Annotated in this window: 62 protein-coding genes, 3 tRNA genes and 1 pseudogene (1 of these 66 cut by a window edge); 45 read left to right on the top strand and 21 right to left on the bottom strand. The window is 41.2% G+C overall.

The window, feature by feature from the left end; translation table 11 throughout:
• Positions 1 to 1,262, bottom strand: partial view of an ATP-dependent DNA helicase RecG gene (gene recG / locus F903_RS00625; RefSeq protein ID WP_005193721.1) — the 5' portion only. The gene continues 784 nt to the left of window position 1, outside the view; 1,262 of the gene's 2,046 nt are visible here — the first part of the coding sequence; it begins with the start codon at positions 1,260 to 1,262; its stop codon lies beyond the left edge, outside the window.
• Between the two features lie 18 nt (positions 1,263 to 1,280).
• On the opposite strand from recG, the gene F903_RS00620 reads away from it, so the two are divergent.
• Together F903_RS00620 and F903_RS00615 are read left to right on the top strand one after the other, a co-directional pair.
• Positions 1,281 to 2,096 carry an NAD-dependent epimerase/dehydratase family protein gene (locus tag F903_RS00620; protein ID WP_005193720.1) on the top strand — a complete coding sequence of 272 codons (816 nt, stop codon included), beginning with the start codon at positions 1,281 to 1,283 and terminating at the stop codon, positions 2,094 to 2,096.
• A 128-nt stretch (positions 2,097 to 2,224) separates the two neighbouring features.
• Positions 2,225 to 3,205 carry a putative solute-binding protein gene (locus tag F903_RS00615; RefSeq protein ID WP_005193719.1) on the top strand — a complete coding sequence of 327 codons (981 nt, stop codon included), beginning with the start codon at positions 2,225 to 2,227 and terminating at the stop codon, positions 3,203 to 3,205.
• Between the two features lie 44 nt (positions 3,206 to 3,249).
• On the opposite strand, the gene plsB is transcribed toward F903_RS00615, so the two are convergent.
• Positions 3,250 to 5,805, bottom strand: coding sequence for a glycerol-3-phosphate 1-O-acyltransferase PlsB (gene plsB, locus F903_RS00610; RefSeq protein WP_005193718.1), 2,556 nt, complete (start codon positions 5,803 to 5,805; stop codon positions 3,250 to 3,252).
• Between the two features lie 314 nt (positions 5,806 to 6,119).
• Between plsB and F903_RS00605 the strand changes: the two genes are divergently transcribed.
• The 3 genes from F903_RS00605 (at position 6,120) to F903_RS00595 (ending at position 10,884) form a co-directional block, all read left to right on the top strand.
• Complete coding sequence (locus F903_RS00605; protein ID WP_004673026.1) at positions 6,120 to 6,992, top strand: acyl-CoA thioesterase; 873 nt, start codon at positions 6,120 to 6,122, stop codon at positions 6,990 to 6,992.
• 128 nt (positions 6,993 to 7,120) lie between these two features.
• On the top strand, positions 7,121 to 8,344 hold the full coding sequence (locus tag F903_RS00600; RefSeq protein ID WP_005193717.1) for a dicarboxylate/amino acid:cation symporter: 1,224 nt from the start codon (positions 7,121 to 7,123) through the stop codon (positions 8,342 to 8,344).
• A 407-nt stretch (positions 8,345 to 8,751) separates the two neighbouring features.
• A complete protein-coding gene (locus tag F903_RS00595; RefSeq protein ID WP_005193716.1) occupies positions 8,752 to 10,884 on the top strand; it encodes a TonB-dependent receptor family protein in 2,133 nt (710 codons plus the stop codon).
• A 72-nt stretch (positions 10,885 to 10,956) separates the two neighbouring features.
• Here F903_RS00595 and F903_RS00590 read toward each other — a convergent pair whose 3' ends face one another.
• From F903_RS00590 to F903_RS00565, 6 genes are all read right to left on the bottom strand, one after another.
• Complete coding sequence (locus F903_RS00590; protein ID WP_005193715.1) at positions 10,957 to 11,901, bottom strand: metal-dependent hydrolase; 945 nt, start codon at positions 11,899 to 11,901, stop codon at positions 10,957 to 10,959.
• A gap of 275 nt (positions 11,902 to 12,176) precedes the next feature.
• A complete protein-coding gene (gene yihA, locus F903_RS00585; RefSeq protein WP_005193714.1) occupies positions 12,177 to 12,953 on the bottom strand; it encodes a ribosome biogenesis GTP-binding protein YihA/YsxC in 777 nt (258 codons plus the stop codon).
• Positions 12,954 to 13,021: 68 nt separating this feature from the next.
• Positions 13,022 to 13,480, bottom strand: coding sequence for an RrF2 family transcriptional regulator (locus F903_RS00580; RefSeq protein WP_005193712.1), 459 nt, complete (start codon positions 13,478 to 13,480; stop codon positions 13,022 to 13,024).
• Positions 13,481 to 13,559: 79 nt separating this feature from the next.
• A complete protein-coding gene (gene hmpA / locus F903_RS00575) occupies positions 13,560 to 14,771 on the bottom strand; it encodes an NO-inducible flavohemoprotein (RefSeq protein ID WP_005193710.1) in 1,212 nt (403 codons plus the stop codon).
• 140 nt (positions 14,772 to 14,911) lie between these two features.
• On the bottom strand, positions 14,912 to 16,459 hold the full coding sequence (locus tag F903_RS00570; protein WP_005193706.1) for a helicase HerA-like domain-containing protein: 1,548 nt from the start codon (positions 16,457 to 16,459) through the stop codon (positions 14,912 to 14,914).
• Positions 16,460 to 16,478: 19 nt separating this feature from the next.
• Complete coding sequence (locus tag F903_RS00565) at positions 16,479 to 17,672, bottom strand: PLP-dependent transferase (RefSeq protein ID WP_005193704.1); 1,194 nt, start codon at positions 17,670 to 17,672, stop codon at positions 16,479 to 16,481.
• Positions 17,673 to 17,840: 168 nt separating this feature from the next.
• Here F903_RS00565 and F903_RS00560 point away from each other — a divergent pair, with 168 nt between their 5' ends.
• The 29 genes and pseudogenes from F903_RS00560 to rplQ all read left to right on the top strand — a co-directional run bounded on the left by F903_RS00560 (position 17,841) and on the right by rplQ (position 32,344).
• A complete protein-coding gene (locus F903_RS00560; protein WP_005193703.1) occupies positions 17,841 to 18,569 on the top strand; it encodes a type 1 glutamine amidotransferase in 729 nt (242 codons plus the stop codon).
• A 227-nt stretch (positions 18,570 to 18,796) separates the two neighbouring features.
• On the top strand, positions 18,797 to 19,108 hold the full coding sequence (rpsJ, locus tag F903_RS00555; protein ID WP_000070912.1) for a 30S ribosomal protein S10: 312 nt from the start codon (positions 18,797 to 18,799) through the stop codon (positions 19,106 to 19,108).
• 57 nt (positions 19,109 to 19,165) lie between these two features.
• On the top strand, positions 19,166 to 19,804 hold the full coding sequence (gene rplC / locus F903_RS00550; protein WP_004673009.1) for a 50S ribosomal protein L3: 639 nt from the start codon (positions 19,166 to 19,168) through the stop codon (positions 19,802 to 19,804).
• A gap of 11 nt (positions 19,805 to 19,815) precedes the next feature.
• Positions 19,816 to 20,418: a 50S ribosomal protein L4 gene (rplD, locus tag F903_RS00545; RefSeq protein ID WP_004673007.1), complete on the top strand. Its 603-nt coding sequence runs from the start codon at positions 19,816 to 19,818 to the stop codon at positions 20,416 to 20,418.
• Positions 20,415 to 20,735, top strand: coding sequence for a 50S ribosomal protein L23 (gene rplW, locus F903_RS00540; RefSeq protein WP_004673004.1), 321 nt, complete (start codon positions 20,415 to 20,417; stop codon positions 20,733 to 20,735). The genes rplD and rplW overlap by 4 nt, the downstream gene beginning before the upstream one ends.
• Before the next feature lie 11 nt (positions 20,736 to 20,746).
• Positions 20,747 to 21,571, top strand: coding sequence for a 50S ribosomal protein L2 (rplB, locus tag F903_RS00535; protein ID WP_004673002.1), 825 nt, complete (start codon positions 20,747 to 20,749; stop codon positions 21,569 to 21,571).
• Positions 21,572 to 21,583: 12 nt separating this feature from the next.
• Positions 21,584 to 21,859 carry a 30S ribosomal protein S19 gene (rpsS, locus tag F903_RS00530; RefSeq protein ID WP_004673001.1) on the top strand — a complete coding sequence of 92 codons (276 nt, stop codon included), beginning with the start codon at positions 21,584 to 21,586 and terminating at the stop codon, positions 21,857 to 21,859.
• Positions 21,860 to 21,870: 11 nt separating this feature from the next.
• Positions 21,871 to 22,200: a 50S ribosomal protein L22 gene (rplV, locus tag F903_RS00525; RefSeq protein WP_004672999.1), complete on the top strand. Its 330-nt coding sequence runs from the start codon at positions 21,871 to 21,873 to the stop codon at positions 22,198 to 22,200.
• Between the two features lies 1 nt (position 22,201).
• Positions 22,202 to 23,018: pseudogene (gene rpsC / locus F903_RS00520) on the top strand (30S ribosomal protein S3).
• On the top strand, positions 22,958 to 23,371 hold the full coding sequence (rplP, locus tag F903_RS00515; RefSeq protein ID WP_004672996.1) for a 50S ribosomal protein L16: 414 nt from the start codon (positions 22,958 to 22,960) through the stop codon (positions 23,369 to 23,371). The pseudogene rpsC and the gene rplP overlap by 61 nt, the downstream one beginning before the upstream one ends.
• Positions 23,371 to 23,568, top strand: coding sequence for a 50S ribosomal protein L29 (rpmC, locus tag F903_RS00510; protein WP_000849927.1), 198 nt, complete (start codon positions 23,371 to 23,373; stop codon positions 23,566 to 23,568). Before rplP ends, rpmC begins: the two co-directional genes overlap by 1 nt.
• Positions 23,565 to 23,822 (top strand): 30S ribosomal protein S17, encoded by a 258-nt coding sequence (gene rpsQ / locus F903_RS00505; RefSeq protein ID WP_004672995.1) that lies wholly within the window; start codon positions 23,565 to 23,567, stop codon positions 23,820 to 23,822. The genes rpmC and rpsQ overlap by 4 nt, the downstream gene beginning before the upstream one ends.
• Before the next feature lie 92 nt (positions 23,823 to 23,914).
• Complete coding sequence (gene rplN, locus F903_RS00500) at positions 23,915 to 24,283, top strand: 50S ribosomal protein L14 (protein ID WP_004657680.1); 369 nt, start codon at positions 23,915 to 23,917, stop codon at positions 24,281 to 24,283.
• Between the two features lie 9 nt (positions 24,284 to 24,292).
• Positions 24,293 to 24,610: a 50S ribosomal protein L24 gene (rplX, locus tag F903_RS00495; RefSeq protein WP_004672994.1), complete on the top strand. Its 318-nt coding sequence runs from the start codon at positions 24,293 to 24,295 to the stop codon at positions 24,608 to 24,610.
• 15 nt (positions 24,611 to 24,625) lie between these two features.
• Positions 24,626 to 25,162 (top strand): 50S ribosomal protein L5, encoded by a 537-nt coding sequence (gene rplE, locus F903_RS00490; protein WP_004672992.1) that lies wholly within the window; start codon positions 24,626 to 24,628, stop codon positions 25,160 to 25,162.
• Positions 25,163 to 25,171: 9 nt separating this feature from the next.
• Complete coding sequence (rpsN, locus tag F903_RS00485) at positions 25,172 to 25,477, top strand: 30S ribosomal protein S14 (protein WP_004672990.1); 306 nt, start codon at positions 25,172 to 25,174, stop codon at positions 25,475 to 25,477.
• An 11-nt stretch (positions 25,478 to 25,488) separates the two neighbouring features.
• Entirely contained in the window at positions 25,489 to 25,884 is a 396-nt protein-coding gene (rpsH, locus tag F903_RS00480) for a 30S ribosomal protein S8 (protein ID WP_004672989.1), read from the top strand.
• A gap of 13 nt (positions 25,885 to 25,897) precedes the next feature.
• The gene (gene rplF / locus F903_RS00475) at positions 25,898 to 26,431 is read left to right on the top strand and encodes a 50S ribosomal protein L6 (RefSeq protein ID WP_004672987.1); all 534 of its coding nucleotides are present in this window, start codon (positions 25,898 to 25,900) and stop codon (positions 26,429 to 26,431) included.
• Between the two features lie 14 nt (positions 26,432 to 26,445).
• Entirely contained in the window at positions 26,446 to 26,796 is a 351-nt protein-coding gene (rplR, locus tag F903_RS00470) for a 50S ribosomal protein L18 (RefSeq protein ID WP_004660364.1), read from the top strand.
• Between the two features lie 2 nt (positions 26,797 to 26,798).
• Positions 26,799 to 27,296 (top strand): 30S ribosomal protein S5, encoded by a 498-nt coding sequence (rpsE, locus tag F903_RS00465; RefSeq protein WP_001141025.1) that lies wholly within the window; start codon positions 26,799 to 26,801, stop codon positions 27,294 to 27,296.
• 6 nt (positions 27,297 to 27,302) lie between these two features.
• Entirely contained in the window at positions 27,303 to 27,479 is a 177-nt protein-coding gene (gene rpmD, locus F903_RS00460; protein WP_003653652.1) for a 50S ribosomal protein L30, read from the top strand.
• A gap of 3 nt (positions 27,480 to 27,482) precedes the next feature.
• Positions 27,483 to 27,923, top strand: coding sequence for a 50S ribosomal protein L15 (gene rplO, locus F903_RS00455; protein WP_004672986.1), 441 nt, complete (start codon positions 27,483 to 27,485; stop codon positions 27,921 to 27,923).
• Between the two features lie 45 nt (positions 27,924 to 27,968).
• Positions 27,969 to 29,288 (top strand): preprotein translocase subunit SecY, encoded by a 1,320-nt coding sequence (secY, locus tag F903_RS00450; RefSeq protein WP_171065189.1) that lies wholly within the window; start codon positions 27,969 to 27,971, stop codon positions 29,286 to 29,288.
• A gap of 20 nt (positions 29,289 to 29,308) precedes the next feature.
• Positions 29,309 to 29,425: a 50S ribosomal protein L36 gene (gene rpmJ / locus F903_RS00445; protein WP_000867907.1), complete on the top strand. Its 117-nt coding sequence runs from the start codon at positions 29,309 to 29,311 to the stop codon at positions 29,423 to 29,425.
• Positions 29,426 to 29,532: 107 nt separating this feature from the next.
• On the top strand, positions 29,533 to 29,889 hold the full coding sequence (gene rpsM, locus F903_RS00440; RefSeq protein ID WP_004672984.1) for a 30S ribosomal protein S13: 357 nt from the start codon (positions 29,533 to 29,535) through the stop codon (positions 29,887 to 29,889).
• 19 nt (positions 29,890 to 29,908) lie between these two features.
• Positions 29,909 to 30,295, top strand: coding sequence for a 30S ribosomal protein S11 (rpsK, locus tag F903_RS00435; protein WP_001040166.1), 387 nt, complete (start codon positions 29,909 to 29,911; stop codon positions 30,293 to 30,295).
• A gap of 12 nt (positions 30,296 to 30,307) precedes the next feature.
• Positions 30,308 to 30,934, top strand: coding sequence for a 30S ribosomal protein S4 (gene rpsD, locus F903_RS00430; RefSeq protein WP_004672983.1), 627 nt, complete (start codon positions 30,308 to 30,310; stop codon positions 30,932 to 30,934).
• A gap of 18 nt (positions 30,935 to 30,952) precedes the next feature.
• On the top strand, positions 30,953 to 31,960 hold the full coding sequence (locus tag F903_RS00425; RefSeq protein ID WP_004672981.1) for a DNA-directed RNA polymerase subunit alpha: 1,008 nt from the start codon (positions 30,953 to 30,955) through the stop codon (positions 31,958 to 31,960).
• A gap of 18 nt (positions 31,961 to 31,978) precedes the next feature.
• The gene (gene rplQ / locus F903_RS00420; protein WP_004672979.1) at positions 31,979 to 32,344 is read left to right on the top strand and encodes a 50S ribosomal protein L17; all 366 of its coding nucleotides are present in this window, start codon (positions 31,979 to 31,981) and stop codon (positions 32,342 to 32,344) included.
• Between the two features lie 175 nt (positions 32,345 to 32,519).
• On the opposite strand, the gene F903_RS00415 is transcribed toward rplQ, so the two are convergent.
• Positions 32,520 to 32,954, bottom strand: a complete 435-nt coding sequence (locus F903_RS00415; RefSeq protein ID WP_228128673.1) for a hypothetical protein — start codon at positions 32,952 to 32,954, stop codon at positions 32,520 to 32,522.
• A 426-nt stretch (positions 32,955 to 33,380) separates the two neighbouring features.
• Between F903_RS00415 and F903_RS00410 the strand changes: the two genes are divergently transcribed.
• Both F903_RS00410 and F903_RS00405 read left to right on the top strand, forming a co-directional pair.
• Entirely contained in the window at positions 33,381 to 34,871 is a 1,491-nt protein-coding gene (locus F903_RS00410; protein ID WP_005193681.1) for a flavin-containing monooxygenase, read from the top strand.
• Positions 34,872 to 35,007: 136 nt separating this feature from the next.
• Positions 35,008 to 35,508 carry a DUF2059 domain-containing protein gene (locus tag F903_RS00405; protein ID WP_005193679.1) on the top strand — a complete coding sequence of 167 codons (501 nt, stop codon included), beginning with the start codon at positions 35,008 to 35,010 and terminating at the stop codon, positions 35,506 to 35,508.
• Positions 35,509 to 35,560: 52 nt separating this feature from the next.
• On the opposite strand, the gene F903_RS00400 is transcribed toward F903_RS00405, so the two are convergent.
• Complete coding sequence (locus F903_RS00400; protein ID WP_004672975.1) at positions 35,561 to 36,733, bottom strand: acyl-CoA dehydrogenase family protein; 1,173 nt, start codon at positions 36,731 to 36,733, stop codon at positions 35,561 to 35,563.
• 189 nt (positions 36,734 to 36,922) lie between these two features.
• On the opposite strand from F903_RS00400, the gene F903_RS00395 reads away from it, so the two are divergent.
• The 6 genes from F903_RS00395 to F903_RS00370 all read left to right on the top strand — a co-directional run bounded on the left by F903_RS00395 (position 36,923) and on the right by F903_RS00370 (position 42,477).
• Complete coding sequence (locus tag F903_RS00395; RefSeq protein WP_005193677.1) at positions 36,923 to 37,180, top strand: FAD assembly factor SdhE; 258 nt, start codon at positions 36,923 to 36,925, stop codon at positions 37,178 to 37,180.
• Positions 37,167 to 37,562: a hypothetical protein gene (locus tag F903_RS00390; RefSeq protein WP_034594612.1), complete on the top strand. Its 396-nt coding sequence runs from the start codon at positions 37,167 to 37,169 to the stop codon at positions 37,560 to 37,562. The genes F903_RS00395 and F903_RS00390 overlap by 14 nt, the downstream gene beginning before the upstream one ends.
• 210 nt (positions 37,563 to 37,772) lie before the next feature.
• Positions 37,773 to 37,979, top strand: coding sequence for a hypothetical protein (locus tag F903_RS00385; protein ID WP_171063509.1), 207 nt, complete (start codon positions 37,773 to 37,775; stop codon positions 37,977 to 37,979).
• A gap of 358 nt (positions 37,980 to 38,337) precedes the next feature.
• Entirely contained in the window at positions 38,338 to 39,381 is a 1,044-nt protein-coding gene (locus tag F903_RS00380; protein WP_005193674.1) for a hypothetical protein, read from the top strand.
• 124 nt (positions 39,382 to 39,505) lie between these two features.
• Positions 39,506 to 40,078, top strand: coding sequence for a rhombosortase (rrtA, locus tag F903_RS00375; RefSeq protein ID WP_005193673.1), 573 nt, complete (start codon positions 39,506 to 39,508; stop codon positions 40,076 to 40,078).
• Between the two features lie 188 nt (positions 40,079 to 40,266).
• Complete coding sequence (locus tag F903_RS00370; RefSeq protein ID WP_005193671.1) at positions 40,267 to 42,477, top strand: TRAP transporter large permease subunit; 2,211 nt, start codon at positions 40,267 to 40,269, stop codon at positions 42,475 to 42,477.
• 138 nt (positions 42,478 to 42,615) lie between these two features.
• Here F903_RS00370 and F903_RS00365 read toward each other — a convergent pair whose 3' ends face one another.
• The 6 genes from F903_RS00365 to rnr all read right to left on the bottom strand — a co-directional run bounded on the left by F903_RS00365 (position 42,616) and on the right by rnr (position 49,471).
• Complete coding sequence (locus F903_RS00365; RefSeq protein ID WP_005193669.1) at positions 42,616 to 43,485, bottom strand: DMT family transporter; 870 nt, start codon at positions 43,483 to 43,485, stop codon at positions 42,616 to 42,618.
• A gap of 60 nt (positions 43,486 to 43,545) precedes the next feature.
• Positions 43,546 to 43,998, bottom strand: coding sequence for a hypothetical protein (locus F903_RS00360; RefSeq protein ID WP_005193668.1), 453 nt, complete (start codon positions 43,996 to 43,998; stop codon positions 43,546 to 43,548).
• A gap of 13 nt (positions 43,999 to 44,011) precedes the next feature.
• Complete coding sequence (locus tag F903_RS00355) at positions 44,012 to 44,218, bottom strand: YheV family putative metal-binding protein (RefSeq protein ID WP_004672960.1); 207 nt, start codon at positions 44,216 to 44,218, stop codon at positions 44,012 to 44,014.
• Positions 44,219 to 44,256: 38 nt separating this feature from the next.
• Entirely contained in the window at positions 44,257 to 46,296 is a 2,040-nt protein-coding gene (locus F903_RS00350) for a M3 family metallopeptidase (protein WP_005193667.1), read from the bottom strand.
• A 75-nt stretch (positions 46,297 to 46,371) separates the two neighbouring features.
• Positions 46,372 to 46,959, bottom strand: coding sequence for a hypothetical protein (locus F903_RS00345; RefSeq protein WP_005193665.1), 588 nt, complete (start codon positions 46,957 to 46,959; stop codon positions 46,372 to 46,374).
• 85 nt (positions 46,960 to 47,044) lie between these two features.
• Positions 47,045 to 49,471 carry a ribonuclease R gene (gene rnr, locus F903_RS00340; protein ID WP_005193664.1) on the bottom strand — a complete coding sequence of 809 codons (2,427 nt, stop codon included), beginning with the start codon at positions 49,469 to 49,471 and terminating at the stop codon, positions 47,045 to 47,047.
• A gap of 258 nt (positions 49,472 to 49,729) precedes the next feature.
• Here rnr and F903_RS00335 point away from each other — a divergent pair.
• The 3 genes from F903_RS00335 to F903_RS00325 all read left to right on the top strand — a co-directional run bounded on the left by F903_RS00335 (position 49,730) and on the right by F903_RS00325 (position 50,033).
• Positions 49,730 to 49,819: transfer RNA gene (locus tag F903_RS00335), tRNA-Ser, on the top strand.
• Between the two features lie 13 nt (positions 49,820 to 49,832).
• Positions 49,833 to 49,909: transfer RNA gene (locus F903_RS00330), tRNA-Arg, on the top strand.
• A 47-nt stretch (positions 49,910 to 49,956) separates the two neighbouring features.
• Positions 49,957 to 50,033: transfer RNA gene (locus F903_RS00325), tRNA-Arg, on the top strand.
• 120 nt (positions 50,034 to 50,153) lie between these two features.
• On the opposite strand, the gene F903_RS00320 is transcribed toward F903_RS00325, so the two are convergent.
• The 5 genes from F903_RS00320 to F903_RS00300 all read right to left on the bottom strand — a co-directional run bounded on the left by F903_RS00320 (position 50,154) and on the right by F903_RS00300 (position 56,022).
• Positions 50,154 to 51,191, bottom strand: coding sequence for an AbrB family transcriptional regulator (locus F903_RS00320; RefSeq protein WP_005193663.1), 1,038 nt, complete (start codon positions 51,189 to 51,191; stop codon positions 50,154 to 50,156).
• A 111-nt stretch (positions 51,192 to 51,302) separates the two neighbouring features.
• Entirely contained in the window at positions 51,303 to 52,799 is a 1,497-nt protein-coding gene (locus F903_RS00315) for a tripartite tricarboxylate transporter permease (RefSeq protein WP_005193662.1), read from the bottom strand.
• Positions 52,800 to 52,813: 14 nt separating this feature from the next.
• Positions 52,814 to 53,257, bottom strand: coding sequence for a tripartite tricarboxylate transporter TctB family protein (locus tag F903_RS00310; RefSeq protein ID WP_004672951.1), 444 nt, complete (start codon positions 53,255 to 53,257; stop codon positions 52,814 to 52,816).
• A 101-nt stretch (positions 53,258 to 53,358) separates the two neighbouring features.
• Positions 53,359 to 54,354 (bottom strand): tripartite tricarboxylate transporter substrate binding protein, encoded by a 996-nt coding sequence (locus tag F903_RS00305; RefSeq protein ID WP_005193661.1) that lies wholly within the window; start codon positions 54,352 to 54,354, stop codon positions 53,359 to 53,361.
• A 558-nt stretch (positions 54,355 to 54,912) separates the two neighbouring features.
• A complete protein-coding gene (locus tag F903_RS00300) occupies positions 54,913 to 56,022 on the bottom strand; it encodes a porin (RefSeq protein WP_005193659.1) in 1,110 nt (369 codons plus the stop codon).
• Positions 56,023 to 56,695 lie beyond the last annotated feature (673 nt).

The raw sequence follows: 56,695 nt of genomic DNA, 5'->3' as shown, positions 1-56,695 counted from the left end.
GGAATAGGGGTTGCCGTCATGACCAACTGATGTGGTGTAAATTGATCTACGCCTTTATTTCTAAGCGCAAGGCGCTGATCCACACCGAAGCGATGTTGTTCATCAATGATCACTAAGCCAAGTTTGGAGAACTCAACATTGTCTTGGAACAGCGCATGTGTGCCGACGATGAGTTGTGAATGTCCTGCTTTGATCTGTTGTTCGGCTTGTATCCGTGCTTTGCCTTTCTGCTTACCCGATAGCCATGCAACTTGAATCCCCAAAGGCTCGAACCAGCGTTTAAAGTTCAAATAATGCTGTTCAGCTAAGATTTCAGTGGGTGCCATCAATGCCACTTGCCAATCTGCTTCTAGCGCATGACAGGCCGCCACTGCAGCGACCAAGGTTTTACCTGCCCCCACATCGCCTTGAACTAAGCGCAACATTGGTTGATCTTGTTTTAGATCTTGTAAAATTTCTTTGGAAACGCGTTTTTGTGCATTGGTCATTTGAAAGGGCAGTGCTTCTAAGAGTTTCTTCGCCAGAACTTTACTGCTGTTAAAGCGTGGTGCAGCGATTTGTCGAATAAAAGCACGACGAGTAAGTAAACTAATCTGGTGAGCCACTAATTCTTCAAAGATTAAGCGTTGCTGTGCGGGATGTGAGCCTTGATTGAGTTGCAGCATATTGGCATCAATCGGCGGTTCATGAATGTAATGTAGCGCTTGTTTGAGTTCATAGCCATTGCTGTATTTACTTGGTAGCAGTTCAGGCAGATCATCACTATGATGTTTCAAAGCCTGACGGACATATTCACGTAACTTTGGTTGTGTCAGACCTTCAGTACTTGGGTAGATCGCGGTGAGCTGAGTTTGAGGCAATGCGGTGTGCTGGTGGATGACTTGAATTTCGGGATGATACAGTTCTAAACCACGCGCACCAACGCGTACTTCACCGAAGATGCGTAATCGAGCACCCATTTGGATGCGATCAGTTAAGCCTTTATAGATATGATAAAAACGTAATGTGACTTTGCCGAAATCATCTTGCAATAATGCAGCGAGGGATTTCTTTTTTCCTGGTGGGAAATCGACGGATCTGACCTCACCTTCAAGCAAATAGCTGCGTCCAACAACCAACTGATTCATCGGAATAATCGTGCTACGATCTTCATAGTCACGGGGAAGATGAAACAATAAATCATCCGTGCTAAAAATATGAAGCTTTTCTAATAGGGTCGCTGCGCTAGCGCCAACGCCTTGTAACTGCTGGACTGAACTCATATTTGATCAAGGACATGTATGCATATTTTATTTATTGGTTATGGTAAAACATCTCAGCGTGTCGCTAAACACTTATTTGAGTGTGGTCACCACATTAGCACAATTAGTCGTAGTGAAAAAACAGATTGTTATGCGACTCATTATATTCAAGACGTGCAGCGACTTGATTTAACAGCATTTCGTCCAATTGATGTGGTTTATGTGATTCTCGCACCATCACAAAGTGGCATAGAGGCCTATCAACAAACCTATGTGGAGAGTGTTGAGCCGATTGTTCGGGCTCTAAAATCGCATCCCGTGCAACGCATCATTATTGTGTCTTCAACTCGGGTCTATGGTGAAAGTGCTGGTGAGCGAATTGATGACGAATCACTGATACAACCTGCCGATGAGCAAGGGCATTTACTGCGTAAGATGGAACTTTTATGGCAAGCGCATTATCCAGAGCGTAGTATTATCGTTCGACCAACGGGTATCTATGGGACATCGATTGTTCGATTAAAAAGATTGGCTGAGCAAACACGCATTTATCCGACCATTCACTATAGTAATCGGATTCATATCGATGACTTAGCCAAGTTTTTGGCCATGTTAGCTGATCTTTCAGAAGTAGAATCCAGTTATATTGTCAGTAACAATACGCCTTTACCGATGCATGAAATCCTACTTTGGTTTCAGCAACAACTTAATTTACCTCTTTTACAGCTTGTATCTAAACAACATACGGGCAAGCGAATTTATGCGACGAGACTGGCGAGAACAGCTTTTAAATTTGACCATTTGATTTGCTTTAATGACTATGCTGAGGCGCTATTGGCACATAGTAATAAATGAAATTTTGATTAAAATGTGACGTAGTTGTTCTTTTTGGGTGGGATTCTTGATTTTTAATATCTGTGAGTACAGGGCTCATTGAAGCCGATATGTGTACATGGATTGCGCTAAGACATTAAGGGGTATATATGAAAAAAATAATTTGCTCGATGTTACTTGGCTTAATGACGACAATGAGTTGGGCGAGTGAAAAGGTATGGTGTGTGTTTGATCCTTTGAGTACACAGGGGGATATTAGTCGCCGTTTACATGATATTCGATTACATGCGCAAAATAGCCAAGTCCAATTGAAATTTAAAACTTTCAAAAATGAAAACGAGGCGATCCATGCATTTGATCAAAAAGAATGTTCGGGTTTGGTCGCATCGAATTTTAATACCTATCGTTATAATCAATTTATGGGTAGCACCAGTGGTATTGGTCTCATTCCAAATAATCGTACAGCACGTGTGTTTTTACAGCTGTTTACCAATCCGAACGTCGAAAAACGTATGATTGGTTCCGAGTATGAAGTGGTTGGCATGATTCCAGTGGGTACAGTCTATATGATCATGAATACCCAAAAGATCCAAAAAGTCTCACAACTAAAAAATAAGACTATTGGGATTTTGGTGGATAATCCACCGCAACTGGCTTTAGCACAAAGTGTGGGTGCAAAACCTGTTTATGTGGATTTTGCCAATGCCATAGACCTATTCAAGCAAAAGAAAATTGATATCTTGGGTGCGCCAGCTTATGGCGTGTTGCCATATAACCTCAAGAAGGAATTTGGTGAAGCGACTCAAGTAGTCAATTTCCCATTAGCTTATTTTGCTGTCAATATTGTGATCCGCCCTCAGGGATATCCAGCGGGTTTTGGTCAGAATATTCGAACTTGGTTTGTCAAAAATAGCCATGTGTTGGCTGCACAAGCAATTCAATGGGAAAATCAATTGCCTGCATATTATTGGGCGGACATTTCAGCTCATGAAAAACAAGGTTATGACGCTTTGGTGATGCGAATTCGTAATCGCTATGTGGCATCTGGTTACTATGATGCTTATTTTGTTGAACTAATCAAACGTTTAAGGTGTTTGGATGAACCCAAATATATCGAATGTCGAAGATAGATAAACAATAACGGCAACCGAAGTTGCCGTTATTGTTTTTGCTGTTAAGCCTTTTTGCGTTTGAGGCGACGTTTGGCTTGTTGTGATGCCATTGCCTCTAAAGCAGTTGCAAGTTCTTCATCACTGAATGTAGTGATGTGTTGCAGCATTTGTAAGGTGGTTTCATCTAACACAAGTCGTGCACCTGCCGCCATCTCACTGAAGTTATCATCATATTCAATGAAACCTTGTTCATTATTGCGAATATAGTTTTGCTGAGTCAGTACCTTGATAAAACTCTGAAAGAGGGATTTATCAAAGAATTCTGGTGAGTTGAACTCATAAAGTACAGATAAACGCTGACCTAATAAATGACTCAATTCTTCAACTTGCTTGGTCGAAATATTGCCAGAACCGCGTTGCGTAATCAGCGCAAGTGTCATGTAGTAGCGTTCTAAACTTTGTTTCACTGGCATCGCCAAAGTTAAAAGCTTTTGATGCTCTTCACTATTTGGTGTTGGGCTAAACAAATTGTCATCATGATCTTGGAAAATCAGACCCAGCTGAACCAGCGCATCGATATAACTATCAATATGTTGCTGTAGTTCAGAAGGTTGCCATTTCATAAACAGCTCGGCTTTTAAGAACGGATACAAGGTACGAATTACATTACTGAGATCTGCTTTATTAATCTTACCGTTATGCTCAACCAATGACGCAACCAAAGACGGCAATACAAAGGCATGCAAAATATTATTACGGAAATAGGTGAGCAATACCGCTTGATTATCTTCAATTGCAATAATATCGCCCAAGACATGCTGAACACGTTTGATCAGTTTAAGTTTTAAACCATAAGCAATGATTTCTTTACCTGATAATGATGTTACTTGGGTACGTTCATCATACGGCTGTTGAGTGACGAGGTCTCGGTAGATATCGAGCTGTTTTATACAGATTTCCTCGTCCAGCGTATGTTTTGGTGTCGCCAATAACACCAAAGAAAGCAATGAAACAGGGTTAACAACCACAGCACGGTTAATGTTTTCTAAAATCAGATTGGCAGAGCTTGCAACCACATTGGAGATTTCGGCTGAAATAGGCGCATCATTTTTTTCGACGTGAGCATTGTCTGCTTGATGCTGTTTTAAAATATCATCCAAGAAAACAGGTTCACCGAAGTTGACGTGAACTTTACCGAAGATTCTTTCAATTTTACGTAAGGTTTTTAAGATACCAAAAATAGATTCAGCCTCTTTCGGCTTACCTTGCATTTCACCAACGTAGGTCGCACCTTCCATCAAGCGCTCATAGCCAATATAAGTAGGTAAAAATACGATCGGTTTGGCAGGTCCACGAAGGTGACCTTGAATGGTCATTGCCAACATGCCTGTTTTAGGTGGAAGTAAACGTCCTGTACGTGAACGTCCGCCTTCGATAAAGTATTCGATCGGTGTGTTACGAGATAAAATGCTATATAAATATTCTTTAAATACAGATGTGTAAAGTGCATTGCCACGAAAAGAGCGGCGAATAAAGAATGCGCCACCACCACGTAATAACTGCCCCACAAACGGCATATTTAAATTATCACCCGCAGCGATATATGGAATCATCAAGCCGCGTTTATAAATCACATAGGACAATAATAAATAGTCGATATGGCTACGATGACATGGGGTATAGATAATTTCATAATCTTTTGCCAGTTCACGCACGGTACTAAAGTTATGTACTTCAACGCCGTCATAGAGTTGCGTCCATAAACGTGTCAGCGCCATATCGGCAAAACGCACAGCTGATGCTGAATAGTCCGAAACGATTTCATTGACATAACCAATGGCGCGACGTTCAGCTTCTAGCATACTGATTTTATGATGGATACTTTCACGGCGAATCGCATCTTGCACATCTGGTGCTTTGACTACGGACTGCATGACATTGCGGCGATCGGATAAATCAGGGCCGAGTACCACTTCACGCTGTTGATCTAAATAAGTATCGAGTGAGCTTGCAATATACGTTGCAGGAGAAATATTTGGATGCTGTGTTTTGGCATAGTCGACCAATTCACGTAAACATTGGGGTTCATGGAACTCTAAGTAGGATTGGCGGCCATGTAAGCCGATATTGACCAATTGCTTGACTGTACTCGGTGTTGCCCAAGTATCTGAAAATAATAATTTGAACCAAGAATCTTCTTTATCTGGTGATCGTCCCCAAAGTACGGTCACAGGAATCAATTGAACTTCAATGTCAGGATTTTGTTCAAGGGCTTCGATCAGTTGTAATAAGCGTGGAGGATAAGTTTGAGTGTTGAAAAAAATATTATCGTTCTGATGTAAAAAAAGGACTGAATTTTTTTCTTGATAGTTGCCAAAACTTAAAGGATCTAGCGCAGGTTTTAGCTTAAGGCGACGCGTCTCACCATCGACCACCAGCGCATTACTATGCGAATAGTTTTGTAATACATAGCATACGACTTTATTTGGATCGGCTGGGCTTTGTTCTGTTGTGGTGGATTCTACAGGAACTTCACCAAGAACGTGCGGGGTTACCACAAGGTCAAGTAACTTACTCGAAAGTTGACGATACATTTGACCAAATCCTGTCTTGGACATTACGAACTCCTAAATATAACCCTAACATCAAGTCATGATGAACACGACATTCTGCTGTATTCTGACATAAAACGGTATGCTATTTTCTGACAAAATATAGCGTATTTGGTAGATTTTATCGTTAAAAATCGTATTTTTAGCAGGTATAAATAGAATAATGCGATGGGTAAATCATTTTATCTTGGCTACAATCTATATTAATCGACTCATCTCGATTAAGATGATTATTCTTGCTCCGCCTTAGGTTTCAAGCAAAATACTGCTTTGCTATGGCCCTCGTTATTTCTCCCCCATTGTTGTAAAAAGGTGATTACATGAATGCTTTAACGCAAGAACTCGTTGAGCTTTTGACGCTAGAAAGACTGGAAGCCAATATCTTTCGGGGCAATAGTCGCAACTTGGTTGGCAAACGTGTATTTGGTGGACAAGTGCTTGGGCAAGCATTAAGAGCAGCGTCATATACCACAGATCGTCCTGCGCATTCGTTACATGCATATTTCCTTTATGGTGGGGATGTTGATGCTCCGATTATTTATGAAGTAGATTCGCTTCGAGATGGGAAAAGCTTTGCCAGTCGTCAAGTGCGGGCGATTCAACATGGGCGTACTATTTTTTCGGCAATGGTTTCTTTTGCCAATCCTGAAGAAGGCTTAAATTATCAACATAAAGAGCCCGAATATCCTGCACCTGAAAGTTTGAAATCAGAAAATGAACTGAAAGAAGCGATGATTAATTTTGTCCCTGAAAATGTTCGTGCCAGTTTTATGCGTGAACGTCATGTGGAAATTCGCCCAGTTCAGCCAGTCAACCCTTTTCAGCCGCAACCTGAAGCACCGTTTTATGCACATTACATTCGAACCCATGGTGATATTGCTAAAAATTTGGATGAAATCTCATTGCATCAAGCGATCGTGGCATTTTATTCAGATTTCACTTTGATGACCACAGCATTGCGTCCACACGGTTTGTCGTGGATTTCTCCAAATCTACAGTGTGCCAGTATTGATCATACGATTTATTTCCATCGCCCATTGCGTGCAGATGAATGGATGCTCTATGAAATGGAAGCGACCATTAGTGCGAGTTCTCGCGGGCTCAATTTTGGTCGGATGTGGCAAGATGGTCAGTTGGTATGTAGTACGGTTCAAGAAGGTTTGATTCGGCTCAGAGAAATCGAAACCCAATAACAAATAAATTTATACTAAGGCCATCATTCTGATGGCTTTTTTATGATATAGATGTGACAAAAAATTGCTCGATTCTTCAACATGAGCATGCCATAGTAGCAATAAGTTAAAAAACTTTATCAAGCATAATGAATTTAAATACACAGATTTTACTGGCCGCTGTGCTCGGTGTGGCATTTGGTTTTTTGTTAAATGCTTACCCACAAACGATATTCGTTGACTATAGTTTATATGGGCTCGGTATTTTAAGTAGCATCTTCATTGGTTTGTTGAAAATGCTATTGATTCCATTGATCTTTAGTTCAATTGTGGTCGGTGTTTCAAATCTACAAGCAGGTGGTCAATTTGGCCGCGTCTGGAAAATCACAGCACTGAGTTCGATCACCACCACCACCTTGGCACTGATTCTCGGCATCAGCTGTGCACATCTTTTTGACGTGGGCAAAGGAATTGATATTCAAATCTTCCAAGCCGAGATGCAAAGCCATCAAACCCCAGACACGCTTACACCCTCTAGTTTTTTGACCAATTTTGTACAAAACACCCTGATCAACCCATTTAAAGCCTTTAGTGAAGGCAATGTTTTGGCGGTCGTGGTATTTGCATTATTTTTGGGTGTTGCGTTGGTTAAAGGTGGGGAGCGTTTTACGCTGGTGCGGAATAGCTTTCAACAATTTTTCGAAATGATGATGATGCTGGTGGGTTGGGTGATGAAACTTGCACCGATCGGCATTTTCGCATTACTCGCCAAACTGATCGCCAGTGAAGATCTTTCCGTATTGAGTCGTTTAGTTGAATTCGCGGCTGTGGTCACAGGAACCACCATTTTTCATGGTCTTATTGTACTCCCTTTATTGTTGTGGATATTCGGTCGAATGGATCCGATTACCTTTTTTAAAGGAGCTAGAGCAGCATTGGTGACCGCTTTTGCAACCAGTTCCAGTTCTGCGACCATGCCGCTTAGTTTGAAATGCGCACAAGAAAATCTTGGTGTTAGACCACAAACCGCAGGTTTTGTTATTCCGTTAGGTACGCAACTAAACATGGACGGTACGGCACTGTACGAAGCAGCGGCAGCATTGTTTATTGCCAATCTGATGGGTTTAGATTTATCCATCACCCAACAGATTATTGTCTGTTTGGTGGCGATTGTTGCTTCTTTAGGTGCGCCTGGGATTCCAAGTGCTGGCATGGTCACTATGATTATGGTGTTGCAATCTGTTGGTCTACCCGCAGAGGCGATCGCAATTTTACTGCCTATTGATCGTTTATTGGATACAGTACGTACCGTGGTAAATGTGCAGGGCGATATGATGATTAGTGTCGTGGTTGATCGGCATACACCTGAGTGAAAAATATAAATGACAGTATGTGAGCGATAGATTGTATATCGCTCAGGCAGAGCGACTGGTGTCAGTTCAGTTGGAGGAATATTGCTTAGGTCAGCCAATGATGAAAATGTTGGATAAAGTTTTGGTTATTTAATTGGTTGAAAAGTGAATTAAAAAAAATGATTTCAACTCCATGATATGCTGAAATATAAAAGAAAAAAAGATGATATATATTCTAATAAATTAATATTGTTAAAAATATATATATGAAATTAAAGCCATTTTATGACAAATGTCTTAAGAAAATATAGATAATCATTCTTGTTTGCACTATCATTTGTTTGTTTTTTGTCTGAGATCGTTTCTGGTCGCTAAAGAAAAATAGCGATGGAAAGGATATTCCGTTCTTTACCGCTTCGGGGGAAGCTATGAAAAACCGTTTTTTTCTAAAAAATCCAATCGTAATGAGTGGTTTGTTATTCGGTAGTTTTGCGCCTATGTTGCATGCTGAGACAGCACAAGAGAGCAAAACCATGGTTCTGCCTACCATTCAGGTGATCGGTTCACAGGATGATGCTGTTTCTAAGATACCGGGTGCGGCAGTCATTGTAGATCAAGAACAGATCCAAAAATTCATCCCAACCTCAACTGAAGATATTTTAAAGCGTGTTTCAGGTGTTTATGTCAAACCTGAAGAAGAGTCTGCTGTTGTTGCCAATATCGGTATGCGTGGTATTAGTTCGGCTGATTATAAAACCTTAATTTTAGAAGATGGTGTACCTGTTGCACCGGGTCTATTTGTGGGTAATGGCCGTTATTACAATCCGCGTGTACAACGCATGGATAGTATTGAAGTTCTGAAAGGTTCTTCGGCATTGCGTTATGGCCCATCAAATATTGGTGGAGTCATTAACTATCGTACCAAGCAACCTAAAGATGGTGCATTGGTCGATCTGTCGATTGGCTCTTGGGATACCTATAAAACCACAGTTGAATTGGGTGGCAGCTCTCCAAATAAAGATAGTAACTTTGGTGCAATTTTAAGTTGGGCGAAAAGTGACGGTTTCATGGACAAGAGCTATGAAATGAAAGATGCAGTCATCAAAGCGGGTACCGCGATTGGCGATAACCAATGGTTAGGTGTTAAATTTACCCATTATGAAAATGATGCCAACATTTCATATCGTGGGCAGTTCTTGGGTGAATATCATGCCAAGAAAAAGAATAACCCTGCACCAGATGATTGGTTCTTGACTGAACGTAACTCATTCGACATCAATCACCGTTGGAACATCAACGCGGATACAGAACTTCAAACCTTAGTGTATTGGAGTGAAATGAACCGTGATTACTGGCGTTATGAGGTCGATCAAGATAACCCAATTACTGTGGATGGACGATGGAATTATCGTAATGGCCCAGGAACACGTGGAAATGGAAAAGGCGGTCAAGATAATTGGGATTTGCGCGGCAATAACCGTGCTTTTGAGCGTATTGGTGCTGAAACCCGTTTAGTGGCAAAACATGATTTATTCAATATGCCAAGCGAGGCTGAAGTTGGTCTACGCTTGATGAATGAAAAGATGGATGATATTACTATCGATGCAACACGTACAACACCACGTACAGGTAACGTTAGTAAGAATACAAAAGATACTGCCAAAAGTGTCGCGTTATATGCGCAAAACCGTTTAGATATTACCGATCAATTATCATTGACACCGGGTCTTCGTATCGAACGCTATGAGCAACAACGGGAAGATAAACGAAAGAATGAAACGGTTAAGACCTCTAATACAGAAGTGATGCCTGGTCTAGGTGTGACCTTCCAATTGATTCCAGCTGTACAGCTTTATGGTAGTGTTTATAAAGCCTTTTCTCCAGCGTTGAATGGTGATTCTCTCAGTGGTATGAAGGATCAAAAATTGGATGCAGAAACTGCGGTCAGTTGGGAGTTGGGTTTAAGAGGTCAGAAGGATATCTTTAAATATGAGTTGACTGCCTTCCGAATGGACTTTGATAACCAAATTATTCCAGCAAACAGTAACTCTGACTTTCAAAGCACCAATGGTGGAAAGACCTATAATCAAGGTCTTGAAAGTGCGATCAGTGTAGAATTGGAAAATGGCTTTGATGTATTTGCCAATGTTACTTGGGTGGCAGATGCACAGTTCAAAGGTGATCGATACAATAAAAATGGTACGCTTAAATCAAGAAATGGCGATCGTGTACCATATACGCCAGAATGGGTTGCAAATTTAGGTTTCGGTTATAGCTATGCGGGTTTACGTACCCAGCTTAGCGCGAACTATATGGGTTCGCAGTTTACTGATGAGCTCAATACCAAACCAATTGTAGAAAATACATCAGGTTTCTTTACTGGGAAAATTGATGCTTATACAACCGTTGATTTAACCTCTCGCTATACACTCAATGATCAAGTTGAATTCTACGGCGCAGTGAAAAACTTGGAAGACAAGCGTTATATGGCAAGCTTGCGTCAAGGGATTTATGTAGGCCCTGAGCGTTCATTTGAAGCAGGCATTCGCTATCGCTTCTAATTACATTTATTCATAAATAAAAGCCCTCATCCTAAGATGGGGGCTTTTTGTATTGATTTAGCATAATTCCGTTTAAGCAGCTGGTTGTAAAGCACGTTTCGCAGCAGGAGAGTTGTTTAAATAGTTGACCGCATCTTGGGTATTTCCTTCTTTGACAGGATCATACCATGGCATGAGGTAATCAATTTGTTGTGAAATTAACCAAATTGGGTTTGGTAATATTTGATCATCTTTGCGTCCCTGTCTATACCATTCTAACCAAATCCAAGGTTTGAACGGACTCGGTTTCTTATCGGCAAAACGAGGGTCTTGCCCCATGATGTGTGCTGCGCCATCCACCCATAAGCCAAGTACGCCAATAATCACCGCAACGCTGAGATAGTAACGAGCGATATAACCACCACCGAGATGACGATAGAGATCAAAGGCAACGGTACGGTGTTCGATTTCTTCTGAACCATGCCATTTGATTAAGTCAATCATTTCTGGGTCAGCACCAAGCTCTTCCCAGCGTTTGTTATACAACGCATATTTGCCTAGTACACAGGTCATATGCTCAACAGTAGCGATAACACCTAAACGGAACAGATCCCATTGATGATCAAGTATTTTTGGGACTTGTTTGCCAAAAGGTTTATCCGCTAAAGCTTTGCCAAATACAAAGTCCATAATGTCGAGATTACGTTGAATATCTATATTACGCTGGCTTAGATATTCTTTGTTTGCCGAGGTATGTGCAACTGCATGCATGGCTTCTTGGCGAATAAATGCTTGTACATCTTCTTTCAGTTTTGGGTCGGTAATTTCAGGCAAGACTTTATTGTACAAACGACAGAACCAAAACTCACCTGCGGGTAAGATATTGTTAATTTCATTAATAAAATAACTGGCGAAAGGCTGATTTGGAATCCAATCTACAGGCGTTTTTTCCCAATCAAACTTTACTTTGCGAGGGAGAATTTTATAGTCAATCGAAGAACCAAGAACTTTGTTCTTCACAAATGATAGTAATTTCATCGTTTAGTCCTAATCGATAGTGCAATGAACCAATAGTATGGAGTATATGAAAATACGCCACCTGTTGTGTTTAGCAATTCAGGACAATTAAAATTTATTTTATGCATCAAGTTGCATGAATTGCAATATGAGGGCTTTTTGAGACTTTATTCTCGTTGTATGTCTTACGAAACCTTGTTTCTCATCACGCAGTTTCGCAAAATATATTATATATCGTCTAAAAAATTGCAGCCGTATACGGCTCATGCTGCAAACATATATGAAAGACTCAGATACTATTCTTCAAGATCAGTATCTGTAGCTTCTGGAATCTGATCGAGGTCAAATTCAGTCGGTTGGTCGAGCGTGTAATTCAAACGTCCACCCATCACACTTGCCAGTTCTTCTAAACCAATCTTATTAAGTGATGAGAACAGTTGAATCGAAAAGTCTAGCTTCATCTTTTTCAATTGTTGTTTCACATCTAATAAAGTTTTATTGGCAGGGCCACGATTGAGTTTGTCCGCCTTGGTTAAAAGGATATGTACAAACAAATGACGTGAATGCGCCCATTCCAACATCATTAAGTCAAAATGCTGCAATGGATGGCGAATATCCATCAATAACACTAAGCCTTGTAAGCTTTGGCGGTGGATTAAGTAATTTTCCAGTTCTTTTTGCCACACCAGTTTCATCGCTTCAGGCACGGCTGCATAACCGTAACCTGGTAAATCGACTAAACGTTGGTCAGGATTGCCTAAGCTAAAAAAGTTGATCATTTGGGTGCGACCCGGTCTTTTTGATGCGCGCGCCAATTGTTTTTGATTGGTCAGTGCATTGATTGCACTGGATTTACCTGCATTTGATCGACCAGCGAAAGCAATTTCATAGCCTGTATCTTCTACGCATAAAGCAAGCTTTGGCGCACTCATTAAAAACTCAGCTTGGCGTAACCAATTTAAAGACTGGTTTGCATAAAGTGTTAATGCAGGATCAGTCTGTTTCTCATAACTGATTTTTTCTTTTGGGGCGAGTTTAGCTTTGGTATCTTTCGATTGTTGACGCTGGCGCATAGAAGCTTACTTTAAAATTTGAAATAGCGAGATCCATTATAAAGGATGTCGGAGATTCGTGCGAATCCTCATGACGAGGCTTTTGGAATGAGTTGTAAAAAATCAATATTTGAATGCTGAGACGAGGGTAGGATACTGTGTTGCAATACTTCTCCCACGGTATATTGATCAAGACTTTGATAAAAGCTCTCCAATGCTTGATCTAAAACTCCTTTAAGTCCGCAGTGCGCACGCAAAACACAAGGTGGGGTATTGCATTCTACAATTTGCTGATGACCTTGTAAGATGCGAACGATCTCACCGAGTTTTAGATTTTTAGCTTCTGGGTTGAGACGAATACCGCCGCCTTTACCACGTGTGGTAATGATCCAGTGTTGCTTCCCCATAAAGTGAACAATTTTAACCAGATGGTTTTGCGAAACATGTAAATCTTGAGCAATATCTGCAATCGTATACGGTACATCACTCGGGCGAGCGACATACATCAAAATTCTAAGTGCATAATCAGTAAACTTATTGAGTTGCATGGTATTTCACTCAATCTAATGCTTTAAATACAAAGGGCTAGTCTATCATAGACTAGCCCTACGCAAAATGCAGCGCCGATTAGTTGAGTTTGACACCACCCGTGCCAAAAGCCTCGCTATGGATATTTTCTGCTGCAATGCCACGAGCGATCAGTGCTTTATGCTGTTCTGCCATAAATGGCATTGGGCCACATAAGTAATAATCTGCACTTGTCGGTAATAATGCAGCATCCATCGAACTTAAATCTAAGCGCCCTACAATGTCGTAATCTTCCCCGAGTACATCATCCGTATGTGGAAATTCATAAGCCGTAAAGGTGCTGAGACGTGGATACTTGGCTTTAAGTTCATGAATATGTTTTTTCATCGCATGAACTTGGCTGCTACGACATGCATGGATAAAACTGACAGGTTGTGGCATATCCAAAGTCACCAATTGATTGAGCATGGCAATCATTGGGGTTAATCCGACACCACCACTAATGAAGACATTGCGCTTGTTACTATTCATTAAGTAGAAATTCCCTGTTGGTGCAGACACTTCAATTTCTGAGCCTTCAGCTAAACCATGTAATGTACTTGAAACCCAGCCACTTGCTAACTCACCTTTTTCATCTTCGCGCTTCACAGATATACGTAAATAATCCGATTGTGGGCTAGTGGATAAAGTATATTGACGTGGCTGTCTGAGATTCAGCTCAGGCACAAAGACACGAACAGAGATGTATTGACCTGCTTCATATTGTGGTAAATCACCGCCATCGACTGGCGCAAGATAGAAGGAGGTGATTTCATCACTTTCAACGACTTTCTTGGCGATTTTAAAATTGCGCCAGCCTAACCAACTGCCTTTATTTTGCTGATGTTGCTCATATATGGCTTTTTCAGTGCTGATGAATAGATTAGCCAATTGACCATAAGCAGCCGCCCAAGCGTCAATAAGTGGATCTTGCATTGAAATATTCAGAACTTCACTGATGGAGTGGAGGAGGTTTTCACCCACAATGCCGTAATCTGGTGATTGAATATTTAGGCTGACATGTTTGTGTGCAATCAGTTCAACCACAGGTAAAAGCACGGAAGGATCTTCAATATTTTCAGCATAAGCGAGGACTGCGCCAGCAAGTGCCTGTGCTTGTGCGCCACTACGTTGATGCCCCATATTAAAGGTTTCTTTTAATTCAGGATTATTTCCTAACATGCGGTTATAAAAATAGCCCGTTAACGCGACACCATTTTCACGCAGTACAGGAACAGTGGCTTTTACAAGGTCAATTTGCTGCGGAGTCATTTTAGATCTCTCTTGGCTATCGTTTATAAGATGTATTTAAAATATACCTTTAATTTTGCATTTGCAATATGTATTTAAATAAAACCATAAAAAAAATAAGGGATAATAAATTATCCCTTGATTGATAAATGAATAAAGCTTTATTTTCCAAATAATGAACCTAATAGCCCACGGACAATTTTTTGCCCAGAACTCCCACCTAAACTACGCGCGGCACTCTTGGCAAAAGTCCCGACAATGTCTTGGGTCATTTTGGCGCGTTGTTGGGCTGCTTTTTCCTCAGCACGTTGTTGCTCGCGGGCTAAACGTTCTTGCTCTTTGAGTTGTTGTTTTTCGGCAGCTTCTTGTTCTTTGAGTTGTTGCTTTTCGAGTTCAGCTTGCTGTTTTTGTTGCTCACGTTCAGCGACTTTGTTTTGCAGCATTTCATAAGCACTATCTCGATCAACTGCCTGATCGTATATACCTGCAACGATACTCTGCGCAATAATCACTTGGCGTTCTTCGACGGTGATGGGGTTAAATGATGAGTAAGGTGGCATCACCCAGCCACGTTCTACAATCTGCGGCGTACCTTGTTCATCTAGACAACTAATCAATGCTTCACCCACTGCAAGTTCAGTAATGGCTTGATCCACTTTAAAGTCTGGATTGGCACGGAAGGTATCAGCCGCAGTTTTGACTGCTTTTTGATCCTTCGGTGTAAATGCACGTAATGCATGTTGTATTCGATTTCCCAATTGACCTAATACGCTTTCAGGTAGATCCAGTGGGTTTTGGGTGATGAAGTAGATCCCAATGCCTTTGGAGCGAATTAAGCGAACCACTTGCTCGATTTTTTGCTGTAAGGCTGGGCTGGCATTATCAAATAATAAATGTGCCTCATCGAAGAAGAACACCAATTTAGGTTTATCCATATCGCCGACTTCAGGCAGTTGTTCAAAGAGTTCTGACAACATCCAAAGTAAGAAGGTGGCATATAGTTTTGGGGTATTCATGAGTTTATCGGCAGCTAAGATATTGATATAGCCATGACCGTTACTATCAGTTTGAATGAAATCCAGAATATTTAGACTGGGTTCGCCAAAAAACTGCTCGCCACCTTGATCGCCCAATGCCAATAGATTGCGCTGAATCGCACCGATACTTGCAGGAGATAGATTGCCGTATTCTGCTTTCAATTCGGAAGTGTGTGCGCTGACATAACTCAGCATCGATTTAAGATCTTTAAAGTCGATGAGTAATAAGCCTTGATCATCGGCAATGCGGAACACGGCTGAGAGTACACCTTCTTGGGTGTCATTTAGATTGAGCATGCGTGCTAACAGCAATGGGCCAATTTCTGAGATCGTGGTGCGAATCGGATGTCCTTGTTGCCCAAATAAATCCCAAAAGATCACAGGAGATGCTGCAAATGCGACGCTGTCTACTTTGAGTAGGTTGAGGCGTTCTTCAAATTTGGGACTACTGCTGCCTGCTTTGGCGAGACTCGAAACATCACCTTTGGCATCGGCCAAGAATACAGGGATGCCAAGCCGAGAGAAGCTTTCTGCAAGAACTTTGAGCGTAACAGTTTTACCTGTACCCGTTGCACCTGCGATCAAACCATGTCGGTTGGCAAATTTAGAATGTAGAACAATATCTTGTGTTGTATCTGTGGTTTTTTTCGCAATAATGATGGGTGTGCTCATTCTTCACCTATTCTTCGTGTTATTCCAGTTGTTTTAGTGCATTTTGAATATCTTGGATCAAATCTTCGGGATGTTCTAGTCCTATACAGAAGCGAACCAATAAACCTTGTTGTAAATGTGTATTTTCAAGTGTGCGCATTTGTTTTAAGTCGTATAGCATGACTAAGCTAATAGGCCCACCCCAACTAAAACCTAGTTTGAAAAGGTCTAAGCTATCGCAAAACTTTCGAACGGCTGCAAGGTCATATTCAGGTTTAAAGATCACGCTGACTAAACCAGCGCTTTTGCCTGTGTTACACACGTCCTTCCAGAAGCAATGACCCGCTGAATCGGGGTTGCTTGGATGCAGTACTTGGCTGAATTGAGGTTGGTGTTTTAACCATTCGAGTAGCTTATTTGCATTTTGTGCTTGTTGTTCATAACGTAAAGACATGTGTGCCAAGCTACGCTGGATTTGTGCGGTGTCATCACCAGAAACAGAGATGCCTTGTATCGCATGCATACGGAACAGTTTGTGGTGTAACGCTTGATCACGTGTTACGACCGAGCCCATGAGTATGTCACCGCCGCCGCTTGGATATTTAGTCAATGCATGAACGGTGATATCCACTGAAAGATGTTCATCTGAAAAATCAAAGGCATTAAAGGCAAGTCCAGCACCCCATGTGTTATCTAGCGCTGTTAGCACATTCGCTTGTTGAGCCTTTTTGACTAGGTGCTTTAAGTCTGGAAACTCAAGAGTGATCGAGCCAGCAGCTTCTAACCAAATCAGTTTGGCTTTATCTGTAGGTTGAAAGCTGTCCGCATCAATTGGATTGTAAATCTTAACGGTGATGCCATAACGATCTTGTAGATTGTTTAAATGTTCTAAATTAGGGCCATAAATATTATCGGCGACCCAGACTTCATCACCTGCGTTTAATACTGCACTATTCACTAAATTAATCGCAGATAAACCACTTGGTGCAAGTAGGCAATAACTACCGCCTTCGATTTGAGCGATATTGTCTGCCAGAGTGAATGTGGTTGGAGTGCCATGAGTGCCGTAACTATAGTCATAAGCATCGGTCCAGTGGCGATCAAAAAGGTGCGCTGTGGATTGAAAAATAATGGTGGATGCACGAAATAGGGGAGGTTGAACCGTCTCAATGTATTGAGGGGCTTGGCGTGGTGCATGAACGAGGTCAGTTTGTCTATTTTTATGTGTAGTCATGGGGCAAAATCAAAGCGATATAATGAATTAGGTTAAGAGAAAATAAGCAAAGCTGCTAGTGATTTGCATGTTTTGTACAGAATCGGTACAGATAGAATACTCTGACTTAGAACTGGCTTTATTTTTGCTAAGAATTATTATCATTCTAACTAAAATAGGTTTTAGCGCATGAAGTCGCATTTAAGAGTGCATTATTTTCAGCACATCGCAGGTGAAGGTTATGGAAGTTGCTACGATTACTTAAAGGCAAATCAAGCAAAAATTACCGCAACTGAATTTTTCGCCTTACCCGTTGATTTACCACTCGAATTGGAAGCATTGCCAAGGGTGGATGAGGTCGATCTACTCATCATTATGGGTGGAACGATGAGCGTCAATGATGAGGTGAATTATCCTTGGTTGAAGCTAGAAAAAAGGTGGTTGCGTCGTTATCTGGCAGCAGGTAAGCCAGCGATTGGTTTGTGTTTGGGTGGTCAGTTGATCGCAAATGCGTTGGGTGCGGCAGTAAGTCGAAATCCTCATCAGGAATTGGGCTGGATGGATGTCGGCAGAGCGACGCATATCCCAGAAAATTGTTTTCAAATTCCTGAGAAAATTAACATTATGCAATGGCATAGTGAGACTTTTGAAATACCACGCGGTGGTGTGCATTTGGCTGAAAATAGCGTGTGTCGCAATCAGATGTACCAGATTGGGCGCAATGTGCTTGGTTTTCAATTTCATCCTGAAATTACGCCGCATGCTTTACATCTTTTGATCGAGAATGAGGAGGATGCGGCTGTGTTTAATGGTGAGTACGTACAACCGATATCTGAGCTAAAAAGAACTCTGAAAAGCAAATTTGAGCAAGGAAATCGTTTGCTTAATCAAGCAATAGACTACGTAGTGAGCGCATAAGACAGGTTAAAATCTAAAAATAAAAAAGAAGAATTGCATAAGACTTAAACAATCGCTATAATGAGCGTCCCTCAATAGGAGGGCGTTTACTGCGAGTAAAGTAGTAAATGCATGACAGTCGTGGCATCGATCACGACCATAGTGATTTTCACTGCCCTTGACACTTACCTAAAAGGTGAGGTGCGTCATGGGTGATTCTTTATATATTTGGCTTGGAGTTTACTGGTATGTCTAACCAGAGAATTCGTATCCGTTTGAAGTCTTTTGATCATCGTTTGATTGATCAATCTGCTCAAGAGATCGTAGAAACCGCTAAGCGTACTGGCGCACAAGTGTGTGGTCCAATTCCGATGCCAACGCGCATCGAACGCTTCAACGTTCTTACTTCACCACACGTCAACAAAGACGCACGTGATCAGTATGAAATCCGCACATACAAACGTTTGATCGATATCGTTCAACCAACAGATAAAACTGTTGATGCATTGATGAAGTTAGATCTTGCTGCTGGTGTAGATGTTCAGATCGCTTTGGGTTAAGGCTTTCGGTTGATTAACGTTAAGTTAATTAGGCCGCTTTTTTAGAGGTTTATGCACATGGCTATTGGTTTAGTCGGTCGCAAATGTGGTATGACTCGCATCTTTACTGATGCTGGTGTATCTGTACCTGTTACAGTTATCGAAGTCGATCCAAACCGCATTACGCAAATCAAAACACTTGAAACTGATGGTTATCAAGCAATTCAAGTAACTACTGGTGAACGTCGCGAATCGCGCGTAACTAACGCTCAGAAAGGTCACTTCGCGAAAGCGGGTGTTGCTGCTGGTCGTTTGGTTAAAGAGTTCCGTGTTACTGAAGCTGAGCTTGACGGTCGTGAAGTTGGTGGTTCTATCGGTGTTGACATGTTTACAGTTGGTCAAGTAGTTGACGTAACTGGTCAATCAAAAGGTAAGGGCTTCCAAGGTGGTGTTAAGCGTTGGAACTTCCGTACGCAAGATGCTACTCATGGTAACTCGTTATCTCACCGTGTTTTAGGTTCTACAGGTCAAAACCAGACACCTGGTCGCGTGTTCAAAGGCAAGAAAATGGCCGGTCACTTAGGTGATGAACGCGTAACAGTTCAAGGTCTTGAGATTGTATCTATTGACGCTGAACGTTCTGTTTTAGTTGTTAAGGGTGCTATTCCTGGTTCAACTGGCGGTGACGTTATCGTGCGTCCTACCATCAAGGCCTGAGGGGAAATACTGTGAATTTAAAAACTGTTTCCGGCTCTGCTGTTGAATTGTCTGAAGTTGCTTTCGGACGTGAATTTAACGAAGCTCTTGTACACCAAGTTGTTACAGCTTATTTAGCTGGTGGTCGTCAAGGTACTCGTGCTCACAAATCACGTGCAGATGTTTCTGGCGGTGGTAAAAAACCATTCCGTCAAAAAGGTACTGGTCGCGCTCGTGCGGGTTCTATTCGTAGCCCAATCTGGGTAGGTGGTGGTAAAACTTTTGCTGCTCGCCCACAAGATTGGTCTCAAAAAGTAAACCGTAAGATGTATCGCGGCGCAATGCAATGTATCTTAGCTGAACTTGTTCGCCAAGATCGCCTTGTGTTAGTTGAAGAGTTTGCTGTTGCAGCTCCAAAAACTAAAGAATTGCTTGCTAAACTTAACGACTTGAATGCAACTCGTGCATTGATCATTACAGATGCTGTAGATGAGAACTTGTATCTTGCAGCGCGCAACCTTCCACACGTAGATGTGGTAGATGCAACTGCGATTGATCCTGTTAGCTTGATCGCATTTGATAAGGTTGTAATGTCTGTAGCTGCTGCTAAGAAAATTGAGGTAGAACTCGGATGAACAACGAACGTATCTATCAAGTCCTTCAAGGACCAGTATTCTCAGAAAAAGCACAAGTTTTAGGTGATACTGCTGGTGTTCAAGTGTTCAAAGTTGCGCTTAATGCCAACAAACTTGAAATCAAAAAAGCAGTTGAGCAACTCTTTGGTGTTGAGGTTGTTAAAGTAAACACAACAATCACTAAAGGTAAAACAAAACGCTTTGGTAAAACATTAGGACGTCGTTCTGATGTGAAAAAAGCATACGTCACCCTGAAAGCTGGCCAAGATGTTGAAATGGCTGACTTGGGCGATACCGCTGAAAACGCAGCGGAATAAGGACGAGAATTATGCCAATTCAAAAATGTAAGCCAACGTCTCCAGGACGTCGCTTTGTAGAGAAAGTGGTTCATAGCCATCTCCACAAAGGTGCACCTTATGCGCCGTTGGTTGAAGCAAAAAAACGTACTGGTGGTCGTAATAATAATGGTCACATCACTACACGTCATGTAGGTGGTGGTCATAAACAAAACTATCGTATTGTTGACTTTAAACGTAATAAAGATGGTATTCCTGCGACTGTAGAGCGTATTGAATACGATCCTAACCGTACAGCTCATATTGCTTTAGTTCTATATGCTGATGGTGAACGTCGTTATATCATTGCGCCAAAAGGCCTACGTGCTGGTGATAAAGTTCAATCTGGTAACGATGCTCCAATTCGTCCAGGTAACTGCTTGCCGCTTCGTAATATGCCAATCGGTTCTACCTTGCACAACCTTGAACTTAAAATCGGTAAAGGTGCTCAATTAGCACGTTCTGCTGGTACTTCAGTTCAGTTGTTGGGTCGTGATGGTTCTTACGCTATTGTTCGTTTACGTTCAGGTGAAATGCGCAAAGTCCATGTTGAATGTCGTGCTGTAATTGGTGAAGTTTCTAACCAAGAAAGCAACCTTCGTTCATTGGGTAAAGCTGGTGCTTCACGCTGGCGTGGTATTCGTCCTACCGTTCGTGGTATGGCGATGAACCCGGTTGACCATCCACACGGTGGTGGTGAAGGACGTAGTAAAGGTATTCAGCCTGTAAGTCCATGGGGTCAAAAAGCTAAAGGGTACAAGACACGTACCAATAAGCGTACGACTAAGATGATTATTCGCGACCGTCGCGTCAAGTAAGGAATCTGAATAATGCCTCGTTCATTAAAAAAAGGTCCATTCGTCGACGCACATTTGTTCGCTAAAGTTGAAGCTGCTATTGCTGCTAACAACCGTAAGCCGATCAAAACTTGGTCACGTCGTTCAATGATCCTACCAGACTTTGTTGGTTTAACAATTTCTGTTCACAATGGTCGTAACCATGTTCCAGTAATTATTTCTGAGCATATGGTTGGTCATAAACTCGGTGAATTCGCGCCAACTCGTACCTATCGTGGTCACGGTGTTGATAAGAAGTCTAAACGTTAATAGGTGCTATGATGGAAGTAACTGCAAAATTACGCGGTGCCGCTATCTCGGCACAGAAAGCACGTTTAGTTGCTGATTTGATCCGTGGTAAATCGATCGCGCGCGCGCTAGATATTCTAAATTTCAGCAACAAGAAAGCGGCTGTGCTTGTTAAAAAAGCACTTGAATCTGCGATCGCGAATGCTGAACACAATAACAGCTTAGATGTTGATGACCTTAAAGTAACTACGATTTACGTTGATGAAGGTGTAAGCCTTAAGCGTATCATGCCACGTGCTAAAGGCCGTGCAGATCGTATTACTAAGCGTACTTGTCACATCACCGTTAAGGTAGGGGTTTGATATGGGTCAGAAGGTTCATCCAATCGGTATCCGCCTGGGTGTTGTGAAACGCCATAACGCTAACTGGTATGCGAGTCCGAAACAATACGCTGAATATTTACTTAAAGATCTTCAAGTTCGTGAGTTTTTAAATAAAAAACTTAAGAATGCGATGATTAGTAATATTCTTATCGAACGTCCTACTGGCGCTGCTAAAGTAACTATTAGCACTGCTCGTCCAGGTATCGTAATCGGTAAAAAAGGCGAAGATATCGAGAAATTACAGCGCGAACTCACCACTATTATGGGTGTTCCAGCTCAAGTAAGCATCAATGAAATTGATCGCCCAGACTTGGACGCGCGTTTAGTTGCTGAAGCAATTGCTTCACAATTAGAGAAGCGTGTGATGTTCCGTCGTGCTATGAAGCGTGCGGTACAAAACACAATGCGTGCTGGCGCTAAAGGTATCAAAGTTGAAGTTTCTGGTCGTTTAGGTGGTGCAGAGATTGCTCGTACTGAATGGTATCGTGAAGGTCGTGTACCTTTGCATACACTTCGTGCAGACATCGACTACGCAACTGTACGTGCTGAAACAACTTACGGTACGATTGGTGTTAAAGTTTGGATTTTCCGTGGCGAGATCTTAGGTGGCATGAAACAAGTCATGAACCCTGCTCCTGCTGAAGATCGTCCAGCTAAACGTGGTCGTGGTCGTGGTGAAGGTCAAGAGCGTCGTGGTCGTCGCGGTGACCGTGCTGCTGACAAGGGAGAATAATCCATGTTGCAACCTAAACGTACCAAATTCCGTAAAGTGCACAAAGGCCGTAATACTGGTCTAGCGCATCGTGGTAGTACAGTATCATTTGGTTCGATCGCAATTAAAGCAACTGAACGTGGTCGTATGACTGCGCGTCAAATTGAAGCTGCGCGTCGTACCATTAGCCGTCGTATTAAACGTGGTGGTAAAATCTTCATCCGTGTATTCCCGGACAAACCAATTACTGAAAAACCATTAGAAGTTCGTATGGGTAAAGGTAAGGGTAGTGTGGAATACTGGGTTTGTCAGATTCAACCAGGTAAGATCCTGTACGAAATTGAAGGTGTTAGCGAAGAGTTAGCGCGCGAAGCATTTGCTTTGGCTGCAGCTAAACTTCCGTTTAAAACCACTATCGTGACTCGGACGGTAATGTAATGAAAACTAAAGATCTACGTGAAAAATCGGTAGAAGAGTTGAAAGCTTTGCTTGATGAGCAACAGCTTAACCAATTCCGTCTTCGTATGGCGAAAGCAACTGGTCAATTGGGTAAATCGCACGAAGTGCAAATTGCTCGTAAAACTATTGCTCGTATCAAGACACTCCTTACCGAAAAACAGGGGAACGGACAATGAATGAAAAAACAGTCCGCACGTTAACCGGCAAAGTCGTAAGCGACAAAATGGACAAGTCTATTGTTGTGCTTATTGAACGCCGCGTTCAACACCCGTTGTATGGCAAATCAATCCGCCGTTCAACTAAATTACACGCTCATGATGAGAACAACGTTGCTAAAACTGGCGACCTAGTGACCATTAAAGAAAGCCGCCCAATTTCTAAAACTAAAGCTTGGGCTTTAGTGGAAGTCGTTGAAGCAGCTGCTGAGTAATTAGACGTTCTTGTTGCATCATCGGGCGATTTCGAGTACTCTTTGAGCCTTTCGAAATTGTGACCGGTGATGCTCGGTTTTGGAGTAGGGCAATGATTCAAACCGAAAGTATGCTCGACGTAGCAGACAACAGTGGTGCACGCCGCGTACAATGTATCAAAGTACTAGGTGGTTCACATCGTCGTTATGCTTCTGTTGGCGACATTATTAAAGTTACTGTAAAAGAAGCAATTCCACGCGCACGTGTTAAAAAAGGTGACGTAATGAATGCTGTAGTTGTTCGTACAAAGTTCGGCATTCGTCGTCCAGATGGATCTGTGATCCGTTTTGATGATAACGCTGCTGTTATTTTGAACAACAATAAAGCTCCGATTGCTACTCGTATCTTCGGACCGGTGACTCGTGAACTTCGTACTGAACAGTTCATGAAAATCATTTCATTGGCTCCTGAAGTTCTATAAGAGGCAATCATGGCTAAGATTAAAAAAGGCGATCAAGTAATTGTGATCGCAGGTAAAGAGAAAGGCAAACAAGGTATCGTTTTGTCTGTTTCTGAAGATCGAGTTAAGGTTGAAGGCCTTAACTTAGTGAAGAAGCATCAGAAGCCAAACCGTGTAACTGGCGCCGAAGGCGGTATTGTTACTCAGGAAGCTTCGCTTCATATTTCAAACGTGGCAGTTTTTAATGCTACAACCCAAAAGGCTGACCGTGTTGGTTACCAAGTGATTGATGGCGCGAAAACTCGTGTATTCAAATCAAATGGTGAATCAGTGGCGACAGCGAAGTAATAGGTTGAAAAGGCAATGGCCAGACTTAAAGCACGTTACAATGACGAACTTAAAGCAAAGTTACTAGAAGAACTTGGCATTAAGAATGTGATGGAAATTCCTCGCATCACAAAAATCACCCTTAACATGGGTGTAGGCGCAGCTGCAACTGATAAGAAATTATTAGATGGTGCTGTTGCTGATATGCAACTCATTGCTGGTCAAAAACCAGTTGTGACGCTTGCTCGTAAATCGATTGCTGGTTTCAAAATCCGTGATGGTTGGCCAATTGGTTGTAAAGTTACTTTACGTGGCGACCAAATGTACGAATTCTTGGATCGTTTGATCTCTATCGCAATCCCTCGTATCCGTGACTTCCGTGGTTTCTCAGCGAAATCATTTGATGGTCGTGGTAACTACTCTATGGGTTTAAAAGAGCAAATCGTTTTCCCTGAAATCGATTTTGACAAAATTGATCGTATCCGTGGTTTAGACATCACGATTACGACCACTGCTCGTAGCGATGACGAAGGCCGTGCGCTTATGCGTGCATTCGGCTTCCCGTTCAAATAAGAGGTCGATATGGCTAAGAAAGGTATGATTAATCGCGAATTGAAACGCGAACAGACAGTTGCTAAATACGCTGCAAAACGTGCTGAATTAAAAGCAACGATTGCAAATGTAAATGCAAGTGAGGAAGAACGTTTCAATGCGATGTTAAAGTTACAGGCATTGCCACGTAATGCATCTCCAGTGCGTCTTCGTAACCGCTGTGGTTTAACTGGTCGTCCTCATGGTTACTTCCGTAAGTTCGGTTTAGGCCGTAACAAATTACGTGAAACAGTAATGCAAGGTGATGTACCGGGCGTTGTTAAGGCAAGCTGGTAAGGAGCGACTAAATGAGTATGCAAGATACCGTTGCCGACATGCTAACCCGTGTTCGTAACGCACAAATGGCAAAGAAACAAACTGTTTCTATGCCTTCTTCTAAGTTGAAGGTTGCTATTGCAAACGTACTTCAACAAGAAGGTTATATTTCAAATGTAGAAGTTGCTCAAGAAGAGATTAAATCTACTTTGACAATTACGTTAAAATATTTCGAAGGCAAACCAGTTATCGAAACGGTTAAACGTGTAAGCCGTCCAGGCCTACGCCAATACCGTGGTAAAGATAAACTACCGAGCGTTAAGCAAGGTTTGGGTATTGCAATTGTTTCTACAAGCAAAGGCATCATGACTGATCGCGCTGCACGTGCTGCAGGCGTTGGTGGTGAAGTTATTGCTTTTGTTTCTTAATAGGTGATTCCTCATGTCTCGTGTGGCTAAAGCCCCAGTAACTGTGCCGAATGGTGTAACAGTTACTCAGAACGGCCGGCAGGTCGAAGTGAAAGGCAGCAAAGGTACATTGTCTTTCAACCTGCATGCGCTGGTCGAGCTAAAACAGGAAGAAGGTAATCTTCAACTTGCTCCGGCTAAAGAGTCGAAAGACGCTTGGATGCAAGCTGGTACTGCTCGCGCTGTATTGAACAACCTTGTAAAAGGTGTTAGTGAAGGCTTCGAACGTAAGTTACAGCTTGTTGGTGTTGGTTATAAAGCTGCGGTTAAAGGTACTGTTGTAAACCTTAACCTTGGTTACTCACACCCGATTGACTACGCTTTACCTGAAGGTGTAACAGCGGAAACTCCAACTGCAACTGAAATCGTATTGAAATCAGCAAACAAGCAGTTGTTAGGTCAAGTGGCGGCGGAAATCCGTGCATACCGTTCTCCTGAACCATATAAAGGTAAAGGTGTTCGTTATTCGGATGAAGTTATTCTTCGTAAAGAAGCTAAGAAGAAATAAGGCGCGAGGTTCTTATGAACGAAAAGAAACAAACCCGTTTGCGTCGTGCGAAAAGCACACGCTTGCACATTCGTGCATTGGGTGCGACTCGTTTGTGTGTAAACCGCACTCCGCGTCACATCTATGCTCAAGTTATTTCAGCAGATGGTGGAAAAGTTTTAGCGCAAGCTTCAACTTTGGATGCATCTTTGCGTAGTGGTGCGACTGGTAATATCGATGCAGCAACTAAGGTTGGTGCTTTAATCGCAGAACGTGCTAAAGCAGCTGGCGTTACTAAAGTTGCATTTGACCGTTCTGGTTTTAAATATCATGGTCGTATCAAAGCCTTGGCTGATGCTGCTCGTGAAGGCGGCTTGGAGTTCTAATCATGGCGAAAGTTGAACAAAACGAAGGTCTCGTTGAAAAGCTGGTTGCCGTTGATCGTGTAGCCAAAGTTGTTAAGGGTGGTCGTATCTTCTCTTTCACAGCATTAACTGTTGTGGGTGATGGTAATGGGCGCGTAGGTTTTGGTCGTGGTAAAGCACGTGAAGTTCCAGCTGCTATCTCTAAAGCACTTGAAGCTGCTCGTCGCAACATGATTACTGTAGACCTTGCGGGGACTACTTTACAGCACCCTGTGAATGCTCGTCATGGTGCAAGCCGTGTATACATGCAGCCTGCTTCTGAAGGTACTGGCGTAATTGCTGGTGGCGCGATGCGTGCTGTTCTTGAAGCTGCTGGTGTACATAACGTACTTGCTAAATGTTACGGTTCTACTAATGCTGCTAACGTAGTAAACGCGACTTTCAAAGGTTTGCGTGATATGACTTCTCCTGAGAAAGTCGCTGCGAAACGTGGTAAATCAGTAGAAGAAATTCAAGGGTAATCAATCATGAAAACGATTAAAGTTACCCAGACTAAATCTTCTTCGCATCGTTTAAAAAATCATAAACTTTGCCTACAGGGTTTAGGTCTGCGTCGTATTGGTCATACTGTAGAAGTGCAAGATACGCCTTCTAACCGTGGTATGGTCAACAAAGTTTACTATATGGTTAGTGTAGAGGAATAAGCCATGACTCTGCGTTTAAATGAACTTGCACCAGCAGAAGGTGCTAAGCGTGACAACCGTCGTTTAGGCCGTGGTATTGGTTCAGGCGTTGGTAAGACTGGTGGCCGTGGTGTCAAAGGTCAAAAATCACGTAAAAGCGGTGGTACTCGTCCAGGCTTTGAAGGTGGTCAAACAGCACTTTATCGTCGTTTGCCAAAATTCGGCTTCACTAGCCAAATTGCTTTGAAAACTGCTGAAGTACGTTTGTCTGAGTTGAATAAAGTGGAAGGTGATGTAGTTAGCCTTGAAACTTTAAAAGCTGCGAATGTAGTTCGTCGTGACCAAATTCGTGCTCGCATCGTGCTTTCAGGTGAAATCACTCGCGCGTTCACTGTACAAGGTGTTACGTTGACTAAAGGCGCTAAAGCTGCTGTTGAAGCAGCTGGCGGTAAGGTCGAGGAGTAATCTCGAGTGTCTATGACTCCTAGTTCTTCAGGTCATGTTAACATGATGAAAGGCCAACCGTTTCATGTGAAATACCGTGAAATTATTCGTCGATTAATGTTCTTGATTGGCGCGTTGTTGGTCTTTCGACTAGGAGCGCATATTCCGTTGCCAGGCATTGACAGTGTGGCACTAGCGAGCTTTTTTAAGGCTAATGAAGGTACCTTCTTAGGCTTATTTAATATGTTCTCTGGTGGCGCATTGGAGCGCATGTCAATTTTAGCGTTAGGGATTATGCCGTACATTTCTGCATCGATTATTGTGCAGTTGATGTCTACGGTGGTTCCTTCGTTAGAAGCTTTGAAAAAAGAAGGCGAGCAAGGCAAACGTAAAATCAATCAATACACGCGTTACGGCACCTTATTTCTTGCACTCGTGCAGGGTATAGGGATGTGTGCTGGTTTGATTAGTCAGGGTATTACTTTGACATCAGGCTTGGCATTCTATGTTCCAGCAGTGACTTCGCTTGTTGCAGGAACAATGTTTTTGATGTGGTTGGGAGAACAGATTACCGAACGTGGTGTTGGTAATGGTATCTCAATGATCATTTTTGCAGGTATTGTGGCTGGTTTGCCAAATCTTGTAATTCAGTCGTTCTCGTCTGTTCAGAATGGTCAAGGTAGTTTAATCGGATTAGCTGTCTTCGGTTTATTATCGTTAGCAGTTCTCGCTGCGATTGTGTTTATTGAAAAAGCACAACGTCGTATTCCAGTGAACTATGCTCAAAAACAGCAAGGTCGTCGGGTATTTGCTGCACAGCAAACGCATTTGCCATTAAAAATTAATATGGCGGGTGTTATTCCAGCGATTTTCGCAAGCTCACTGTTATTATTTCCAGCGAGTTTGGGGCAATGGTTAGGGAGTGCTGATCCAAATGCAGGGATTGTAAAACGTAGTCTGCAAGACTTGGCATTGGTGTTATCGCCTGGACAGCCGTTGTATTTGATGCTCTTTGGCGGGTTAATTATTTTCTTCTGTTATTTCTATACGGCACTCGTTTTTAGTCCGAAAGAAGTTTCAGAGAATCTAAAACGTAGCGGAGCATATGTGCCTGGTATCCGTCCAGGTGAGCAAACGGCTCGTTATTTAGATCATATTCTTAACCGTTTGACGTTTATTGGTGCAATTTACATTACCGTGGTGTGTTTAATGCCAATGGTTCTGCAAAGTTCGTTTGGTATTCCATTCCATTTGGGTGGGACATCATTGTTGATTGTTGTTGTCGTAGTCATGGATTTCATGGCACAACTTCAAGCACACCTTACTTCGCATCAATATGACAATCAAACGTTAATGAGAAAAACGACTGCTCATCCGAAGGGATAAGCGCACTTAGAGGTTTCATCATGAAAGTACAAGCTTCTGTAAAGAAAATTTGTGGTAGCTGTAAAGTTATCCGTCGTAATGGGGTTATTCGCGTAATTTGTAGCGCAGAACCTCGTCATAAGCAGCGTCAAGGTTAATTTAATTAAGACCTGTTGATTTCAGTAGGCTAATTAGGTTATTATCCGCCCCTCAAGATTTTTGTGGGGCGGTTGATTATCTCTGCTGCCTTTTTGGAGAAAAGTGAATGGCTCGTATTGCCGGTGTAAACATTCCGGATAACAAGCATGCTGTTATCTCCCTCACGTATATTTTTGGTGTCGGCCGCCATACAGCTAAGAATATCTTAGCTGCTGTTGGTATTGCTGGAACTACAAAAATCCGTGAGTTGGACGATGCACAGCTTGATGCGATTCGTGCAGAAGTTGCTAAGGTTCCAACCGAAGGTGATTTACGTCGCGAAATTTCCATGAACATTAAACGTTTAATGGATTTAGGCTGCTACCGTGGTCTTCGTCATCGTCGCAGCTTGCCTGTCCGTGGTCAACGCACCAAAACTAACGCACGTACCCGTAAAGGTCCGCGCAAACCGATTAAAAAGTAAGATTTCTGGAAGCTAAAAGATGGCTAAAGATACTCGCACACGCAAGAAGGTCACTCGTACCGTCTCTGAAGGTGTTGCACACATTCACGCTTCTTTTAATAACACCATTGTAACGATTACCGATCGTCAAGGTAATGCATTGGCTTGGGCTACCTCTGGTGGACAAGGCTTCCGTGGTTCACGTAAATCAACTCCGTTTGCTGCTCAGGTAGCTGCTGAAGTTGCTGGTAAAGCAGCTTTGGATTACGGTTTGAAAAACCTAGACGTCCTTGTAAAAGGTCCTGGTCCAGGTCGTGAGTCTGCGGTTCGTGCATTAGGCGCAGTGGGTTATAAAATTAACAGCATTACCGATGTGACGCCAATTCCTCACAACGGTTGCCGTCCACCTAAAAAACGTCGCGTGTAAGGAGAAACATTCATGGCTCGTTATATTGGTCCAAAATGCAAACTCTCTCGCCGCGAAGGGACAGACCTGCAACTTAAATCAGGCGTTAAACCGTTTGATGTTAAAACCAAAAAGCACAATAAAGCACCTGGTCAACATGGTGCGGCTCGTGGTGGTAAGCAATCTGAGTATTCACTACAATTACGTGAAAAACAAAAAGTACGTCGTATGTACGGTGTGTTAGAACGTCAATTTAGTAATTACTATAAAGAAGCTGCTCGTGTGAAAGGCGCAACAGGTGAAAACTTGTTGAAATTGCTCGAAAGCCGTCTTGATAACGTTGTTTATCGCATGGGTTTTGGTTCTACACGTTCAGAAGCTCGTCAGTTAGTCAGTCACCGTTCTATTACTTTAAATGGTCGTCGTGTAAACATTGCGTCTATTCAAGTAAAAGCTGGTGATGTAATTGCGGTACATGAAGGTGCTAAACAACAATTGCGTATCAAAAATGCAATTGAATTAGCTGCTCAACGTGGTACACCTGCTTGGATGGAAATTGATCATTCTAAGTTGGAAGGTACGTTCAAAGCTGCACCAGATCGTTCTGATTTACCTGCTGAAATCAACGAAAGCTTGATTGTAGAATTGTATTCTAAATAATCCTTGAGGTAGCAATAAATGACGCGTACTGCAAACGAGTTTCTAACTCCGCAAGCGATCAAGGTCGAAGCGGTGAGCGGGACCTCGGCAAAAGTGATTCTGGAACCTTTAGAGCGTGGCTTTGGTCATACTCTAGGTAATGCTTTACGTCGCATTCTATTGTCTTCTCTGCCTGGCGCTGCTGTGGTAGAGGTAGAAATAGAAGGCGTCGAGCACGAGTACAGTACTTTAGAAGGCTTGCAGCAGGACATCGTCGAGCTCTTGCTGAACCTAAAAGGATTGTCTATTAAGCTGTTCGATCAAAACGAAGCATATTTGACATTAGAGAAACAAGGTGCAGGTGACGTAACAGCAGCTGACCTTCGTTTACCTCATAATGTTGAAGTGGTTAACCCTGATCATTTAATTGGTACTTTGAGTTCTTCTGGTTCATTAAAAATGCGCCTTAAAGTTTCTCAAGGTCGTGGTTATGAAACATCTGACTCTCGTTTCCCTGAAGGCGAAACACGTCCTGTAGGTCGTTTACAGTTAGATGCTTCTTATAGCCCGATTAAGCGCGTGTCTTACACAGTTGAAAATGCTCGTGTAGAACAACGTACTGATCTTGATAAGCTAGTGATCGATCTTGAAACTAATGGTACTGTTGATCCAGAAGAAGCAATCCGCAAAGCGGCGACAATCTTGCAACAACAAATTGCAATTTTTGTTGATCTTCAGAAAGATCAAACACCTGTGGCTCAAGAACCTCGCGAAGAAGTTGACCCAATCTTGCTTCGTCCAGTAGATGATCTCGAGCTAACTGTTCGTTCTGCTAACTGTTTGAAGGCAGAAAATATTTACTACATTGGTGATCTTGTTCAACGTACTGAAGTTGAGTTGTTAAAAACTCCAAACTTAGGTAAAAAATCGTTAACTGAGATCAAAGATGTTTTGGCATCGAAAGGTTTACAACTCGGCATGCGTTTAGAGAACTGGCCACCAGCTAGTCTCCGTATGGATGACCGTTTTGCCTATCGTAGCCGTTAATTAAGTAGGACTATCACCATGCGTCATCGTAATAGTGGTGTGAAATTAGGCCGTACAAGCAGCCACCGTAAGGCGTTGTTCCAAAATTTAACAAATGCTTTAGTTGAGCACGAGTTAATTAAAACAACTTTGCCTAAGGCGAAAGAACTTCGCCGCGTTGCTGAGCCTTTAATCACTTTGGCTAAAAACGATACAGTAGCAAACCGTCGTTTAGCGTTTGCTCGTACTCGCTCTGCAGCAACTGTTGGTAAATTATTTACCATTCTTGGCCCTCGTTACAAAGAACGTAACGGCGGTTATCTTCGTGTTCTTAAAGCGGGCTTCCGTGCAGGTGATGCTGCACCGATGGCTTACGTTGAACTCGTTGACCGTGAAGTAAAATAATACTTCTACGTGTAGAACAGTTGTTCAAAAAAGGTTGGCGAAAGCCAACCTTTTTTATTGTGTATTTTAAAAATTGAAATATCTCAGCCCTTTTCAATAAAAAATTAATGTAATAACTATTTTTTAATATTTATGAAATAGGTTTTGTATAGATAAACCTTAAATGAAGAGCATTTTACTTTTTCAATGGTCCAGAAATCCAATATCCATGATTAGAACAAGTCTTTGGAATTATAGGCGTAACATTTGTTGGTTCTAGATCGTGTAAACCACCACTCAAGGTTATTTGGTCACCAATAAATATAGACTTACCTGTAAAACCCTCAATGATAGTAATTTTTCCATCAAAAGAGTTTTCTAATTTACTATCATGATGCCAAATGATTAAAGGACCTGAATCATTCCCTAATCGAATACAGCCATTTTTATCTACATATAATGAAGAATGAACAGATGAAAGCATTGAAATATTATTTCTGCTTTTATTTATGATTAATACCGGTGTCGTAAAAGACTTTATGGGAGCTTGATTTATACACCCTGAAAATAATATGCTCAAAAGTAGAAAAATAGATAAATTCTGTATTTTCAAATGGTTATATGTAGTCATTGAACTCTAAACGGTAGTTTAAATTATCTAAAATTAATGTAATACAGTTTATACGAAATCTTTGATGTGTTACATGAAGCATCAAAAAAACTTGTTGTAAAAAGTTCTAGAGTTCAATGCGCTAGAATGCCTTTTAAGCGCTTTATATTGTATGGCGTTTTTGATTTGATCAGTATTACACTTTTCTTTTCATCTAAGTTCAAACTAACTAGCTAAAGCATCTAGATAGGAGTGGTGTATAGCTAAGCTAACTCTTGATTGGCTAAAACAGACACCCAGTCGGAAAATTCGAGGTGTATGAGCTCCAATTTTTCTGCAAATTGTCCCGAACTGATATAAAAAAACCGATGAATGACTAAACTTGACATTGTGTATTGTCAAATTTGTGCTTTAATAAACTCATGGTTTCTACTAGGTATAAAAAAAATGGAAAAGCAAGTTGATGTTCTAATTATTGGTGCAGGAATCTCTGGGATTGGTTCTGCTGTGCATATCTCTAAAAACTGTCCACAACGTAGTTTTGAAATCTTAGAGCGTCGTGAAAGTTTTGGTGGAACTTGGGATTTATTCCGTTATCCAGGGATTCGCTCTGACTCTGATATGTCAACTTTTGGTTTTAATTTTAAGCCATGGGCGAAAGAAAAAGTTTTGGCAAGTGGTCCAGAAATCAAGGGTTACCTCGCTGAAGTTATTAACGAATTTAAGTTAAAAGAAAAAATTCATTTTGGTCATCGTGTCCTTTCTGCAAACTATGATTCTGCTAAGAAAAAATGGTTGGTTGAAATAGAAGACAGCAACAAGAAAAAACAAACTTGGTCAGCAAATTTTGTAATGGGTTGTACTGGCTACTACAATTATGATCAAGGTTATGCACCAACATTTCCTCATCAAGAAGATTTTAAAGGTCAATTGATCCATCCACAGCATTGGCCAGAAAATTTAGATTATAAAGGTAAGAAGGTTGTTATCATCGGTAGTGGTGCAACAGCTATTACTCTCGTTCCTTCAATGGTGAAAGGTGGAGCAGGGCATGTTACGATGTTACAGCGCTCACCATCTTATATTGCAAGCATTCCTTCGATTGACTTTATTTATGAAAAGACCCGTAAATTTATGTCAGAAGAAACTGCATATAAATTTACGCGCGCACGTAATATCGGGATGCAACGTGCAATTTATGCACTTGCACTTAAACATCCGAAAACAGTACGTCGTTTATTGTTGAAAGGTATTGAATTACAGCTTAAGGGTAAAGTAGATATGAAACACTTTACACCTAGCTACAATCCTTGGGATCAACGTTTATGTGTTGTACCTGATGGTGATTTGTTCAAAGCACTGCGTGAAGGTCAAGCCAGTGTTGAAACGGATCAAATTGAGAAGTTCACTACGAATGGCGTATTATTGAAGTCTGGTAAGCACTTGGAAGCTGATATTGTCATTTCTGCAACAGGTTTAGAAATTCAGATTCTAGGTGGTGTGAAAGGTTCGATAGATGGTAAGCCAATGAATACCTCTCATCATATGCTGTATCAAGGTGTGATGGTCAGTGATGTTCCGAATATGGCGATGATCATTGGTTATATCAATGCATCTTGGACTTTAAAAGTAGATGTTGCTGCTGACTACATTTGTCGCTTGCTCAATCACATGGACCAGAATGGCTTTGATGAAGTCATTGCCTTGGGTAACCAAGCTGATTTGATGGAAGATACTGTAATGGGGAGTTTGTCATCAGGTTATATCGCCCGTGCTGCTGATGTAATGCCTAAACAAGGTCGTCGTGCCCCTTGGAAAGTAACCAACAACTACCTTGCTGACCGTAAAGAATTGAAAAATGCGAAATTTAATGATGGCGTTTTACAATTTAGTAAACGTGACGAGCAAGCAGATCGTAAACCAAAATTAGTGTCATAATGGTTTAATTGAAGTAAAAAAGCCCTATGCAAATGCATAGGGCTTTTTGTTTAAATGTTGAATGGATATTCTTTAAATAATTTAAATATCGAGTATATTGAGCACATTAAAAAAATTGATCAGCAAGGAAAGTGTGATGAAGCAAATACTAATTTTGGGGACTTTATTATTGAGTACTTTTTCTTTTGCAAGTGATGTCAAACAAAAAGAAGTGATTGCGCAAAAGTTAGTGTCTATAGATGGAACGGAGCAAGGCCTACAAAGTACCGACAAGATGATTTTAGAGCAAATCCGTCTGCGTTTGCCGAAAGATATACCAGAAAGCTTTTATGTGGATTTAGTTAAAAACTTAAATAGTGAGCAAAGAAAGCAATTTATTGTTCAGCGCTATGTCGAAACGTTTAGTCAAAAAGAATTACAAGCGGCATTAACTTTTTATCAATCTACTGAAGGAAAAGTTTGGGCAAAAAAAGCAAGTGAGGTGGGGAGTGAGGTTGCACATTTTACCACACAACATGCACGAACTGCTTTGAACACGACCATGCAGCAGCATATTGAAAATCCGACGGTAAAACAATTAATGGCACGGATGAATCCTACATCTAGTCAGCATTCTGATAAGGTTGAGCCAAAGTAAATGAAAAAGGAATAGTGCTGATGCACTATTCCTTTTTTGGCGTCGATTCGGATTACAAGGTACGTGAAATAAGTTCTTTCATGATTTCATTGGTACCCGCATAGATACGGTTGGCACGGTTGTCGATATAAGCACGTGCAATTGGATATTCCAGCATATAGCCATAACCGCCATGTAATTGTAAGCATTCATCTACAACTTTTGAGAACATGTCAGAGATTTTGTATTTAGCTGCTGCTGCTGCATCCACTCCTAAGTTTTCTTCTAGCTGTAATTCCATGCAACGATCTAGGTAGGTACGACAGAAATCAATTTCAGTTCGTAACTCTGCCAGTTTAAAACGAGTGTTTTGAAACGTACTAATCGCTTTGCCAAATGCTTTACGGTCTTTGGTGTATTGCACTGTATGAGCAAAGGCAGCTTCAGCACCTGCTTGGCAAATGATCGCAACCAGCATACGTTCCCACGCAAGCTCTTTCATCAGCATCATGAAGCCCATACCTTCCATGCCAAGAAGATTTTCTTTGGGTACACGCACATCATCAAAGAACAATTCACAGGTATCTTGACCTTTCATGCCGATTTTATTCAAAGGTTTACCTTTGCTAAAACCTGCACGGTCTGCTTCAACAATAATCAGAGATAAGTTGGCTGAACCTTTTTCATTGTTGCCTGTTTTACAGACGACAATAGCCATGTCACAAAGATAGCCGTTGGTAATAAAAATTTTAGAGCCATTAATCACATATTCATCGCCATCAAGCACGGCTGTGGTGCGAACGGCTTGTAAATCTGAACCTGTTCCTGGTTCTGTCATCGCAATCGCTGTAACGGCTTCCCCTGTTGCCATTTTCGGTAGCCATTGTTGTTTTTGCGCGTCATTGCCAAAGTTATTGATATAGTTGGCAACGATATCTGAATGCAAAGAGAACCCTGTGCTTGAGTCCATTGCATAAGCTTGCTCTTCAATCAGAATCATGCTGTACAGTCGATCTACACCTGAGCCACCATATTCTTCAGGCATGGTGGTGCAGAGTAAGCCAAGTTCACCTGCTTTATTCCACAAATCACGATCGACGTGTTGTTGTTGCTCATATTTTTCAATATTTGGAACAACTTCTTTTTCATAAAACTTACGGACGGTTTCGCGAAATGCTTCGTGATCGGAAGTAAATAGTTTACGCGGTAACATATTTGGAATTGGACGAATAGCACCTGATTGCATTTGTTATTTTTTCCCTAGTCTATTGGATTTAAAAATCATCCTGATCACGATACAAGAAATCGAAAATATTGAACAATGTGATCAATGCTCAATTTGATTGATGTATTTGGTCACTTGAGAAAAATCTCTGCGAACTTTATGGGACGATCGAGTACACTATGGGGAAATTGTTGCGTAGTGGAACAAAGCATGTCTGAAGAAATGACACTGGAAGAACGTAAGGTAATCTATCGTGCACGTCGGGGATTAAAAGAAATCGACGTGTATTTTGACCCTTATGTTAAAAATTACTATCTCAGTGCAGATGTCGCGGAAAAAGCATTATTTGCAGAGTTGGTCGATCAAGAAGATCCTGATTTGCTAGATTGGTTTATGGAGGTAGGTGAGCCACCTCGTACGGAGTTGAAGGACTTTATTTTGAAATTAAAACAATATGTACATGGCTAACCGTGTTTTTGAGTTGCAATACAGTCGCTTTGCTATTGTTTTGCAACTCTTTATTTTTATTATCATTATATGTTTATTATATCGATTGCTCTCTATACCGTTATGGTTGCTCAGCATTGTTATCATGGTGGTTGCTTGGTTTGTATTTCAAAAAAAACCTCAAATACAACGCTTTGAATATTTAGACGGTCAAGAATGGTCTTTTTGTTTCCGTCATTTGCCTCACTCGATTCAACATAGAAAAATCCGACAGATTATTGATCACCAATGCTATATCGTGATCTATTTTTATGATCCTTTGCATCATCCATGTATCATTTGGTGGGATCAATTGTCAGTTTCACAGTGGAAAAACCTGAAAATACTGGCAAAACTTGCTTGATTGTTAGACAACTCTATGGTTGTGTGTTTTAAATAAAATAATACTATTCAATATCTTATATGGTTTTATCACTTGTGTGTTCTAAATTGTTAGATTAAATACTCTAAAATATCCTGAAAATTATGATTGTCCGACAATATGGCGATCAAGTTGGATGCGTTTTGGTTAAAGTACAAACACCAACGTAAAGTATGGTGGAGGTCCAAAATGATGGAAATTCCAACATGGTCGTTTCTGGTGATTGCAGTCATTTTTGCAATTGTAGTAGGAAGAGCAGGAACTTTACTCAGGGAACTTCTTGAGTCACATCAATCTAAGATTGGAGTGAACAAGAGAAAGAGATTGAAAGTGTCATCAATATATCATACTCCCATGAACATTGATGATGAGCGCCAATCTAGTGTCTATCAAAAGTAGACACACAAAGTGTAGGAGGTCTCTATGGAGATTTCAATGTGGATGTTTCTAGTAATTGCAATCGTTATGGCGATTGTTGTAGGAAGAGCTGGAACGTTACTTAAGGATTATTTTCAACAAAACTAAAATGTAAAAAGTTTCACGATTTTACCAGTTAATAAGTAGCATGTGCTGAACCGTCGCAATGCTACTTTTTTTTGCCTGAAATTCCTGTATTCCCAAATATCTGTCAATTCATTGTTCTGTGAAGTGTGTCAAGATATCTATGTCAAAATTAGAGCAATTACTCTTTAACTCGAGTATGGCATCTGATAAGGTACGATTAAAAGGAAAATAAATTAATTAGAGGACAGGAAGTATGTCTAGACTGCATAAAGTTGGACAGGGCGTGGCGGTTGCGTTTTTAACAACATCAATGTTAACAGGGTGTTCGTATGTGATTAAAACTGGGGCAAATGTTGCTCTAGGTTTTGGTGAAAGACATATTGTACCGCCAATTTTAGCAATGGATGATGCTGAAATGGTGTGTAACTCAGGGAATGCTTTAACGCCGGCTGTGATGTCGACCAAAGAGATGGGGGCTGATCCAACGCGGATGGCGGTATTGTTGTATACAGCATCTGGTGTTTGTGCTGAAAATCAAGCATTGGAAGCAGAACTACGTTATTTGCGAGCGGCAAAAGCAGGACAAATTACTGAAGCACAAGATGCGCGTATTGAACAAAAACGTTGGGCAGCGATTGCTGCTCAACGTCAATATACCAGTTATCAGCTTTTCGCAAACCGCTGGGAAACGAAATATAAATATAAATTAGGTGATTCCTGCCCAACTATGCGTAATGATCTAGATCAAACGGTGTACTTGCTAGGGATGGTGAATGGCTTACAAGCAATGACCAATGATATTAATTCTGGTGGCTCAGTCAATGTACCTAAAGATATCGCAGGGATTGTTGAGCGTGGCATGGCCTGTTTGGATAATGAAAAATATTGGGGTGCGCCAATGGCGACCCGTGCAGTGATTTGGACCTTATTACCTGGTGCTGGCGATGGAAAACCTGAACCTTATGCAACCATGAAAGAGTCAATGCAAATTGGTGAGAAAAAAGGTGTTCGTTTAGCGCATGCATTATATGCTGTTGCCGCTCAAGCAAGCGGTGATGATGCGAAAATGCGTGATGCGTTACGTTCTTATGCTGCTGCCTCAGGTGAAGATAAACCAGCAAATCCTCAATTTAGACTAGTTGACCAAATGGCTGGCTTGATGGTGCGTGGTATTGCAGACCGTTATTGGACTGAGAATACGGGTGTACGAGCAAGTGATGAGGGCTTATCTTCATTCTGGGATGAAGAAAAACAAAGTTCATCAGAATTAGATGCATTATTCGATGGTGATGAATAACGATCTGTTCCAGCAGAAAACCTGTTGAGTAACTTGAATTAAACGACCTTTTACAGTTCTCAGTGAACAAATTATTTATGATTTGTGCATCGTAAAAGGTCTGTTTTTGAAGAGGTGTAGATAAATGAAAGATCAAATATGGATACGGAAAGTCATTTTGATCGCTGTATGTATTTCAATATCAGCGAGCTTACAAGTCTTTGCTGATCATTTTATTTATTGGAAACCGAGTTTACTCACAGAGTTCTGGCGTTTATGGACGGCGCATTGGGTGCATGTTGGATGGATGCATTTTTTATTGAATATGTTGGCATTCGCATGTTTGCCGTTCATTTTCCCTCATGTACTTAATCGACATTTATGCGCATTGTTATTGATCCTACCGCCATTTATCAGCCTCATTTTTTATTTTTATTTGCCTTATATTGATGCTTATGCTGGATTGTCTGGTGTTCTGCATGGTTTATATACTGCGGTGAGTTTGGTGTATTTGCAGTATCCGAAAGAACGTAAGTTTGCCATATTGGTTTTGGTCTTGATTGCTGCAAAGTTACTTTGGGAAAATACCTTTGGACAAGCAGGCACAGCTCAGTTAATCGGTAGCCCCGTGTTAACGGAGGCACATTTGATTGGTGCGATTGGCGGTGTGTTAAGTGGTTTAGCTTATTTATCGATAAAAAGGAAAGGTAGAACGTAGGCAAATTGATAAAAACAACCTATAAAAAAGTGATTGTAGTCATTCTTTTTTGGAAAAGATTGCTGCAAATTTAAGCGGTTTAAAAGGGACTGGTGATTCTAAGGGTAAATTCATTTATCTATCAACCATGGATATCGCATGATTCAACATCTTTGGATGGATGTTGAAAACAATAAATTGGAATAGACATGCAAAATGATCAAGAGAAAAAGTCTGGATTAGGTCTGCTGAGTTATATCTGGACAGAGTGGATATCGACCTTTGTGGTTCTCGTCTTACTATTAATGACGCTCGTTATTGGTACTGGTGAGATGATTCATGGTCAGTTATTGCGTATGGGGGAGCGTTTATATGGCGATCCTAATACTGGTATGCAATATTCGTTTCTACGCGCTGAACCGACGAAGCCAACCTGTGATACTAATCCAAATATCGATGCGCAAGTTCAAGAGCAGATGAAGATCAATGCTGCGGATGAATTTGCCAGTATGTTTGGTGCTGCATCAGAATCGGATGTTCGTTCGTCATTGCTTGCTGCAAAGCAACAGTGTGAAGAAAAATATCAATTCTATGATAAAGCGATGGCACATATTGAGGCCAATCCAAGCGTCCGGACCTATCGAAATATCGAAACATCCTTTTTTGGTGTTTTTAAATTTGGTTCCGAGAATCGCGCTTTATTTTTAGTGATTATGGTTTTATTTGCTGCAATCAGTGCGACGATAAAATCACATCATATTGGTTTACGTAGTCCTGCGACTAAAATTGATTTCCGTATTTATAACACTGCGATGTTGTTGGGTAATGGTTTACTCACCTACTCAGTGTACAGCCAATATCATTCTGTCCTGAATTCTGGTGTTCCTTTCGCCTCAGGAATGAATATTATTTATTGGCTCTGGATGATTCTATTTGGAGTACTTACATTAATTAGTTTATTCCATTTAGTGAAGTCACCACCACCAACACGTGAAGGTGGAAATATTGGTTTAGCCTTCCTCAGTATCCCATTGTATGCATATATGGCGATTATTACGGGGATTGCATTCACCTTCTTTATGGATTATCCGATGGGGCAAGGGATCTACCTTGGTCAGTTGGTTGAATTCGCAAATATTTTCTTAAATCTTGCCTTGTTTATTTGGGCAGGTATGTTGCTTAAGCAAACACGTATTGTTGATTTATTCTTAAATATTTTACGTCCGTGGAACTTAGCACCTGAAACCTTAACTTGGCTTATTTTGATTGCTGCTGCATTACCAACAGCGTATACCGGTGCATCTGGTATCTTCGTTATTGCTGCGGGTGCGATCATTTATAAAGAAGTTTGGAACGCAGGTGGTCGTCGTCAGTTTGCATTAGCAGCAACTGCGCTCTCAGGCTCGCTTGGTGTTGTGTTACGTCCGTGTTTATTAATTGTGGTTGTGGCATCTTTAAACAAAGAGGTGACAACAGACCTACTTTATAAACATGGTATGTATGTCTTCTTATTGACATCAACCTTATTCTTGGTGATTGCATTATTCTTTGCTGAGCAGAAATTCCGTATTGCACCTCCAAAAATTGCATTACCGAAATCACTGCGTGCATTTGTTCCTGTAGCGCCGTATATCGTGATTTTTGTGCTGATTTGGTTGTTCTATAAGCATGCGTTATCAACTGAGTTAAATGAATTTACTGCACCTGTCATGATGCCAGTGATTCTATTGTTGATGGTATTGTTTGATAAGTTACGTAAAGAACCTGCACCACTTGCACCGGTTGGGCATTGGGACAGTACTTTAAATACCTATACAGCACCATCAGATGGTTCTCAACCAGTACCACCAGTGAATCCATCGGATGATCCACGTAATCCTGAACGTCGTGTTCCATTTGGCAAAGCATTACATACCTCAACGACAGAAACCGTTGGGCATATTGGTGCATTAGTTATTTTGATGGCGCTTTCGGTCAGTGTCGGTGGTTTCCTCGAACATATTGAGGTCATGGAAGCTTTCCCGCGTGACATCAGTAGTATGTTCGTGGTGATTTCCTTAGTTGTGGTGTTTATGGTCTTGGTCGGTATGATCATGGATCCGTTCGGTGCGGTCATTCTTATCTCCGCAACTGTTGCACCTGTGGCTTATCAGTATGGTATTGATCCTGTCCACTTCTGGATGATTGCTTTAACTGGCTTTGAGTTGGGTTATGTCACACCACCTGTTGCTTTAAACCATCTATTGGCACGACAAGCGATTGGTGATGATGAAGTCATGGCCGCTGATGCAGAAGTGAAGCATCTGTCGTTCTACTATCGCTATGAGCGCTGGATCTTACCGTTACTAGTGATGGTTCCTGCGATGTTAATTATTGCGTACGTACCGTATTACTTTAAGTTGTTCGGTTGGTATCAATAAGTAACTCATTAAAAAAGCACCTTCGGGTGCTTTTTTATGCACTGAACAATTGTGTATTGATTGAATTGAACATTTATTTGGGCGTAAGGGGTATTCACTGGAACAAAAACTGGTTAGCCAAGAGTTATGGTTTTTTAATTACTTTTGTTTTTGTATAAATGGGCTACATAACAAAATCGCCACTAGAATAAAAGCAAACCCAATCAAACTATATATATCGGGGATTTCTTGCCAAAGAAAAAATCCCCAAATGCCAGCAAAAATGATCGCCATATAATTCACTGGCGCAATCTGACCAGCAGGCGCAAGGCGATAAGCATGTGACATAAAGATTTGGCTAGTATTGGCAAGGATACCTGCACTGATTAGGAAAAATAACTCTTTGAGGTGATATGGGCGCCAAACCCAAAACATCGGAATCACAGAAAGGAATGAACCAATCAAGCAGAAATAAAACACAATTCGTTCAGGTGGTTCTGTCCGAGTAAGTGCTCGTACAGTGACAAAGGCCAGTGCAGCAAATAGACTTGATGCCATCCCAATCACCGCAATCCAGTTCAGCAAGCCTTGATCAGGTTTGGCAACAAAAATAACTCCAATCAATCCTAAAGCTGCGGCACAAAGCATCGCTGCTGTGATTCGTTCTTTTAAAAATAACCATGCGATGAGTGGAATAAAAATGGGTGATGAATAGGTAAATACCATGGCATTGGAGAGTTTTAGATGCGCAATGGCATAGAAAAACCCATACATAGCTGCAAGCCCGATCAAACTGCGCCATGTATGCATCCATAGTTTTTCTGTTTTTACAAAACCAAAACCTTGTTGAAAGATAAAGGGGATAAACAGAATGAGTCCAACGATGTTTCGAAAAAAGACGATTGTATAGTTATCAACGGTATGAGATGCATAGCGAATACAGATCCCCATCACTGAGAATAAAAGTGCAGAGAGCATGAGACATGCAATGGCAATGGGTACTGGATAGCGCTGACCGATACTGGACATAGAATAACAATGCTAGAAGGAGATCTTCATTCTAGCAAAATGGGAATAGCGAAAACGCTTTTAAGATGATTGAGCTTGCTGAATTTGAGCCTCTAATAATTTAATTTGTTCCTCTTTCAGCCTGAGCAGCGCATCGACATCTTCATGTTGCTGTTTTAAATCTTTTTGCTGATCTTTTAATTGATGGTGAATATCATCTAATTTAGCGATTTCTTCTTTGGCTAAGCTGTCATTGGTCGGTAATGGTTCCTTTATTAATGACTCTTGTACTAATTGAATCGATGCGGTGGCTTCGTTCTCAGTCATTGTGGTGATCTCAGAGGCAGCGCTACTTACTTCATCTGGTGAAGCAATTGTTTCCTCAGCGATAGGTTGATCTGAGTTCTTACTGGGCTGTAGATTCTTCTTTGCCAAAAACCATTGTATTGCAAAAAACAAAACCACAATGATGCTAATACCAGCAATGATCATCCACAATAGTTTAGTATTTTTGGTTTGGTCGGGTGACGTCATTTTTTTTAACCTTCTAGTCAAAATGACGAGGTTTGAACTGTATCACCCCAATTTCATCTGGCTCTGCGATTTCAGGTTCATCCACTTGAGTTGGCCGTTTTTCGCTATAAGCACATTCGATACATTCAATCCACTCGTCATCCACAGTAGTGATCTTAACCACACGATCTAACGCGCCACATTTGGGGCATTTTGCACCCGCGATGAACTGTCTTTTCATGTCAGTTAATACCACCCTGTGAACAATAATGACGTAGTTTAAGCGGTTTTATCAGCGTTCGTCCAACCTTGATGACGCAATAATGCATCTATTTTCGGTTCTCTTTTTCGGAAATTGCGAAACGCATCAAGTGCTGTATCTTTTCCGCCAACTGCTAGGATAAACTGCCGAAACTCTTTTCCTGTCTCGGTGTTAAAAATACCTTCATTTTCGAAGCGATCAAAGGCATCACTCGCTAAAACTTCAGCCCATTTATACGAGTAATAACCTGCCGCATAACCGCCTGCGAAGATGTGACTAAAGCTATGCTGAAAACGGTTATAAGCAACAGCAGGAACTACCGCAAATTTATCTCGGATATCATCCAAGGTTGCTTGGATCTGCTGGCTGTTTAATGCAGGTGCCTGACGATGGATGGTCAGATCGAACAATGCAAATTCAATCTGACGTAGCGTTTGCATACCTGATTGGAAGAAACGTGCGTTCAACAATGCAGCTAACAATTCTTGCGGTAAAGTTTGCTTGGTTTCAGTATGTTCACTGAGCACGTCTAGACTTTCATTGTCCCAAGCCCAGAATTCCATAAACTGACTTGGTAATTCAACCGCATCCCATGCGACGCCGTGTGTACCAGCAACTGAGATATTATCCACTTCTGTGAGCATGTGATGTAAGCCATGACCAAACTCATGGAATAAGGTAATCACTTCATCATGGGTGAGTAGTGCAGGTTGATCACCAATCGGTGGAGTAAAGTTACACACCATATAGCAGATTGGTTTTTGTAATCCTGTTGCGGTTTGCACACGGGAACGGAAACCACTCATCCATGCACCACCGCGTTTACCGTTGCGGGCATATAAGTCAAAGTAGAAGCCACCAATGACTTGCCCTTGATCCTCAATTTCAAAATAGCGCACATCATTCTGCCAAACAGGTGCTTGGCGTTCGATGATTTGGATGTCATACAGGCGTTGCACGATCTGAAATAAACCTTGAACAACTTTTGATGCGGGGAAATAAGGTTTAAGTGCTTCTTGAGATAAATTAAATTGTTGTTGTTTCAGCTTTTCAGAATAATAGGTTGCATCCCACGGTTTTAATTCATCAACGCCATCTTGTTGGGCAATGCTTTTAAGTTCAGCAACTTCTGCGAGGGCAGGTGTGCGAGCGTGTTCAGCCAAATCAACTAAGAACTTATCGACTGTTTCAACATCAGGTGCCATTTTGCTGGCAAGTGAGTATTCTGCAAAATTATTAAAACCAAGTAATTGTGCCATTTCCTGACGCAGGCTGAGGATTTCTTCCATCACAGGCGTATTATCAAACTCGATTTTATCAGACTGCTCAGATGCACGTGTTACATAGGCCTTATACAACTCTTCTCTTAATGCTCGATCATCGGCATAAGTCATAATCGCGAAATAAGCAGGGAAGTCGAGTGTCGCAACTGCTTGCTCAAGCTCACGTTGTTGTCCATATTGTTTCAGTAACTCGATGCTGCTTTGTGGTAAGCCCTTTAGTTGTGATTCATTTAAAGGTTTGAAGTAAGCTTGAGTGGCATCCAGCACGTGGTTAGAGAAATCTGAAGAGAGTTGAGATAAGCGTGCTGAGATTTCCGCATAGCGTTTTTTGGCTTCGCCTTCGAGTGCCACACCTGAAAGTTTAAAGTCGCGTAGCGCCAGTTTAATGGCACTTTGTTGTGCTTCACTGAGGGTTTGGAACGCAACGTTATCATGAACCTGTTGATAGGTTTGATAGAGCGCCGCGTGCTGTCCAAGTTGTGTGTAGTATTCGCTCAAGCTCGGTAATAGTGATTGATATACTTCACGGGTTTCAGGGTTATTCATGACAGCATTGAGATGCGACAAAATGCCCCATGCTTCACTCATGTTATTTTCTAGCTGATCAACTTCGGTCAATGTTACCAATTGAGTTTTGGTATCTTGAGGGGCTTCACTTAGGTGAGTTAAGAAGTTCTGACCATTTTGAATGCTTTGTTCAATCTGTTGTTTTAATTCGGCAAGTTGAATTTGATCAAATTGAGGAACGGGAAGCGTTGCTTGCTGTAGTGTCATTCTATTTTTGCCATATCATCTTTAAACATAGTTATAGATGTAGGGCTTAAAGGTTGATAAATCAAGGTTGATTTTTTATTTATTCGTTAGGTTTTGCGTTGTGATCTGAATTTCATCAATTGATAGAATATATGTGCCGAAGTGACTTTGGCGAGTAATTAACTTTAATTTGAGATGATAATTTTTATACGCTTCATATTCATTCAAAGTAATTCTAAAAATAGGAATTCCTGCATAAACTGTTTGGAAAGAATAAAAATCTGCATTTCGGGAGCGTTTTTTTACGGCAGTGGCTGATGTTTCCACGATTTGAGGTTGTCCGACCATATACGTCCATAGCATTGGAAGGGTGCCTGCTAAGTTGAGCCAGAGTAACGGAATAATAAATAAAGGAAAAATAACTAACACGTGAAGTCTAGGCTGCATTTGTACGCGTCGCCATTGTCGTGGAATCACCCACTCCTGATTCATTTTCAAATTGAGAAAGTAAAGCATGAGCAATACATAGAAAAAGCTAGCAATTACCAAGGCGACAAACTTTACTGTTAATGTAGGTGAAAAGTTCCCTTTAAATATATAAATAGCCGCACTAATACTCAAAAAGAATAAACAAACGAGTACATAGTAATGATAATAATATTTTGTGATTTTATAATGAGACATTAGGATTTTATTTGTATTTTGACATTATTTAACTATGTATTATATAACAAAAAATAAGAGAGCCGAAGCTCTCTTATTTTATAGACTACTCAGCTTTAGGCTTAGTATTTGACTTTTTCTTTTTTGGTTTTGCTTTCTTCTTCACCTTTTCTTTGCTTTCAGGCTTAGAAGCGCTCTTTTTGCTTGGTTTCTTTGCGTAAGGACTAGCTTTGTCCTTATTCTTCTTTTTAGCAACGGGCTTTTCACCATCTTCACTGAGTTGAGCGATGATAGGTGCTTTGCTAAATACTTCTTCAGTGGTTAGGGTTTTGTTTGAAGCAGTACGTGGTGCTTTTTGACGAATCACACGACCCAAGTGCGTCAATTGCTGAATCAGTTGGAAGTCGATTTTACGTTCTTCCAAGTTCACACCAGCGACTTTGATTTTGACTTCATCACCTAAACTAAAGGCTTGCCCACGGTTTTGTCCAACCAGACTTTGGCTGGCTTGATCATAGAGGAAATAATCCTCACCGAGTTGGCTGACATGGATCATACCGTCCACATACAAGTCTTTAAGGGTGACAAATAAACCAAACTCAGTCACAGCACTAATCAGGCCAACAAACTCGTCACCTAAATGCTGTTGCATATAGTGGCATTTCAACCATGTGGTCACACTACGTGAAGCTTCATCGGCACGACGTTCGGTTTGAGAGAAATGCTCACCAGCATCATCCAAGGCTGCGCCAGAAAGCGTGTGTGGCTTTTGTTGCAAGTGCGTTTTAATGGCACGATGCAGCAATAAATCGGGGTAACGACGAATTGGTGAGGTGAAATGCGTATACGCTTCATATGCCAAACCGTAGTGCCCCGAGTTTTTTGCGCCGTAGTATGCTTGCATCATTGAGCGCAATAACACCGCATGAATACTTGGTGCATCCAGTCGATCCTTGGTCGCTTCGATTACGCGTTGATAATCTGCTTGGGTCGGTTGTTCTGGGAATGGTAGACCGAGTAATTTCACAAAATCACGCACTTTTTGAATACGTGAAAATTCTGGCGCTTCATGCACACGATAGAGCATCGGAATATCATGTTCTAAAGCGTATTCTGCTGCCGCGACATTGGCGAGCAACATACACTCTTCAATCAGTTTATGAGCAACATTGCGCGTACGCGGCAAGATTTCTTTGATACCACCCAATTCATCAAAGGTCATATAGGTTTCAATGGTTTCAAATTCCATTGCATGACGTTCTGCACGTAAGCCTTTTAGGGTTTGATAAAGTTGGAACAGGGTGTTCAGTGATTTATGAATACTTTTATCTTGTGGAATCGCATCTGTTGTACCATCAAAATATTCACTGACTTGGGTATAAGTCAAACGTGCTTTGGAATGCATCACCGCAGGGTAGAATTCATAACCTGTCACTTTACCTGCACGAGACAGTTTTAAATCACAGACCATACATAGACGGTCAAGGTGCGGATTTAAAGAACACAGTCCATTTGACAATGCTTCAGGCAACATCGGTAAAACAAAGTGTGGGAAATAAACTGATGTCCCACGGTCTTCTGCTTCTTCATTCAAAGCTGAATCTAAACGGACATAATGACTGACATCGGCAATTGCCACCACCACACGATAGCCACCACCAGGACGTTTTTCTGCATACACGGCATCGTCAAAGTCACGCGCATCTTCACCATCAATAGTGACTAATGGCAGATCGCGTAAATCCACACGTCCTTTATGGTCTTGTGCAGACGGTTCTTTGAAGCTTTCAGCCTCTTTAATCACCGCTTCTGGAAACTCGTAAGGTAATCCAAATTCTAAAATCGTTTGCGGAATAATAATTTCGGTATCCGCTTTATCTGCCATGGATTGAATCACATGACCTGTTGCTAATTCTTCACGTGTAGGGTAGTCATCAATCGCAATACGCAACATATCACCAACTTTTGCATTGGCATGTTCAATCAGTTCTTTTTCTAAGGTGATTGGTTGGTGCTGATTGGGATTACTGGGTTGAATAAAATATTCACCATCATGTTCAATGACTTTACCAATAATCTGTTTAACGCGGTGTTGAACCACTTCGCTAATAAAGCCCCAAGCCTTACCTTTACGGTCGACTGAGGTCTGACGAACCTTGACGCGATCGCCATTAAAGACCAGTCGCAATTCACGTTCAGCTAGGAGGATGTCGTTTTGCCCTGCGATATTGGCAGTACCTAGACCTTTACTGTTGATATATACCGTTGCCTCATGGCTCGGAAGGTCTGTTGCTGGCTGAAATTTATAGCCATCCTTCATTAACTGGCCATCACGCACCATCGCACTTAAACGATGGTTTAATGCATCAATACTTTTTTGATCTTGAAGATTAAAGCACTCGACGAGTTCTGCATGAGATTGAGCAGTTTGTAATTGTTCTAATGTGGTTAAAATAAGAGTTCGGCTCGGAATCGGGTTGTCATAACGTTCGGCTTCTGCTTTTGCTTCGGGATCGCCCCAGTTTTTAATCATATCGTTTCATTTCACATCTGGCAGATCGCTTTAGCATAAGTCATTCAAACTTCGACTGCACGTCAAAGATTGCAAGTTTCTGTTTACGCCACGGATCTGTATAAAAGAGAAGCCTATATTAACAAGCGTTGAGGCAAAAAATGCTGAAAAAATACCAAAATCGTTTAAAAAATATTTGATTGATATAAAAAAACAGAAAAAAACAGGATCTTCCCTTGTGTAAAGGAGTTTTAGTTTGTATTATTGCGCTCGTGTTACGGTGAGATGGGTGAGTGGCTGAAACCACATCCCTGCTAAGGATGCGTACGGGTAACTGTACCGAGGGTTCGAATCCCTCTCTCACCGCCATTTTTTACTTAATGCGCTCATAGCTCAGCTGGATAGAGCACTTGGCTACGAACTAAGGGGTCGGGAGTTCGAATCTCTCTGAGCGCACCAAGTAAATATTGCACAAGTAACACATGCCACATTGGCACATAAGTAATGCGCTCATAGCTCAGCTGGATAGAGCACTTGGCTACGAACTAAGGGGTCGGGAGTTCGAATCTCTCTGAGCGCACCAACTTAATGAAAAACACCGCTTAATTGCGGTTTTTTTGTGCCTGAATTTTCTGAGTAAATACTTTTGAACTAAACGGTGATCAACAATAGTTGCCGTCTAATTTTTAAAAGACGATTTCTTTCATTTCTTTTGCAGCACTTTTTCAAAGAAAAGATATAAATAGCCTACAGTTCCCAATACGCCAACCATACGCACCACATGAAATGCAGTCACCAAAGGCACACCTAGTTGTAATACATTTGCGGTAATGGTCATTTCAGCGACACCACCGGGTGCGAGACCTAAGCCAAGTGTCGGTAGGGGAATATCTGTCCATCGCATTAGGATGTATGCAACTAAGCCTGTGAGTACCAATGCGCCAAGATTACAGAGTGCGACAATACTTAGATAGTGTGGTGCGGTTTTAAAAAATCCAGCTTTAAATTTATTGCCAAGTGACCAGCCGAGTAAAACTTGTCCCAAGTGCACAATGGGATCTGGTATAGCTGAGAGATGAATATTTTGTGCGGTAAAAAAAATAGTAATCAGTAATGCGCCAAAGGTCCAAGGGTTGGGGAGTTTGTAGTGCTGGAAAATACGACTGGCGAGATAAGATAAAATCACCAAAAGGACCAAACCAAACCAATTCATTTCCATATTACGGTCGATGTGATGGTCATCAAAGCCATGCCATCCCATAAACTGATAGGCGAATGGGACAATCACCACCACCATGAGTACCCGTAAAGTATGTGCTGATGCGACTTTGTCGACTCGAGCTTCATAATGTTCTGCTAAATGTGACATTTCATTTGCCCCGCCAATCGCGGAAGCAAACCAAGCTGTTTTAAAATCGACTTTGCCCCAACGTTGTAAGATGACAGCACCAATCCCACCTAACATTAACGCGAACAGTAGACCAATCAATAATGCGAGCCAATTTTTTGCAATCAGATGCAGCATTTCTGGCGTGAAATACAAACCTAAAGTCAGTCCGATAATCGATAAACCGATACTGCGTGCAGCACTGTGACACTCAATTGGGGCGTGATTAATTTTCAGTAAAGCGGTAATAAACAGTGATCCCAATAGCCAAGGGATGGGCAAGTGCAACCACTGTGCAAGCTGAGCACCAAGAAAGGCGATGGCTAGACTCAAAGCATACTTTAGATATTGCATTGAATGAGATCACATAAACTAGAACAATGCGTAATCGCAGAGTAGACCAATCGTAATGAGGTAATCACGAGACTTCTTTCATCAAAAGAAGTCTACGATTGGTCGGTAATATTAAATTGCTTTATGGCGATTGCGTAACCAACGAATCAACGGTAATACAATCATGATACCCGCCAACATCCATAAGGTCTTGGTAATATAGCCATCAAATAGGATGGATAGTTCACCTTGAGAAATGGAGAGTGCGCGGCGCAAGCTCGATTCCATGAGTTCACCTAACACGAACCCGAGAATGAGTGCTGATAAAGGGAAATTAAGTTTACGTAAAATATAACCAAAAATACCTAAAATCACCATGAACACAAGGTCGAAGACTGTGCTATGGATGGCATACACCCCCACGAAGCTGACTGCTGCGATGGCTGGAAGCAAAATAAAGTTTGGCACACTCAGTAGCTTGGCAAAGAAGCGAACCAATGAGATGTTCATAATGAGTAGTAATACACTGACCACAAACAATGAGGCAATCAGTCCCCAAACAATCGTTGGTTGTTCGGTGAATAACTGTGGACCGGGCGTAATGTTATAAAGCGTCAAAGCGCCTAACATGACTGCTGTTGTGCCTGAACCGGGTACACCTAGGGTGAGCATCGGAATAAATGAACCACATGCTGACGCATTGTTGGCAGCTTCTGGTGCAGCAATACCACGCAAATCACCTTCACCAAATTTGCCATCTTTTCCTGCGAGTTTACGTTCGCTGGTATAAGACATTGCACTGGCGATGGTTGCACCCGCACCAGGTAAAATACCCACAATAAAGCCAAGCAAAGAACTGCGAATCGTTGTGCCTAAGGTGAACATAAACTCTTTGAGATTGAATAAGCTGCGCTTGCCTTGTCCTAAAGCTTTTTGTCCAACCGTTGTTTTTTCCAGCATGATTAGAATTTCGCTGATACTGAAAAAACCAATCACAATTGTTGTAAATTGTACGCCGTCGCTTAAATTGACTGAACCAAAGGTAAAACGATATACACCAGTGACAGCATCAACACCTACGGTCGCAAACAATAAACCGATCAATGCTGCAATGGCTGTTTTAATGGGTTGGTCGCCCACTAAGCCACTTAAACACGTTAGTGCGAATACCATTAAAACGAAATATTCAGCAGGCCCGAAAACAATTGCCCATTTTGCTAAAAGTGGTGCAAATAACACGATTCCCGTGATTGCGATTAAGCTGCCAATAAATGAGCTCATAGCTGAAAGTGATAGTGCAATCCCTGCCTTACCTTGTTTAGCGAGTGGATATCCATCCATCGTTGACATAATGGCGGCAGCATCACCGGGCACATTGATGAGAATCGCGGAAATACGTCCTCCATATTCACAGCCGAGATAGACTGCTGCTAATAGGATTAGCGCACTTTCGGGTGGGAGGCCCAATGCGTAAGCAAAAGGGAGTAGTAATGCGACACCATTGATCGGACCGAGTCCGGGTAATAGTCCAACAATTGTTCCAATAAATGCACCGATGAGCGCGATCATTAGGTTTTGAGGTGTTAATGCGACTTGAAAGCCGTACATTAAATATTCATAAACTTCCATTTATTCTTCCTTGATTAACTAAAAAATCCCAATGGCAGCGGTACATCTAATACGTAGTCAAATAACCCGTATAAAAGACAACCAAAGACAATGCCTGAGATTAGTGATGCTTTGATGCTTCCTCCAAAAAGGGTGCCGACAAGGAAAAACATGATGGCGGTCGCAATAGGAAACCCTAAGAATTCAAAAGTTACCGCGTAAATCAGCATAAACAGCATCAATAAGCCGATTCTTTTTAGAATTGAAGGTGTGTAGCCTAAATCAATGAACTCAGCTAATTTTTGAGGTCTAAATGTTAGATAAAAACAACTTACAATCAGTAGTAATAGGAGCAGTACGGGATAGGGGCGCGGCCCTAAAGGGTCATACGCAAAAGGGGCGACATAGCCCCAAGCTAAATAAAGAAGACCTAAACTGACGAGTCCCAAAGTCCCTGAAAAAATCCTTTCTGCGGACATAAATAATTCCTTTTCTGTACTAAAATTCAGGAGCATTTCAATACTGAGTTTTTTCGCTATAGCAAAATGTGAGGATTGAAATGCTCTAATCGCTTTAAGGGTTATTTTGTAACGAGATCGAACTCTTTTGATAAATCTCTGAGTTGATTAGTCTGTTGCATGACAAATTTATCTAACTCTTCTCCAGTCATAGAAAGCGGGAGTAAATCGAATTGTTCTCGAGATTTTTCAAACTTCGGATCAAGCATCATTTTTTCAAATGATGTTTTCCACCATTGATAGGCTTCGTCACTAACTTTTGGGCCAACATAGTAACCACGAACCACAGGCCATTGGATGTCAAAACCTTGTTCTTTTGCTGTTGGTATATCAGCTAAAGCATTTGGTAGGCGCTCAGGTGCAAATACCGCGAGTGCACGTAACTTACCTGATTTGACATGAGGAATAACTTCAGCAACACCTGCGCTAACCACTTGGATATGGTTGCCTAAAACAGATGTGACGGCTTCACCACCGCCTTCTAACGCAATATAGGTCATTTCTTTTGGATTCACGCCAGCAGCTTTAGCGAGCATTGCGGTTTGCATCCAGTCTTGACCGCCAACACTACCGCCAGCGCCGAAACTTACTGATTTAGGGTTTTTCTTAAGGGCGGCAACGAGGTCATTCAGGTTTTTATAAGGAGATTCTGCATTGACTGCAACCACGCCATAGTCAGTGCCTACGATCGCTAACCAACGAACATCTTTTTCAGTATATTGACCGAATTTTCCTTGTGAGAGATTCAGTAGCGAACCTGTGGAAAAAGCGACAATGGCATTGTCATTGGCAGGGTCGTTGGCGACGATTTTATTGTATGCAACTGCACCGACACCACCCGGCATGTAGGTGACACGCATTGGGGATTTTAGTATTTCGGTTTCTTTAAAGGCATTTTGTGCCAATTTACAGGTCAGGTCAAAACCACCTCCTGGTTTTGCTGGTGCAATACATTCTGGGCGTTTAGGTTCGCCGACTTCGCCTTGTTTTTTGCTGCATGCCGTTAGACCTAATCCTAAGGTCAGTAAAGTACCAGTTAATAGAATGCCTTTTAACATTTTAAGTGTTTCTCCATAAACGGTTATATTTATATGCAAACTTTGGGTGTGCATATTTTTATATAGGCTTCGTTGCCTAAACTTTTAAAAGACGGGGGAGAGGTATTTTAAACCTTGCGGCACTCTCTACCACTTTTGCATAGCTTTAATTTGAATTGTGGAATCCGTTGTTTATCATAAAAAATAAACAGAAAAAGAATATCATTATCTTATCTATGGTTATGATTCATTTTTAAAATACATGCAAAGTAGTTATTTATTTTAGAAATACTAGGTGCTGCTAAATTATTATAGAGAGATATAAGTCGATGATTTTATTTTTAAATATAAGGGTGAATGTTTTTTGAAAAATGGGTGGTTGGTGATTGATATTTGAGCGGTGCGTGATATGGATTTGTGATAATTGGTTGAGGATGATGAATAAGCGAAGATTAAATCCTGCTTTATTATTAAATTTTTGTATTTGATTTATTGAAAATTATTGATAGGTTTAAATAATGAATAGGTATTAAAAAAGCCAAAATTGTATCAATTTTGGCTTTTTATTCGTGGTGGAGCTTAGAACTTAAACTCTAAGCCAGTACCAACAACAGGTTGTTTATCTTTTGCATCTGCTTGTTTGAAAGTTGCATAGGCTGTATAGCCATAGGCTTTTACTTGTTTGTTAAATGAATAATCTACGCCTGCCATAATTTGCTTAGCATCATAGTCTGCATCATCATTTTTAAAGCTGGTCGAATTTTGACTGTATTGTGCTTTTAGATTCCATTTCTCAAGGTTTGGGAGTCGATATTCTGCACCGACCAGCCAACCTATGGAATCATCAATATTGTTTGCGCCGACAGTATTGCCTTTTGCTTCTTCAACCTCAGATTTTTGGATTAATGCTTTTAAAGCGAGTCCATCGATTGGTTTGATACGCCCTGTCAGACGTAAAGTGTTAGCTGCTGCAAAGACTTTATCTATGTCGGTATGTGTATCTGTTGCATTGAGGAACCCGCGTCCTAAAAAGTTGCTTGGAATCGCTTTGTCGTAGGCAATCGCTGCCAAGAAGATTGGATCTGCATAGGTGATTGATGTTGACCATGCATCACCTAAGCCCCCACCATCAACAGTTACGCCACCTTGATTGCTTTTGATCCCTTGTGCTTCACCTGTTGCAAGTAAAGCATTGAATTCAATATTGGCTTCTTTACCAACTGCAAATTTGGGGGATTCATATACCACAGTATTATTGATGCGGTTTTCACCTGGCATGATACTTGTAATGTCGGCTGTGTTGCGGACGTAGTTATTGAAGCTATCAACAGCGCTGGATAATTTTTTTAATGGTGAGTTGTTTTTACCGACTTTAAGTGTTCCGTATTTGTCATCCTTTAAGCCAACATAGCGATCACGTTGCGACCAATCGGTTCCATCACCGTCGGCGTTAAATGCCCATTCGATTAGGTAAACAGCGCTGAGGCGTTCGGTTAATTTCTCTTCACCTTTAATTCCTAGAAATGAACTATTGCTGTTTACTTTCCATACATCTCGATCAGATTTGGTTGCATTGTTTTCTGGTAGGTAGTCGAGACTGGCATCGATTTCGCCATAGATCTTTGGAGCAGCGATTGCTGAGCAGGTGGTGATGCTTAATATACTGGCAATTAAAAAATTAATTTTCATTTATGTCATCCTAACAATTTAAAATTATGAATAAGCAACCGTCATCTCATTTAAATAAATGAAATATAAAATAGACCATGCTGTTTAAACGAAAATATTTATAAAGAAATCAATAAATTTAAATCCGTGTGGCATAAGTCTTGAGCTGTGTTTTCATAATTAAATACTTACACTCAAAGATTAAGTGTAGGCATCTAAGCAATCCTTCGCTAAAGAATAGATTTAATGCACGAGGCATGGCCTGTGAACTTATTCAGTGTGGATTTTATTGTATTTAAAGTGAGGTTGGCATTTAATTTTTTGATAAGGGTGGTGGTGATATTTAGTTTTATGATAAAGATGTGATTTATACTTTTATTTTGATTTCTCATTAATGTATTTTTTGATATAAATATATTAGACCTTAGTCTAGTATATTCGCTGGGATTTATCTTAAATAAGGTGCATTTATTATTAAGCATAAATTTTATTTATGACTTTTTATTAGACCTATTTATTTAGATTTTTTGTATTTCTCCCATCTGGGGGTGAAGAAATCTAATATAAAAAAACCGCTGAAATATCAGCGGTTTTTTGTATTTAAACAGGATTAGAAAAGGTTGGTACTTTCAAATAGTTGTTCAGTGAGATTGATGTTTGAAACTGAAAGATGGTCAGTAAGGTTTGTACCTGA

This window comes from Acinetobacter sp. NIPH 298, assembly GCF_000369505.1.
Lineage (GTDB): Bacteria > Pseudomonadota > Gammaproteobacteria > Pseudomonadales > Moraxellaceae > Acinetobacter.
Note: the sequence above shows the minus strand (reverse complement) of the source record. Positions and strands in the feature narration are given on the sequence as shown.

Coding starts and splice junctions, on each gene's coding strand:
- F903_RS00620 (WP_005193720.1), top strand. CDS start 1,281: ATGCATATTTTATTTATTGGTTATGGTAAAACATCTCAGCGTGTCGCT.
- F903_RS00615 (WP_005193719.1), top strand. CDS start 2,225: ATGAAAAAAATAATTTGCTCGATGTTACTTGGCTTAATGACGACAATG.
- plsB (WP_005193718.1), bottom strand. CDS start 5,805: ATGTCCAAGACAGGATTTGGTCAAATGTATCGTCAACTTTCGAGTAAG.
- F903_RS00605 (WP_004673026.1), top strand. CDS start 6,120: ATGAATGCTTTAACGCAAGAACTCGTTGAGCTTTTGACGCTAGAAAGA.
- F903_RS00600 (WP_005193717.1), top strand. CDS start 7,121: ATGAATTTAAATACACAGATTTTACTGGCCGCTGTGCTCGGTGTGGCA.
- F903_RS00595 (WP_005193716.1), top strand. CDS start 8,752: ATGAAAAACCGTTTTTTTCTAAAAAATCCAATCGTAATGAGTGGTTTG.
- F903_RS00590 (WP_005193715.1), bottom strand. CDS start 11,901: ATGAAATTACTATCATTTGTGAAGAACAAAGTTCTTGGTTCTTCGATT.
- yihA (WP_005193714.1), bottom strand. CDS start 12,953: ATGCGCCAGCGTCAACAATCGAAAGATACCAAAGCTAAACTCGCCCCA.
- F903_RS00580 (WP_005193712.1), bottom strand. CDS start 13,480: ATGCAACTCAATAAGTTTACTGATTATGCACTTAGAATTTTGATGTAT.
- hmpA (WP_005193710.1), bottom strand. CDS start 14,771: ATGACTCCGCAGCAAATTGACCTTGTAAAAGCCACTGTTCCTGTACTG.
- F903_RS00570 (WP_005193706.1), bottom strand. CDS start 16,459: ATGAGCACACCCATCATTATTGCGAAAAAAACCACAGATACAACACAA.
- F903_RS00565 (WP_005193704.1), bottom strand. CDS start 17,672: ATGACTACACATAAAAATAGACAAACTGACCTCGTTCATGCACCACGC.
- F903_RS00560 (WP_005193703.1), top strand. CDS start 17,841: ATGAAGTCGCATTTAAGAGTGCATTATTTTCAGCACATCGCAGGTGAA.
- rpsJ (WP_000070912.1), top strand. CDS start 18,797: ATGTCTAACCAGAGAATTCGTATCCGTTTGAAGTCTTTTGATCATCGT.
- rplC (WP_004673009.1), top strand. CDS start 19,166: ATGGCTATTGGTTTAGTCGGTCGCAAATGTGGTATGACTCGCATCTTT.
- rplW (WP_004673004.1), top strand. CDS start 20,415: ATGAACAACGAACGTATCTATCAAGTCCTTCAAGGACCAGTATTCTCA.
- rplB (WP_004673002.1), top strand. CDS start 20,747: ATGCCAATTCAAAAATGTAAGCCAACGTCTCCAGGACGTCGCTTTGTA.
- rpsS (WP_004673001.1), top strand. CDS start 21,584: ATGCCTCGTTCATTAAAAAAAGGTCCATTCGTCGACGCACATTTGTTC.
- rplV (WP_004672999.1), top strand. CDS start 21,871: ATGGAAGTAACTGCAAAATTACGCGGTGCCGCTATCTCGGCACAGAAA.
- rplP (WP_004672996.1), top strand. CDS start 22,958: ATGTTGCAACCTAAACGTACCAAATTCCGTAAAGTGCACAAAGGCCGT.
- rpmC (WP_000849927.1), top strand. CDS start 23,371: ATGAAAACTAAAGATCTACGTGAAAAATCGGTAGAAGAGTTGAAAGCT.
- rpsQ (WP_004672995.1), top strand. CDS start 23,565: ATGAATGAAAAAACAGTCCGCACGTTAACCGGCAAAGTCGTAAGCGAC.
- rplN (WP_004657680.1), top strand. CDS start 23,915: ATGATTCAAACCGAAAGTATGCTCGACGTAGCAGACAACAGTGGTGCA.
- rplX (WP_004672994.1), top strand. CDS start 24,293: ATGGCTAAGATTAAAAAAGGCGATCAAGTAATTGTGATCGCAGGTAAA.
- rplE (WP_004672992.1), top strand. CDS start 24,626: ATGGCCAGACTTAAAGCACGTTACAATGACGAACTTAAAGCAAAGTTA.
- rpsN (WP_004672990.1), top strand. CDS start 25,172: ATGGCTAAGAAAGGTATGATTAATCGCGAATTGAAACGCGAACAGACA.
- rpsH (WP_004672989.1), top strand. CDS start 25,489: ATGAGTATGCAAGATACCGTTGCCGACATGCTAACCCGTGTTCGTAAC.
- rplF (WP_004672987.1), top strand. CDS start 25,898: ATGTCTCGTGTGGCTAAAGCCCCAGTAACTGTGCCGAATGGTGTAACA.
- rplR (WP_004660364.1), top strand. CDS start 26,446: ATGAACGAAAAGAAACAAACCCGTTTGCGTCGTGCGAAAAGCACACGC.
- rpsE (WP_001141025.1), top strand. CDS start 26,799: ATGGCGAAAGTTGAACAAAACGAAGGTCTCGTTGAAAAGCTGGTTGCC.
- rpmD (WP_003653652.1), top strand. CDS start 27,303: ATGAAAACGATTAAAGTTACCCAGACTAAATCTTCTTCGCATCGTTTA.
- rplO (WP_004672986.1), top strand. CDS start 27,483: ATGACTCTGCGTTTAAATGAACTTGCACCAGCAGAAGGTGCTAAGCGT.
- secY (WP_171065189.1), top strand. CDS start 27,969: ATGAAAGGCCAACCGTTTCATGTGAAATACCGTGAAATTATTCGTCGA.
- rpmJ (WP_000867907.1), top strand. CDS start 29,309: ATGAAAGTACAAGCTTCTGTAAAGAAAATTTGTGGTAGCTGTAAAGTT.
- rpsM (WP_004672984.1), top strand. CDS start 29,533: ATGGCTCGTATTGCCGGTGTAAACATTCCGGATAACAAGCATGCTGTT.
- rpsK (WP_001040166.1), top strand. CDS start 29,909: ATGGCTAAAGATACTCGCACACGCAAGAAGGTCACTCGTACCGTCTCT.
- rpsD (WP_004672983.1), top strand. CDS start 30,308: ATGGCTCGTTATATTGGTCCAAAATGCAAACTCTCTCGCCGCGAAGGG.
- F903_RS00425 (WP_004672981.1), top strand. CDS start 30,953: ATGACGCGTACTGCAAACGAGTTTCTAACTCCGCAAGCGATCAAGGTC.
- rplQ (WP_004672979.1), top strand. CDS start 31,979: ATGCGTCATCGTAATAGTGGTGTGAAATTAGGCCGTACAAGCAGCCAC.
- F903_RS00415 (WP_228128673.1), bottom strand. CDS start 32,954: ATGACTACATATAACCATTTGAAAATACAGAATTTATCTATTTTTCTA.
- F903_RS00410 (WP_005193681.1), top strand. CDS start 33,381: ATGGAAAAGCAAGTTGATGTTCTAATTATTGGTGCAGGAATCTCTGGG.
- F903_RS00405 (WP_005193679.1), top strand. CDS start 35,008: ATGAAGCAAATACTAATTTTGGGGACTTTATTATTGAGTACTTTTTCT.
- F903_RS00400 (WP_004672975.1), bottom strand. CDS start 36,733: ATGCAATCAGGTGCTATTCGTCCAATTCCAAATATGTTACCGCGTAAA.
- F903_RS00395 (WP_005193677.1), top strand. CDS start 36,923: ATGTCTGAAGAAATGACACTGGAAGAACGTAAGGTAATCTATCGTGCA.
- F903_RS00390 (WP_034594612.1), top strand. CDS start 37,167: ATGTACATGGCTAACCGTGTTTTTGAGTTGCAATACAGTCGCTTTGCT.
- F903_RS00385 (WP_171063509.1), top strand. CDS start 37,773: ATGGAAATTCCAACATGGTCGTTTCTGGTGATTGCAGTCATTTTTGCA.
- F903_RS00380 (WP_005193674.1), top strand. CDS start 38,338: ATGTCTAGACTGCATAAAGTTGGACAGGGCGTGGCGGTTGCGTTTTTA.
- rrtA (WP_005193673.1), top strand. CDS start 39,506: ATGAAAGATCAAATATGGATACGGAAAGTCATTTTGATCGCTGTATGT.
- F903_RS00370 (WP_005193671.1), top strand. CDS start 40,267: ATGCAAAATGATCAAGAGAAAAAGTCTGGATTAGGTCTGCTGAGTTAT.
- F903_RS00365 (WP_005193669.1), bottom strand. CDS start 43,485: ATGTCCAGTATCGGTCAGCGCTATCCAGTACCCATTGCCATTGCATGT.
- F903_RS00360 (WP_005193668.1), bottom strand. CDS start 43,998: ATGACGTCACCCGACCAAACCAAAAATACTAAACTATTGTGGATGATC.
- F903_RS00355 (WP_004672960.1), bottom strand. CDS start 44,218: ATGAAAAGACAGTTCATCGCGGGTGCAAAATGCCCCAAATGTGGCGCG.
- F903_RS00350 (WP_005193667.1), bottom strand. CDS start 46,296: ATGACACTACAGCAAGCAACGCTTCCCGTTCCTCAATTTGATCAAATT.
- F903_RS00345 (WP_005193665.1), bottom strand. CDS start 46,959: ATGTCTCATTATAAAATCACAAAATATTATTATCATTACTATGTACTC.
- rnr (WP_005193664.1), bottom strand. CDS start 49,471: ATGATTAAAAACTGGGGCGATCCCGAAGCAAAAGCAGAAGCCGAACGT.
- F903_RS00320 (WP_005193663.1), bottom strand. CDS start 51,191: ATGCAATATCTAAAGTATGCTTTGAGTCTAGCCATCGCCTTTCTTGGT.
- F903_RS00315 (WP_005193662.1), bottom strand. CDS start 52,799: ATGGAAGTTTATGAATATTTAATGTACGGCTTTCAAGTCGCATTAACA.
- F903_RS00310 (WP_004672951.1), bottom strand. CDS start 53,257: ATGTCCGCAGAAAGGATTTTTTCAGGGACTTTGGGACTCGTCAGTTTA.
- F903_RS00305 (WP_005193661.1), bottom strand. CDS start 54,354: ATGTTAAAAGGCATTCTATTAACTGGTACTTTACTGACCTTAGGATTA.
- F903_RS00300 (WP_005193659.1), bottom strand. CDS start 56,022: ATGAAAATTAATTTTTTAATTGCCAGTATATTAAGCATCACCACCTGC.